Genomic DNA, 57,279 nt, shown 5'->3' with positions numbered 1-57,279 from the left:
GATCGACATATTGTCGGTGTTCATGACGCCATGACAGAAACCCACCGACTGCCAGTGGGCCACCATGACGGCCGTGCGCTCGACGACTTCAGCCAGCATCGCGAGGTACGGGTTCTGCGCGTCGCGGCAGGCCGGGTAGTGCCGGTCGATCACATGGTCGGCAAGCTCACGGATGCGGTCGGGGCGGTCCGCCGCGTACCAATGCTCGAAGTGACCGAAGCGAACGAAGCTCGGCGCCAGGCGCGTGACGACGGCGGCGGTTTCGATTTCCTCACGCCTGACAGGCGCATCGGACCCGGTGACGCAGAGCGCGCGCGTGGTCGGAATGCCGAGGTGGTGCATCGCTTCAGAGCACAGAAACTCGCGGATCGACGAGCGCAGCACGGCGCGTCCGTCGCCCATGCGCGAATACGGCGTGAGCCCGGCGCCCTTGAGTTGAACTTCCTGAACCCCTTCGGGGCCGGCGATCTCGCCGAGCATCAGCGCGCGGCCGTCGCCGAGCTGGCCTGCCCAGACGCCGAACTGGTGTCCGGAGTAGACCGTGGCGATCGGAAGCGACTCAGCGTCCAGTTCGCGGGTCAGATTGCCGGTCATTGTCTCGACAAACCCGTCGCGCTCGAACGCGTCGGGTTCAAGCCCGATCGATGCCGCAGCCTCGCTCGAAAAACCGACGAGATAGGGCGACGGCAACGGCGTGGCCGGCAGTCGTGTGTAGAAGGCGCTGCCGAGGGCACTGAACGAGCCTTCGGAACGCAAATCGAACGGGAGAACTGGAGTGGAGAGCATGGCTTCGGGAAAACGACTATTCATGCGACAACTGGGGACTGGCTATTGTAAGTCGCTTGGCCGGCACGCGCTGGCGCCGCAATTCCAGGGGTTCGGGCCTGTCGACGGGCGCGCGCCTTTCAACGGGCTCACGGAGAGAATAACGATGACGATGCTGACGGAGCGCCCGCAAATGGCCAGCCCGCCGACGGGCGAGATGACGGGCGACATGACGGGCCCGATGACGGGCCAGATGATGGAGATGCCCCTGCTTGTGTCCGAGCTTCTGACGCATGCGGCGCGGCACAACGGTGATACGGAAATCGTGACCCGGCGCGTCGAGGACGGCGCGATTCACCGGTACACATGGCGCGACTGCGAACGGCGCGCACGTCAGCTTGCCCAGGCGCTCGCCCGCCTCGGCGTGCAGGCAGGCGACCGCGTCGGCACGCTCGCCTGGAACACCTATCGGCACCTCGAAGCCTATTACGGCGTATCGGGCAGCGGCGCCGTGGTCCATACCATCAATCCGCGCCTGTTCTGCGAGCAACTGACGTTTATCGTCAACGACGCCCAGGATGGTGTCGTGATGTTCGACGTCACGTTTGCGGGCATTGTGGACCTGCTTGCGCCGCAATGTCCGTCGGTGCGTCACTGGGTCGCGATGACCGACCGCGCATCCATGCCGGAGATGAAGACGCCAGTCGAGTGCTACGAAGATCTCGTGCAGGCCGAGTCGGGCGACTACGCATGGCCGTTGCTCGACGAACGTTCCGCCTGCGGCTTGTGCTACACGTCGGGCACGACGGGGCATCCGAAGGGCGTGCTGTATTCGCATCGCTCCAATGTGCTCCATGCACTCGTCAGTGCGGGCCCGAATGCGCTCGGCATCTCGTCCCGGGAAGTCGTGCTGCCGGTCGTGCCGATGTTTCACGTCAATGCATGGGGGATTCCGTATTCGGGGGCAGCCGCCGGGGCCAAGATGGTGTTGCCGGGCCGCGCACTCGACGGCGCATCGGTCTATGAACTGATCGAAAGCGAGAAGGTGACATTCACCGCCGGCGTGCCGACCGTCTGGCTCGCGCTGCTCAACTATATGGAACAGGCGGGCGTACGGTTCTCGACCTTGAAACGCACGCTCGTGGGCGGCGCCGCGCTGCCGCCCGCGATGCAGGACGCGTTCCAGCAGAAGTACGGTGTTCAGGCGATTCATGGCTGGGGTATGTCGGAGACCTCGCCGATCGTGACGGTCGGTAACCTGACTTCCGGTCTTGCCGAACAGTCGGCCTCCGCGCAGGAGGCGGCGTTGCGCAAGCAGGGCCGCACGCTGTTTGGCGCCGATATCAAGATCGTCGACGAGCACGGCAACGATCTGCCGTGGGATGGCGTGGCGTTTGGCGATTTGTACGCGCGCGGGCACTGGGTCTGCGAGCGGTATTTCAATCACCCGGACTCGGCGCTGCGTGATGGCTGGTTCCCGACCGGCGACGTCGCGACGATCGATCCCGACGGGTATATGCAGATTACGGACCGCAGCAAGGATGTGATCAAGTCGGGCGGCGAGTGGATCAGCTCGATCGACGTCGAGAACATCGCCGTCGCATTCCCCGGCGTGGCCGAGGCGGCATGCATCGCGGCCCACCATGCGAAGTGGGCCGAACGCCCGCTGCTGGTCATCGTGCGCAAGCCGGGTGCGACGGTGACGCGCGAGGAATTGCTCAAGTTCTACGAGGGCAAGGTCGCGAAATGGTGGATTCCCGACGAAGTCGTCTTTGTCGACGAAATTCCCCATACGGCGACGGGCAAGATCCTCAAGTTCAAGCTTCGCGAAAGGTTTGCCGATTACCTCGTCCAGCACGCGGGAGCGTCACAGTAGAAAAACACAATTGAACGATCGTGCTTTTCTCGTTATGCTTGGGTCCATTCGATTGGGCGTTCAGGGAGTGGACCAAGCGGGCGCAGATCCGCCGTCCCCAATCCGAAGCGTGTGTGCGATGCTAGCGTGCCCGCCGACAGCGGCGGGATCAAAGGCCCGTGGGGCATGGAGGAAGACAGATGGCCGTGGCGTATGCGATCCAGGATGGCGTAGCCGTCGTAACGTTTGAAAACCCGCCGGTCAACGGCCTGAACCATGCCACGCGCACCGGCATTGTCGATGCGATCCAGCGCGCGCAAGACGACGCGCAGGTCGTCGCCATCGTGCTGACGGGCGCAGGCTCGGTATTCTCGGGCGGCGCGGACATCACCGAATTCAACAAGCCGGCGGCGATCGCCGAGCCCAATCTCCACACGGTGATCGCGACGGTTGAGGCGAGCAAGAAGCCGATCGTCGCGGCCATCAACAAGCTCGCGATGGGCGGCGGCCTCGAACTCGCGCTCGGCGCGAACTACCGTGTCGCGACACCCGATGCGCAGGTGGCATTGCCCGAGGTCAAGATCGGCTTGCTGCCGGGTGCCGGCGGCACGCAGCGATTGCCTCGCGCGGTCGGTCTCGAGCGCGCGCTCACGATGATCGTCACGGGCGATCCGGTTGCCGCGACCAAGCTCGCGGATGGAAAGCTGTTCGACGCGATCATCGAAGGCGATCTGATCGCCGGCGCCGTGGAATTTGCCCGCAAGGCCGGCGCACAAGGCGCGCTGCCGCGCGTGCGCGATCGCGAGATCGATGCGCCGAACGCCGACGCCGTACTCACGCACGCACGCCAGGAGATTACCGCCATTGCCAAGCGTTTCCCGGCGCCCGGCAAGTGCATCGACGCGGTCGAACACGGCCTGCGCCATGGCTTCGACGCCGGCCTGACTCGCGAGCGCGACGGCTTTATCGCGTTGCTCGATTCGCCTGAAAGCCATGCCTTGCGTCACGCGTTCTTCGGCGAACGCGCTGCCTCGAAAATACCCGATGTGCCGTCGAGCACGCCGTTGCGGACCCTGCGCGAAGTCGGCGTGATCGGCGCGGGCACGATGGGCGGCGGCATCACGATGAATTTCATCAACGCCGGCATTCCCGTGGTGCTCGTCGAGACGAAACAAGAAGCGCTTGATCGCGGCCTTGCGACGATTCGAAAGAACTACGAGCGCAACGTCAAGAATGGCAAGTTGACTGCCGAGCAACTCGAATCGCGCATGGCGCTGATTCGCCCGTCGCTGGCGTTCGACGACCTGAAGACAGCCGATCTGATCATCGAGGCCGTGTTCGAGGAGCTGTCGGTCAAGCAGCAGGTGTTCGAGAAGATCGATGCGATCGCCAAGCCGGGCGCGATCCTGGCCTCCAACACGTCAACGCTGGATCTCGACAAGATCGCCGCATTCACGAAACGTCCCGAAGACGTCGTCGGCATGCACTTCTTCAGCCCGGCGAATGTCATGAAGCTGCTCGAAGTCGTACGCGGCGAGAAGACGGCGAAGGATGTGCTCGCGACTGTCATGGCGCTCGCGAAAAAGATTCGCAAGACGGCGGTCGTGTCGGGTGTGTGCGACGGGTTTATCGGCAACCGCATGGTCGAGCAGTACGTGCGTCAGGCGCTCGAGATGCTCGAGGAGGGCGGGCTGCCCGAGCAGATCGATCGAGCCATCGAGCAGTTCGGTTTTGCGATGGGACCGTTCCGGATGAGTGATCTGGCCGGCAACGATATCGGCTGGGCCATTCGCAAGCGCCGCGCCGTCGAGCATCCGGACATCGTCTATTCGAAGATCGCCGACCGGCTCTGCGAAGCCGGCCGTTTCGGCCAGAAGACCGGCGGCGGCTGGTACGACTATCAGCCGGGCGACCGGAATGCGCATCCGTCGAAGATGGTCGACGACATGATCGTCGCGTATTCGTCCGAGGCGGGCACCGCGCGTCGGACGCTCGAGGATGCCGAAATCGTCGAACGCCTCGTCTTTGCGCTCGTCAACGAAGGCGCGAAGATCCTCGAGGAAGGCATCGCATCAAAGGCGTCGGATATCGACATGGTCTATCTGACGGGCTATGGCTTCCCGTTATTCCGCGGCGGCCCGATGCTTTACGCCGATATGGTCGGGCTCGGTCATGTCAAACAGGCCATGGAGCGGTATGCTGCGGCTACGGGCGACGAATTCTGGTCGAAGCCCGCGCCGCTGCTGACGCGGCTCGCAGGCGAGGGACGCCGCTTCAACGGATGATCGGTTGAGACGGGTGGGCTCGCCGCTGGCGCGTTTCCCGTTTTATTCAGATCAAAGGAGTTCCGATGCGACCGTCGAGCGATGTGTTGCTGGTCGTCGACGTGCAATACGACTTTATGCCCGGAGGCGCGCTTGCCGTGCCTTTTGGCGATGAGGTCGTCGCACCGATCAATCGTCTCGCCGCCAGTTTTTCGCACGTCGTGCTCACGCAGGACTGGCATCCGGCCAATCACGCCTCGTTCGCGATCAGTCATCCGGGCAAGCAGCCGTTTTCGCGTGCGCATATGCCTTATGGCGAACAGGTGCTTTGGCCTCAGCATTGCGTACAGGGCACGCGCGGCGCGGCGCTTCACGATGATCTGTCGATTCCGCATGCGCGGCTCGTGATTCGCAAAGGGCATCACGTGAACGTCGACAGCTATTCGGCGTTTGTCGAAGCGGATCGGAAGACGCCGACGGGACTGACGGGCTATTTGCGGGAGACCGGCGTCAAGCGGGTGTTCTGCTGTGGCCTCGCGACGGATTATTGCGTTGCGTGGACCGCACTCGATGCGCGCGCATGCGGCTTCGAGTCGTATCTGATCGAAGATGCGAGCCGGCCGATCGATCTCGATGGCTCGCTTGAAGCGGCATGGCTTCAACTCACGGATCTCGGCGTCGAGCGTTTGCTCGTCGATGAGGTCATGGGCGAAACGGCAGTCGTCTGAGTGTTCAACGAACCGCGACGACTCGCGACGAACCGTACTTCACACATCGCAGGGGCCGAGTCACGCGTTGTATTCGCGACAGAAACACATCGGACACGTGACCCGGCAACGAACAGGTGAACAGATTGATTCGACATATTGTGATGTGGAAGCTCAAGGAAGAGGCCGAGGGCGGCACGCGTGCGCAGAACGCGCAGAAGATGCGCGCGTTGCTCGAGAACTGCAGCAACGTGGCGCCGGGTACGCATGAATTCCAGGTCGGTATCGCCGCGCCTGGCGAGGAGTCGACCTACGATGTCGTGCTGGTGTCGACGTTCAAGGATGCCGCGGCGCTCAATGCGTATCAGATTCACCCCGAACATGAGAAGGCCAAGGCATTTATCGGCAAGGTCCGCGAGACGCGTCAGTGCGTCGACTATGTGATCGAACTCTGAACTGAACCTGCCGATGACACAGTTTGTTGATTTTCCGGTCCGCAGCCCGTTTATCGATGCGCTCGGACTCAAGCTCGTTCGTGCGGATGAGGGTGTCAGCGAAGTGCGCGTCGCACTCGAGCAGATGCACCTGAATACGTGGGGCGTGGCCCACGGTGGCCTCACGATGACGCTGCTCGACGTGGCGTTGTCGCTGGCTGCGCGCAGTGCGGGCGGCGCGTCGGGCGTCGTGACGGTCGAGCTGAATACGACATTCATGCAACCGGGCAAGGGCGAGCTTCGCGCGCATGGCCGTGTCATGCATCAGTCGAGCACGATGGCGTTCTGCGAAGGCGAGGTCCGCGACGAGACGGGCGCGTTTGTCGCGAAGGCCGTCGGAACGTTTAAATATCTTCGCAAGCTCGCGGTGGGTCGCACGATCGTCGAGCAGCCGCAACCCGGTGGTGATGCGCCTTAGTCACAGATCGGATAACAACACAGACACCGTTTAAGAACGGAGACGGAGACACTCATGGCCGAAATCAATCGTCAGATCGTGCTGGCAGCACGACCCGAAGGCGAGGTTGAACCGACGCACTTCAAACTCGTCGAGACACCGCTTGCACCGCTCACCGATGGTCAGGTCCGCGTGCGCAATCACTACCTCTCGCTCGACCCGTATATGCGCGGGCGCATGAACGAGAGCAAGTCGTACGCCGTGCCGCAGCCGCTCAACGAGGTCATGCTCGGCGGCACAGTGGGTGAAGTGGTCGAGTCGAAAAACGATCGGTTCGCTGTCGGTGACAAGGTTGTCGGGTTCTTCGGCTGGCAGGAGTTCGGCACGTCCGACGGTTCCGCACTGAAGAAGGTCGACACAACGCACGTTCCGTTGTCAGCCTATCTGGGTGCCGTCGGCATGCCGGGCGTCACCGCCTGGTACGGCCTGAACAAAATCATTGCCCCGAAGGCGGGCGATACCGTGGCGGTGAGTTCGGCCGCCGGTGCCGTCGGTGGCGCGGTCGGCCAGCTCGCGAAGGCGCAGGGCTGCCGTGTCATCGGGATCGCTGGCGGTGAGGACAAATGCCGCTACGTCATCGATGAATTGGGCTTCGATGCATGCGTCGACTACAAGAAGAACAATCTGCGCGATGACCTCAAGGCTGCCGCGCCGAAGGGTATCGACGGCTACTTCGAAAACGTCGGCGGTGCGGTACTCGACGCCGTGCTCGCGCGCATGAATGCCTTCGGCCGCATCGCGCTGTGCGGCATGATCGCCGGCTACGACGGCGAGCCGGTGCCGATCAAGCAGCCGCAGCTGTTCCTGGTTTCGCGACTCAAGATGGAAGCCTTCATTGTCAGCGAACACATGGAAGTGTGGCCGGACGCGCTGAAGGATCTCGGCACGCTCGTCGCGCAGAAGAAGCTCAACTATCGTGAGTCGATCGCCGAGGGCATCGAGCGGGCGCCCGAAGCCTTTATCGGATTACTGAAGGGACGCAACTTCGGCAAGCAGCTCGTCAAGCTGATCTGAGGCGAGCGGGGCGGGCCGTTGTCGGGCGTGGGGGCGGATGCCGGATGGGTGACGGCCCATTAGCGACACGTGCCGCCAGGTGCTGCCCCAGTCGACCGCCTGCGGGACGCCGAGGGCCGAGGGCCCAGTGCCCAGTGCCCAGTGCCCAGTGCCCAGTGCCCAGTGCCCAGTGCCCAGTGCAGGATGTCAGACGCCGGATGCCGGCTCCTGTCCGGGCCGCTTTCCGGCGGCGGCACGCGAGCTGGCCTATACTGTCGGGTTGGCGCGCATTGCGCATGCTTTGATCGACTGGTATGACTTCAACCCTCCGGCCAAGCCCCCGGCGCATTTCCGTTGCGCCGATGATGGACTGGACCGACCGGCATTGCCGGTATTTTCACCGCCTGATTTCGCGGCACACCTGGCTGTACACCGAGATGGTGACCACCGGTGCGCTGCTGCACGGCGACGTGCCCCGACACCTGGACTTCAACGATCAGGAACATCCGGTCGCGCTCCAGCTGGGTGGCAGCGAGCCATCCGATCTTGCCAAATGCGCGACGCTTGCCGAGCAATGGGGATATGACGAGGTCAATCTCAATTGCGGTTGTCCTTCCGAGCGCGTTCAGCGCGGCGCGTTTGGCGCTTGCCTGATGGCGGAGCCAAAACTGGTTGCGGACTGCGTCAAGGCGATGCGTGACGTTGTGTCGATTCCGGTCACGGTCAAGCATCGCATCGGGATCGACGACGTCAGCGAATACGGCTTTGTGCGCGACTTTGTCGGCACGATTGCCGACGCGGGCTGCGATGTCTTTATCGTGCATGCGCGCAACGCCATCCTCAAGGGCCTGAGCCCGAAAGAGAATCGCGAGATCCCGCCGCTCAAGTACGAGTTTGCGTATCAGCTCAAGCGCGATTTCCCGGCGCTCGAAATCTCGATCAACGGCGGGATCCAGTCGCTCGACGAAGCGGAAGAACATCTCAAGCACGTCGACGGCGTGATGCTGGGCCGCGAGGCGTATCACAACCCGTGGGTGCTCGCCGATGTCGACCATCGTTTTTACGGCGCGGCCGTGTCGACGTTGACGCGCTCCGATATTGAAGCGGGGATGGCCGACTACGCCGCGAAGGAACTGGCGGCCGGGCACTACCTCGGCGCACTCACGCGGCATATGCTTGGCCTCCACAAGGGCGAAGCAGGAGCGCGTGGCTGGCGACGCACGCTCTCTGACAGCAAGCGCTTGTCGAAGGGCGACCTGTCGATTTTCGACGAGGCACGCCGTTACCTCACGGACGAAGTTGCGGCGTAAGCGGCGTGGTGAGGTGGGTGTTGAGGTGCGTGACGCGGTGCACGAGGTGGTTCTGATGTTCGGTGAATCGAAAAAATTTAAGGTTCATTGAAAAGAGCACTAGCAAAACCCCAAACGAGTTTGTATAATCGCTTTCTCTTTGACGAGCCGCACAGGCGAAATCAAGGAATTGTCGGACAGTGGTGGCCGTAGCTCAGTTGGTAGAGTCCTGGATTGTGATTCCAGTCGTCGTGGGTTCGAGTCCCATCGGTCACCCCACTTGATACTGTTCGATGCAAGCTTGATCTGTCGCAGATGGATCAGCGAAAACGAAACCTCGCTTATGCGAGGTTTTTTTTCGTCCTGCGAATCTGCTACGTGCACGCGTACGGATCAGTAAATTTGTACGTGTTTCTGCCGTTAACGCATTCAATAGTGAAGATCTGGAAGCAGCTGTGCGGAGCCGTCGTCTGAGTGCATCGCATGTATCGCATATGGCGCAGGCGTTGAACGTCATGCATCGATGCACATGCATTCGGCTGCCACCGTTCGATTGCAAACCAGTGGCACCTTTTATTGAATGCCATGCCGCGGAAAGCGTCGCCTACCGCGTTCGGCATACGCTCGAGTCATGAACGAACCCACCGAATCGGTGTTGGCCGACCGCCTGCGACTGCTCGTACAGACAGTCCAGCGCAACGAAACGACGCTCAAGCGCTTCCAGCACATTGAGCTCGCGCTGATCAGCGCGCAGACACTGACCGAGTATTTCGACACTTTGTTCGGCCGGCTACCGGTTGACTTTGCGCTCTCCTGGGTCGGTCTGTGGCTCGATGAAAATTCCAAAGTGGTCGGCGAGCTGCTCGGCCAGGACGCCATGCGCGAAGCGGCGAGCGAGTATCTCCAGCTCGGCACCCGGCACGATCCCGATCTCGTCGAGGCGCTCGACAACGGACAGCCCTGGCTCGGCATGCCCGATCACGGCAATCTGGGCGGCACGCTGTTGTCGATGTTCGGCGCCATCACCGTCGAAAGCATGATCGTGTTGCCTTTGTTGAGCAAAGACGTGCCGGTGGGCTTCCTCTGTCTGGCAAGCGAAGATCCGGACCGCTTCGCGCAAGGCATGGCGACGGACCTGCTCGAGCGCTTTTCGACGATTGCGGCGGCCAGCCTCGACAACGTCGCGCACCGCGAACGTCTCAAACGTATCGGCCTGACGGACCCGCTTACGGATCTCGCGAATCGTCGCTACTTTGACGAACGCTTGCGCGAAGAGATCACGCGAACCGCGCGTCATGGTTCGCCGCTCGCCTGTGTGTTCTTCGATATCGATCACTTCAAGCACATCAACGACCTGCACGGACACGCCGCCGGCGATCGCGCACTGGTGGCCGTCGCACGCGCTGCACGTCGACAGATGCGCCTGGCCGATACGCTCGCACGCTATGGCGGTGAAGAGTTCGCGGGGCTGCTGCTTCAGGCCGACCGCGTCGGCGCACTCGCGGTCGCGGAGCGGATCCGCAAGGCCGTCAACGAACTCGATGTGCTCGATGACAACGGCGGTCGCATGGCACTGACCGTGTCAGTCGGGATTGCACTGCTGCGATTTGCCGACGCGACAAATCCGATGAGCAGTGCCGTCGCGCTCGTTGCCGCCGCCGATCGGGCGATGTACCTGGCCAAGCACAATGGCCGCAATTGCGTCGAAATCGTCGATATCGAACCGTAAGCGCGGACGACGCATTCAACGTCGTCATAGGCATGGCACTTCGAATGCATAGCACTTCGAACGCGTGGCACTTCGCACGCACCGGACTCCGGATACACGATGCATCGCGTACCGGGTACCGCTTGCGCTCGCCATCCTGACTCAAGGCCGCGTGGCTTAGTAGACCGTGAGCCGATCGGGATTCACGTTGCTCACATGAGCCGATACGATTTTCCAGCCTTCCGGAAACCGGACCCACGTTTGCGACTGTCGGCCGATCAAGGTCGTATCGGGCGCCATGAACTGCGTGCAGGCGCTCGCGGTATCGGCGTTGTACGCAGTAATCGTCGTGTCGCGCAGGCGGCGCTGAGGGTGGACGGGCGCCGCGTCGGCACGAAACGCGCGGATCGAGTCGATGCCATGCGAGTGCTCGGCGACACCGTAACGAATCGTATGCGGGCTGTCCCAGAAGAAGTTGCACAAGGCCGCGTTGTCGTGGCCGACAAGGGCCGCTTCGTACGCATCGAAGACCGCGCGCACTTCGGCGGCGACCTTCGCAAGATCGACGTCGCCCGCATGGGTCGAGCGGTCGGACGACGCAACGGTTTCGACCGGTGCATTCATGAACGAGTCTCCAGCTCAAGGGTCACAGGCAGCAGCGTCGACAGCGGCGCTGTCCAGCAGACGATGCCGCCTTGCGAGCGCAGCATCTCAAGCGTCTGCGTGTGGAAATGGGGGAAATAGCTCGCCGCCGCATCTTCGACGAGCAGACATTCGTAGCCCCGATCGTTTGCTTCGCGCAGCGTCGTCTGCACGCACACTTCGGTCGTCACGCCGCACACGATCAGGCGCTTGATGCCTTGTGCCTCGAGCATGGCGCCGAGCGTCGTCGCATAGAAAGCGCCTTTGCCCGGCTTGTCGACCACGAGTTCCCCGGGCAGCGGTGCGACTTGCGGCACGATCTGATTGCCAGGTTCACCGCGTACCAGCAGGCGTCCCATGGGTCCCGGATCGCCGATGCGAATCTTCGGGTTACCGCGCAGGCGCTTTGCCGGCGGACAGTCCGACAAGTCCGGCAGATGCGCCTCGCGCGTATGCACGATCGTGAGCCCGAGCGCGCGGCCCCACGCGAGCAATGAAGCGACTTTGGGCACGATCGCGGCGACATGGCGGATATCGTTGCCGAGCGTCGCACCGAACCCGCCGGGCTCGATAAAGTCGCGCTGCATGTCGATCGATACGATGGCCGTCGACTCGGGGTCGAACCGGAATGCGTAAGGCTGGGCATCGATGGTGATCATGGCGTGGCTCCTATGAGGTTGCCGGGCCTCACAACGACCCGGGGACTGCACTTGACGCTTCAGCCGAGCGAGCGAAGCAATGCCGTGGAATCGGACACCGTACCGAATACGCCGCCTTGCATCTTGACCATATGTAGCGCCGCCGCGTGGTTCGACGGATCGGTCGCCGCGCAGCAGTCGGCGAGCAGCAGGCACTCGAAGCCGCGATCGTTGGCCTCGCGCATCGTCGTGTGCACGCAGACGTCGGTCGTGATGCCGCTCAAAATCAGATTGCGAATGCCCTTGGTTCGCAGGATCAGTTCAAGGTCCGTGGCACAGAACGATCCCTTGCCGGGCTTGTCGAGCACGATCTCGGTGTCGAGCGGGGCGAGCTCGGGGATGATCTCCCAGCCGGGCTCGCCGCGCACGAGGATCTTCCCGCAGGGCCCCGCGTCGCCGATCCCCGCGCCAATGCGGCGCGACCGCCAGCGCTTGTTGTCCGGCAGGTCCGACAAGTCCGGCCGATGGCCTTCGCGTGTGTGAATGATCGTGAAGCCCAATGCGCGCATGCGCGTGAGCACGCTGCGGATCGGTTCGATGGGGGCGCGCGTCAGTGCGATGTCGTAGCCCATCGAGTCGACGTACCCGCCGACACCGCAAAAATCCGTCTGCATGTCGATCACGATCAGCGCCGTGTCGTCGGGCGAGAACGCTCCGTCGTACGGCCAGGCGTAGGGGTCGGCTATGACAGAGGCGAGGGGCATCGACAACACTCCTTCTTCTAAGAATTGAGAACGGAAAACTGCAGGATGGAGCGCAGACCTGCGACCAGATGTATCGCGTAACCAGGCGCAGGCGATCGCATGCCGCATCTTGGTGCGAAATTTGTGTACAAGATGGCGCGCATCGCGATGCAAGGCATATGCCAATCGCGTGTATGCGAAGTCAGGAAGGCTTGGGAAGGTGCGGCGAACGGCCGCAAAAGTCATGCTGCGCGGGGACGTCGGGCAAACGCGCGACTTAACAGAGGCGCGTCTGCAGACCGAGAGAGCGGGCGGAAGTGATCAGGACCGAACGCGCGGCTGGCATCTCGTGGTGCCCGTCGCGTGACCGATTGGTGCTGCGCGCACTGCAAAGGCGCAGACGTGCTACGAATCTATGGGGCGATGTTACGTGACGTCGGCGTCTGAACGTCACGAGACCTGCGGCACGAGGCGGGCACGCTCACGTTCAATAGACAGATCCAGCAAACGCGAGACTTCAGACAGATTGCCGACCATCACCGTGCGCGATGGCGTCGAATAGATGCGCACCGGATTCTGCGTGACAGGCAACGCGCCACGGCGCGACGAGACCCGGGCAAACGCGGGCGTCGTGGTCGGCAACGGCGACGCCGCGAGCGAAGCCGATTCCGCCCCTGTCGCTGCGTGTGCGCCGCGCAGGGGCGCACTGGCCTTCGCTGACCTGCCGCTGGTCGAGTACACCGGAGTCACCGAGCGGACGGCCGCCTGGACGGCCGCCCGTGCAGCACCCGCGCGGGCCGCAGCGGCGCGTGCGGTGGCAACGCGCTGTGCCTGACCGGTCGTGCGGATGCAAGTCTGAACGAGCGAGCGAACAATGGACTGCATCAACCGGGTGCTGCGCACCATGCGCGACGAGGTCGGCGAGTGTTTGGCTTGCGTGGTGGTATGCATGGTCATTGCCCTTCGCTCAGTTTCAAAAGAGACGACTTCGCCCAGGCCGTCGCGCAAAGCGCGACAGCCTATGTGGCCAGCTGTCAGTACGGGGTTAGAAGCGGGTCAAAAACGCGTCAGAAATCTCCCGACCGAATCAACCCGACCGCAATGCCCTCAAGTTCAAAGTCGTCGCGTCCCGCGGCAACCATGATGGAAGGGAAATCGGGGTTTTCGGCCACGAGTTCAATGCCGCTCGGATGGCGGCGGAAGCGCTTGACGGTCACGTCGTCGCCGAGTCGAGCGACAACGACTTGCCCGTCACGTGCCTCGTTCTTGCGCTGCACGGCCAGCAAATCGCCATCGAAGATCCCCGCATCGCGCATCGACATCCCCCGAACCTTGAGCAGGTAGTCGGGTGTCGCGCTGAACAGAGACGGATCGACGGCAAAGTGTTGCTGAACATGCTCCTGAGCGAGGATCGGACTGCCTGCTGCGACGCGGCCGACCAGCGGCAGCGACAGCTGCTGGATCGCCGGGTGCGGCAGCGTGAACTGGTGCGGGCTGTCGAAATCGTCGAGCGCTTCGGGCTTGATCCGGATGCCGCGCGAAGCGCCAGCCGCGAGCTCAAGCACGCCCTTGCGGGCGAGTGCGCGCAGATGTTCTTCCGCGGAATTCGCTGAACTGAAGCCGAGCTCAGCGGCAATCTCGGCGCGTGTCGGCGGAAAGCCCGACCGCTCGATCGTGCGGCGTACGAGATCGAATACCTGCTGTTGTCGTGCGGTTAATTTGACCATGGTGTCAATGAAAGCACTGCAAAGCACACCGCGCGACTGCCCCAGACCACGTTGACGCAAGGCACGACACGGCACTGTATGGATGAACAGATGGCTGTAGTTTTATACAGTGTCGAAAACAATTCAAGCTTTCTCTGCGAAAACCACGATAATTTTTTCTATAGACGTAATTAGTTATAAAAGAATAAGTATTAATTCGTTTTGGCTATGTAAGTCACTCGATACACTCGGCGCTCGATCTCATAACCATAAGAGGGTGTCGATGGTGGCTTCGCTGGGGCAGCAGCTGCGACGGACGTCGCAAGGTTTGACGGGGCAGCGGACAATCCGCGCGACAGTGAAGGCATGGGCCGCAAAGCATGCGGCAGCGTTGCTCGTCGCGTCTTGCGGGGTGTTGACCACCGCCGCGGCGATCCCTGCGCATGCCGACACCACGCTGCTCAACGTGTCGTACGACCCGACGCGCGAGCTCTATCAGGAATACAACCAGGCTTTCGCCAAGCACTGGAAGCAGACGACGGGCGAGACGGTCAGCTTTCGCCAATCGCACGGCGGTTCGGGCGCGCAGGCGCGGTCGGTTGTCGATGGCTTGCAAGCCGACGTTGTGACGTTGGCTTTGGCCTATGACATCGACGCGATCGCCGCGAAGGGTTCGATCGATCCGGGTTGGCAAAAGAAGCTGCCCGACAATGCATCGCCATACACCTCGACCATCGTGTTTCTCGTGCGCAAGGGCAACCCGAAGCACATCAAGGACTGGGACGATCTCGTGAAGCCCGGTGTGTCGATCGTCACGCCGAATCCGAAGACGTCCGGCGGCGCGCGCTGGAACTATCTGGCTGCGTGGGCGTATGCGGAGCACAAGCCGGGTGGCAATGCCGACACGGCGAAGCAGTTCGTGACCGCGCTCTACAAGAACGCGGGCGTGCTCGATTCGGGCGCACGCGGCGCCACGACAAGCTTCGTCCAGCGCGATATCGGCGACGTGCTGATCGCCTGGGAAAACGAAGCGTTCCTGTCCCTCAAGGAATTCGGACCGGACAAGTTCGAGATCGTCGTACCGTCGGCAAGCATCCTTGCCGAACCGCCGGTTGCCGTTGTCGACAAGGTCGTCGACAAGCACGGCACGCGCAAGGTCGCCGAGGCGTACCTGCAGTATCTCTATAGCGAGGAAGGGCAGGAAATCGCTGCGCGCAATTTCTATCGTCCGCGCTCCGACAAGGTGCCGGCCGAGCTCACCAAGCAGTTTCCGAAGCTCAAGCTCTACACCGTCGACGACACCTTTGGTGGCTGGGCCAACGCGCAGAAGGTCCATTTCGCGGATGGTGGCGTGTTTGATTCGATCTACCAGACCAAGTAAGACGCATCCATGGCTAGCCTGACCTTCCGCAAACCCAGCGCCTTGCCCGGATTCGGGCTGACGCTCGGCATCACGATCGCCTACCTGAGTCTGGTCGTGCTGATTCCGCTCGTCGCGATGTTCGCAAAAGCGGCGACGCTCGAATGGACGCAGTTTGTCGGCGCGGTCTGGGCGCCGCGCGTCGTCGCATCGTACCGGCTGACATTTGGCGCGGCGCTCGGCGGCGCGTTGATCAATGCGGTGTTCGGCTTTCTCGTGGCATGGGTGCTCGTTCGCTACGAGTTTCCGTTCAAGCGGCTTGTCGATGCCGTCGTGGATCTGCCGTTCGCGTTGCCGACCGCCGTCGCCGGCATTTCGCTCGCGGCGGTCTACGCGCAGAACGGCTGGATCGGCCAGCTGTTCGCGCCGCTCGGCATCAAGATCGCGTTCACACCGGTGGGCGTGCTGATCGCGCTGACGTTTATCGGTCTGCCGTTCGTCGTGCGCACCGTGCAGCCGATCCTCGAGGACTTTGAGCGCGAGCAGGAAGAAGCCGCGGCGTGTCTCGGTGCAACGCGCTGGCAAACGTTCCGGCGTGTCGTGTTGCCCGCATTGACCCCCGCGTTGCTGACGGGCTTTGCGCTGGCGTTCGCGCGTGCGCTCGGTGAGTATGGTTCGGTCATCTTCATCGCGGGTAACGTTCCGATGAAGTCCGAAATCACGTCGCTGCTGATCATCACTAAGCTCGAGCAATACGACTATGCGGGCGCGACAGCGCTTGCTGTTGTGATGCTGCTTGTTTCGTTTGTATTGCTGCTGGCCATCAATACGCTGCAATGGTGGCTGCAGCATCGTGTGAGTCGCGCTGCCGGCGCGAGCCGTCCTGTGGAGGCCCTCCAGTCATGAACGGCGACATTGCTGCGCGCGACAAGCGCGCCTTCGATGCCGCGGCGGCGCGTGAACGTGCCAAGCGGCTTCACCCCACGACGGAAAAGCCGTGGGTTCGCTACACGCTCGTCACCATTGCGTTGCTGTTTCTCGCGTGTTTCCTCGTCGTGCCGCTGCTGTCGGTGTTTGTTCAGGCGTTCTCGAAGGGCGTCGACTATTACCTGACCTCGCTTGCGGATCCCGATGCGTGGTCGGCGATCAAGCTGACACTGATCACGGCGGTGATCGCCGTGCCGCTCAATGTCGTGTTCGGTCTCGCGGCGTCGTGGGCCATCGCCAAGTTCGAGTTCCGCGGCAAGAGCCTGTTGACCACGTTGATCGATTTGCCGTTCTCGGTGTCGCCGGTCATCGCCGGTCTGATCTATGTGCTGCTGTTCGGCGCACAAGGCTGGCTCGGCCCCTGGCTCGACGACCACAATGTGCAGATCATTTTCGCCGTGCCCGGCATCGTGCTCGCCACGATCTTCGTGACGTTCCCGTTTGTCGCGCGCGAGCTGATTCCGCTGATGCAGGCGCAGGGCACCGATGAAGAAGAAGCCGCACGCGTGCTTGGCGCGTCGGGCTGGCAAATCTTCCGTCGCGTGACGCTGCCCAACGTCAAATGGGGCCTGCTCTACGGCGTGATTCTCTGCAATGCACGCGCGATGGGCGAGTTCGGCGCGGTGTCGGTCGTCTCGGGACATATCCGCGGCTCGACCAACACGATGCCCCTGCATGTCGAGATTCTCTACAACGAGTACAACTTTGCGGCCGCATTTGCGGTGGCGTCGCTGCTCGCGTTGCTCGCGCTTGTCACGCTGTGTCTGAAGCTGCTGGCAGAACGCAAGATGGATCAGCAGCGCAGCACCAAGGCGCAAGAGCCCGCCGCACATTAATGAATGCACGACGCAACGTGCAAGGCATGCAACAAGGAGCCCGGTCAGGGGAGCCCAGATGAGTATCAAGGTTCGTAATCTTCGCAAGCAGTTCGGCGAGTTTGTCGCCCTCAACGACGTGTCGCTCGACTTTCCGGCGGGTGAGCTCGTCGCGTTGCTCGGACCGTCGGGTTGCGGCAAGACCACGCTGCTGCGCGTGATCGCCGGTCTCGAACATGCCGATCAGGGGCAAGTCGTGCTGAATGGCAGCGATGTCGTCGACGTGGGCGCGCGTGAACGCGAAGTGGGCTTTGTGTTCCAGCACTACGCACTGTTCCGCCACATGACGGTGTTCGAGAACGTCGCGTTCGGCCTGCGCGTGAAGCCACGCAAGGAACGACCGGCAGAGCAGGTGATTCGCAAGAAGGTCCATGAGCTGCTGCAGCTCGTGCAGCTCGACTGGCTGGCGGACCGCTACCCGTCCGAATTGTCGGGTGGTCAGCGGCAACGGATCGCGCTCGCTCGCGCGCTGGCGGTCGAGCCGAAGGTGCTGCTGCTCGACGAACCGTTCGGCGCGCTGGATGCCAAGGTCCGCAAGGAGCTGCGCAGCTGGCTGCGCCGCCTCCATGACGAACTCCATATCTCGACGTTGTTCGTGACGCACGATCAGGAAGAAGCACTGGAAGTCGCCGACCGCATCGTCGTGCTCAATCGTGGCACGGTCGAGCAGGTGGGTAGCCCGCAAGAGGTGTATGACCACCCGCAAACGCCGTTCGTCTACGAGTTTCTCGGTGCGGCGAACCAGCTCACGGGCCGGGTGGAACCCGCGGGCTTCGTCGTGGACGGTGCGCACCGCGCGATCTCGGCGCAGGCGAACTTCGAGGGACCCGCGTTCGCTTATGTGCGGCCGCACGATTTGCAGCTGTTTCCGCGCGTCGATGCGGAATCGACCCATGCCGACGGCATCGTCGTCGACGTGCAGCGCGTGATCCCGCTTGGCGGGCAGGTCCGCGTCGAGTTGAAGTCGCCATCGGGCGGCGTGCTCGAAGCCGAGCTCGATCGCGAAACGTGGCGCGGCCTTCGGCTCGACGTTGGCGACGGCGTGACCGCGGTGCCACGCGAGCTGCGCGTGTTTCCTGCGTCGGCACGCGGCTAGACATTCACATTGCATACCCATTGTCATTCACCCTCGGCCCACGAAAAACGCAGCAACAGCGGGGCTACGGAGCAGGATTCGAACATGAACTTCCAGCAATTGCGCTTTGTTCGCGAGGCGGTGCGTCAGAACATGAACCTGACCGAAGTCGCGAACGTGCTCTACACATCGCAGTCGGGCGTGTCGAAGCAGATCAAGGATCTCGAAGACGAACTCGGCATCGATATCTTTATCCGTCGCGGCAAGCGTCTGACGGGCCTGACCGAACCGGGCAAGGCGGTGCACAAGACGATCGAGCGCATGCTGCTCGATGCCGAGAACCTGCGCCGTGTCGCGCGCCAGTTCTCGGAGCACGACGCCGGGCACCTCGTTGTGGCCACCACGCATACGCAGGCGCGGTATGCGCTGCCGCGCGTCATTCAGGAGTTCAAGCAGGTGTTCCCGAAGGTGCACCTCGCGTTGCGCCAGGGCAATCCGCAGCAGATCGCGCAGATGATCATCGACGGCGAGGCCGACATCGGCATTTCGACGGAGGCGCTCGATCGCTACCCCGATATCGTGACGTTCCCGTGCTATTCGTGGCATCACGAGGTGGTGGTTCCCAAGGGGCACAAGCTTGCGTCGATCGGAAAAGTCACGATCGAGGATCTGGCCGAATTTCCGATCATCACCTATGACCAGGATTTCACGGGCCGCTCGCATATCGATGCGGCCTTTGCGTCGGCAGGGCTGGTGCCCGACGTGGTGCTGACGGCTATCGACGCGGACGTCATCAAGACGTACGTCGAGATCGGCATGGGGATCGGCATCGTGGCCGCGATGGCGTTCGACGAACGCAAGGACTCGGAACTCGTCCGGCTTGAAACCGGTGACTTGTTCGAGGCCAACACGACGCGGATCGGGTTGCGCAAGGGCGCGTTCCTGCGTGCCTATGCCTACAAGCTGATTGAAATGTTCGCGCCGCAGCTCAGGGAAAGCGACATCTCGCTGCAGTTGCGCGAGGCAGCTTAACGCTTGCCGTGATGCCCGACGGCGTCGGCGGCGCAGATCGGGGCGTCGGGAGGGCTTCGCGCCGACCTGGCAACGTCCGCGTGCCACGTTGCGCGCAGCGGCCGGTCGACCGCCGGATAGTCCCCCCCGGCGTTGAGTCCTACGTCATTTTTTTCGTCCGGTCGGGCGGTGAGCGGGCGCGTTCGTTAGAATCGCGCGCATGACTTCCTCGACTTCCTCGTTGCCACGCATCGTCGTGGTCGGCACCGGCGGCACGATTGCCGGCGCCGCGGCCAAGGCCACCCAGACTTCCGGCTACCAGGCGGGCGCGTTGCCCGTCTCGCGCCTGCTTCACGCGGTGCCCGGGCTAGATGAAATCGCCCGGATCGACAGCGACTCCGTGGCGTCGATCGACAGCAAGGACATGACGACGGCCCTTTGGGTCACGCTGTCGCGCCGCATCGACGCACTGCTTGCGCGTGACGACGTCGACGGCGTGGTCGTGACACATGGCACCGACACGCTCGAAGAGACGGCGTACTTCCTTCACCTGACGATCAAGTCCCCCAAGCCCGTCGTCCTGACCGCGGCGATGCGCCCCGCGACGGCATTGTCCGCGGACGGTCCGCTCAATCTGCTGCACGCTGTCACGGTGGCCGCATCGCCGGCTTCGCACGGACGCGGCGTGCTCGTGACGTTCGCGAACCGGATCCATTCGGCGCGCGAAGTCGCCAAGACGAGCACCTTCTCGGTCGACGCCTTCGAATCACCCGAAACCGGGCCGCTCGGCTGGATTCATGACACCCACGTCGAATACGAGCGCCGCGGCGAACGCATGCATACCGTTGCGACGCCGTTCCGGATCGGCGCGCCGGTCCAGGCGCCGGACACCGATCCGCACGCCGAAGTCGCCGTGACGGCCGAGGCGCCGCGACCGGGTCCGCGCGTCACACCCCACGAGCTCGATATGCCGCTGCCGGCGGTCGATATCGTGATGAGCTATGCGGGCGTCAGCCGGGTGAGCGTCGATGCGCTCGTGGCAGCGGGGGCAAAGGGGATCGTCGTTGCCGGTACGGGCGGCGGCTCGATCCATCAACACCTGCTTCAAGGCCTCACCGACGCGGCTGCGCGAGGCGTGGCCATCGTCCGGGCCTCGCGCGTCGGGTCCGGCCATGTATTGCGCAACGGCGCGGCGGCCGACGACAAGCTGGGCTTCGTCTGTGCGGGCACGTTATCGCCGTTCAAATCGCGTGTGTTGCTGATGGTCGCGCTGGCATCGGGCCTGCGCGACGCTGAAGCACTTCAGGGCGCGTTCGATACGTTCTAGTGCATCGGCGCGTCTCGCGTGACGGGGTACGCACCGTCGGACACCGTCACGCACCGCAAGGCAACGGCTGTGGCAGGGGACTGTTCGTTTTCGGTGCGTTGCATGACAATGTTCTGCACCGAAACATCGCTCGACGCATTGGCATACGGTTTGCTTTTTCCTTTTGACGCAACGGCGCAGGAAGGAATCCATGCGGTTCTACGACGAAATGCATGAGAACGACGCGACCCTCGGTGTTCGGTCGCATTACCGGCGCTTCGATGACTGGCTCAAACGCCAGTCGGACGCCACGATGGCGCGCAAGCGGGCCGAGGCCGATCTCGTGTTCCGGCGAGTCGGCATCACGTTCGCCGTGTACGGGGCGGACTCCGGCACGGAACGCCTGATCCCGTTCGACATGATCCCGCGGATCATTCCCCGGCACGAGTGGAGCGTGCTCGAGGATGGGCTCAGGCAGCGCGTCAAGGCGCTCAATATGTTCATCCACGACGTCTATCACGACCGCAATATCGTGCGGGCCAACGTGATTCCCGCCGAACAGGTCTATACGAACGCGCAATATCGCCCCGAGATGCAGGGCGTAGATGTGCCGCTCGATATCTATGCGCATATCGCGGGCGTCGATGTGGTGCGCGCCGGCGACAACGGCGACTTCTACGTGCTCGAAGACAACCTGCGCGTGCCGTCGGGCGTGTCGTACATGCTCGAGAACCGCAAGATGATGATGCGGCTGTTCCCCGAGCTGTTTGTGCAGAACAAGATCGCGCCGGTTGCGCACTATCCGGACTTGTTGCTTGACACATTGCGCTCGGTCGCTCCGGCCGGCGTCGACGATCCGACCGTGGTCGTGATGACCCCGGGCATGTACAACTCTGCGTACTTCGAACACACGTTCCTTGCCCAGCAGATGGGTGTCGAACTGGTGGAAGGCAAGGATCTCTTTGTCGACGACAACGCGGTGTTCATGCGTACGACGCAGGGCCCGCGCAGAGTGGACGTGATCTACCGGCGCATCGATGACGATTTTCTTGACCCGCTCGCGTTCCGCGGCGATTCGGCACTAGGCATCCCGGGGTTGATGTCGGTCTATCGCGCGGGGCGCGTGACGCTGGCGAATGCGGTAGGGACGGGGGTTGCCGACGACAAATCGATCTATCCGTACGTGCCGGACATGATCGAGTTCTATCTCGGCGAAAAGCCGATCCTCAACAACGTGCCGACCTATCAATGCCGCAAGCGGAACGATCTCGCTTATGTGCTCGACCATCTGCCCGAGCTCGTCGTCAAGGAAGTGCATGGTGCAGGGGGCTACGGCATGCTCGTCGGGCCGGCATCGACGCGCGACGAAATCGAGTCGTTCCGCCAGCGGCTGCTGGCGCGGCCCGCGGGCTATATCGCTCAGCCGACACTCGCGCTGTCGGCGTGCCCGACCTTCGTCGAGGCGGGTATCGCGCCGCGGCATATCGACCTGCGGCCCTTTGTGCTCTCGGGCAAGACGGTCACGATGGCGCAGGGCGGGCTCACACGCGTGGCATTACAAGAGGGATCGCTCGTCGTCAATTCTTCGCAGGGCGGCGGCACCAAAGATACCTGGATGATCGAATAACGACGAAGGAACACCATGCTGAGCCGCACGGCGGACCATCTGTTCTGGATGGCGCGATATATGGAACGCGCGGAAAACACCGCGCGCATGCTCGACATCAACCTGAAGACGCTGCTGCTGCCGCAAAGCGCGAAGCATGAAGAACGCGCGCAGCGGGCCGTGCTCAGAATCTCCGAACTCGAACCCGCATTCGATGCGCGCTACGCCGACAAGGGCGGCCCGACGCGAGAGAACGTGCTGGACTTTCTCGCGGCGGCGCCCGACAACCCGTCGAGCATCTACGCGTGCCTGCAGGCGGCGCGTGAAAACGCACGCGCGGTGCGCGGCGTGCTGACGACCGAGGCCTGGGAGACGATCAATTTCACGTGGCTCGAATACGTCGAGCGGCTCGCGGCGGGCGAGCTGTCGACCGACGCGAACTCGTTGTTCGAGTGGGTCAAGTTCCGGTCTCATCTGTCGCGCGGCGTGACGGTCGGCACCGCGCTGCAGGACGACGCATTCGTCTTTACGCAGTTGGGCACTGTGCTCGAGCGCGCCGACAACACTGCGCGGATTCTCGACGTGCGGTTTCTCGACGCCGAGAATGCCGAGGCTGAATTGCAGGCGCAGGCCAATGCCAACACGGCGGCGGCACAGGTTCAGGCTCAGGCGCAGTTTCAAGCCCAATCGCAGACTCAGGCCGGTCAGGTTCAGACACAGGGCGTGTCGATCGACGGCAAGGATGGAGCACGCGAAGGGCAGCGGGAAGGGCAGCTCGAGGACTTCTACTATTGGACTTCAGTATTGAGCTCGGTGTCGGCGCTCGAGATCTATCGCAAGGTCTATCGCGATGTCGTCACGCCCGAGCGCGTTGTCGAGTTACTGATGCTCAATCCGAACATGCCGCGCTCCTTGCTCGCCTCGCTCGACGAGGTCTGCAAAAACCTCGCACTGCTGCGCACCGAAGCGTCGAAGGCCTGTGAACGCTCGGCCGGCAAGCTGCGCGCGGAGCTGTTGTATGCGGATATCGATCAGATTCTGGCTTCAGGATTGCATGCGTATCTGACGCAGTTTCTTGCGCGCGTCTACGAGCTCGGAAACGCGATCTCGCGCACGTTCCTGATGCTGCCTGTTTATTGAAGGAGTGCATCGATGCGTCTGGCTATCCAACACGAAACGACGTACCGCTATGAATCGCCGGTGCAGTACTCGATCCAGCAACTGCGCCTGACGCCTTCGAACGCAAGCGGACAGCTCGTGCGGCAGTGGCATGTGGAAGCGCCCGGCAAGCTCGATACATCGGTCGATGCGTACGGCAATACCTTGCACACGCTGGTGCTCACCCGGCCGCATTGCGAGATTCGTCTGCGCGTGAGCGGCGAGGTCGACACCTTGCCGTTGCACGACGGGCGGCTGGGCGAACTCGTCGGCGGCGTGCCGCTCGAGCATTTCACGTGCGCGACGCGGTTGACCGAAGCCAACGACGGCATCCGAGCACTCGCGGGGGAAACCGGGGCGCTTGACCGGCCTGCCGGCCTGATCGAACTGGCCGACCGGATTCGTGACTGCGTCGCCTACGAGAAGGGCGCAACCGAAGTCGCGAGCACAGCGGCCGATGCGCTGAATGCCGGCAAGGGCGTCTGCCAGGACCATGCGCACCTGATGATCGCGTGTTGCCGGGTGCGCGGCGTACCCGCGCGATATGTGAGCGGCTATATCGACGGCGGCGACGCGCCGCAGACGGCCAGCCACGCCTGGGTCGACGTCTGGCTCAATGCTATCGGCTGGGTCAGCATCGACGTGAGCAGCGGCGAGTTTGCGAGCGACCGGTATTGCCGCATCGCGCAGGGTCGCGACTACGATGCGGCCGCACCGGTGCGTGGCACGCGGATCGGCGGCCGCGAGGAACGGCTGCAAGTCACCGTGCGGGTGAATGCGGATGCGCTTCAGTAGCGCGTACGTCGTTTTTCAAGGAGGTGTCACGCGTGGTCGTCAGAGTCAAGCAGAGTCACGCAGAGTCGCGATGAGCCACCGGCGCGCTAGGGCTACAATCCGATCTTTGAAACAAGCAACACGAAGGCGAAGGACATGACCTACTGCGTGGCGATGCGCGTGAACGACGGTCTGGTGTTTTTGTCGGACACCCGCACGAACGCAGGCGTCGATCAGATCAGCACATTCCGGAAAATGTCGGTGTTCGAGAACCCCGGCGAGCGGGTCATCGTGCTGATGTCGGCGGGCAACCTCGCGATTTCGCAGGCCGTGGTGCAGGTACTCAGCGAACCCACGGGGGCGCACGCGTCGAGTCTCTGGACAGTTGATACGCTGCATGAAGCCGCGCGCGTCGTCGGCGACGCCGTGCGCGAGGTCTATCGGCGCGACGCCGAATCGCTTCAGCAGTTCAACGTCGAGTTCAATTGCAGCTTTATCGTCGGCGGCCAGATCGGCACGCAGGCGATGCGCGTCTTCCAGGTCTATTCGGCGGGCAATTTCATCGAAGCGTCGTCGGTGAACCCGTATCTGCAGATCGGCGAAGCGAAGTACGGCAAGCCGATCATCGATCGCGTGCTGACGCCGAACACGCCGCTCGACGAAGCCGCCAAGTGTGCGCTGATCTCGATGGATTCGACCTTGCGCTCGAATCTGTCGGTCGGGCTGCCGCTCGACTTGCTGGTCTATGAGCGCGACACGCTGAAGGTCACGCGGTTTGTGTCCATGGATCAGGACAACGCCTACTTCCAGATGATTCATTCGACCTGGGGCGAGCGTTTGCGTCAGGTCTTCTCAGAGATTCCGGACCCCGAGTGGGAGGCGATCGAGTCGGTGCCCTCGGCATCGGCCGCCGCGTTGCCGCCGCGTGCGGCGTGGCCCGGCACCGTCCATGAGCCGCTCGCGATCCAGTCGGTCGCGCAGGCTCGCACGCGCTCGCAAGGGCCGGCCTGACTGAGCGAAGCGCACCGGTGGCGGGACTCGCCGGGTTCGGGGGCGACGCCGCAAACGTCCGCCGTGCCGACACTGAAGCGCCGTCAATGTGCGGTCGCGAGCCATCCCACGCAACGCAAAGCACGTGCCGGGGTTGCCAAGCCTCTGACTTCTCTATAAAATCCCGCGTTTTCCCCTTGCCACACCGAACCGACGCTCGGGTGGCTGTAATCCACAAGGAGAGGTTATGCGTCACTACGAAATCGTATTTATCGTGCACCCCGACCAAAGCGAACAGGTCGGCGCGATGATCGAGCGCTACAAGACGACCATCACGTCGCGCGGCGGTCAGATCCACCGCGTTGAAGATTGGGGCCGCCGCCAGCTGGCCTACATGATCGACAAGCTCGCGAAGGCACACTATGTGTGCATGAACGTCGAGTGCGACCAGGCAACCCTGGACGAACTCGAACACGCGTTCAAGTTCAATGACGCCGTGCTGCGCCACCTGATCACGACGACGAAGAAGGCCGAAACGGCTGCTTCGCCGATGATGAAGGAAGTGGCGCGCGAAGAGGCCAAGAAGGCCGCCGCGGCTCAAACGAGCGACGCTTCGGCGTAAGCCGAAGGCCGGGCAGGGCGTTGAACAGGCTGGAGCTCGACGGACAGATCGTCGAACGCGAGCCACTGCGATATACCCCGGCTGGCGTGCCAATCGTGAATTGCACATTGGCGCACCGGGGTACCACGCAGGAAGCGGGCTTGGCCCGCCAGATCGAAATGACGCTTGTGGCGCTGGCTGCCGGCGAGATCAGCGGACGTATCGCGAATCTCGCACTCGGCGAACCGGCCCGCTTTGCAGGTTTCCTGGCACCACGCAACCGCAACGCCAAAAGCCTGGTATTTCACATCACAGAATTGCTAGAGATTGAAGAGGACTGATCATGCCGCGTCCCGCTGGTAAAGGTAAAAAGTTCGACCGTCGCCGTCAGCAGCAGAACCCGCTGTTCAAGCGCAAGAAGTTCTGCCGTTTCACGGCCGCCAATGTCGAACAGATTGACTACAAAGACATCGAAACGCTGAAGGATTTCATTGGCGAAAACGGCAAGATCACGCCGGCACGCCTGACTGGCACGAAGGCGCACTATCAGCGCCAGCTTGACACTGCGATCAAGCGTGCCCGTTTCCTGGCCCTGCTGCCGTACACGGACCTGCACAAGTCCTAAGCGTCGATCTTCCGGAGAATTCGAATGCAAGTCATTTTGTTGGAAAAGGTCGCGAATGTGGGCGACCTGGGCGAAATCGCGAAGGTCAAGGACGGCTACGCACGTAACTTCCTGATCCCGCAACGTCTCGCGAAGCGTGCGACGAAGGAAAACCTCGCTCAGTTCGAAGCTGAGCGCGCAGAGCGCACGAAGGCTGCCGCTGAAAAGCTGGCTGCTGCTCAAGCGCAAGGCGAAAAGCTCGAAGGTTCGACCGTGGTCGTCAGCCAGAAGGCCGGCGTCGATGGCCGCCTGTTCGGCTCGGTCACGAACTTCGACATCGCTGAAGCCCTGAAGTCGAACGGTTTCGCGGTTGAGAAGATGCAAGTGCGCCTGCCGAACGGCCCGCTCAAGATGGTTGGCGAGCAAACCGTTCAGATCGCACTGCACACGGACGTCGTCGTCGAAGTCAACGTGCAAGTGGTCGGCGAACACGCCTGATCGCGCTTTGCTGGCACCGTTCAACGCATTGAGTTGAACGGTGATTCAGCGGAACGCCTTCGTCGCAAGACGTTGATCTACAAAAAGCCCGCGATCGCGGGCTTTTTGTTTTGCCGGCGTCGTTCGTTTGCGTACAGGACGACAACTCGACGACAACTCGAATCAAGGGAAGTACTCCGTGTGAATATCGACGTCGTTGTCGGCCCCGATTCCGAGAAGTAAAAGGTACAGGGCGTCTGGCCGTCGCTCGAACCCAGGGGTATCGATCTCGATCACATGAGGGGCGTCTTCCCTGAAAGTGTGGTGACGGGTTTCGCCACCGTGACGGGAGATCAACGACGCCGTTGCCCGGCCATTGGACACCTGTGCCTCGATTAGTAACTTGCGCGTACCTTCGGGCCAGGGTACGCGCACCGACACGAGTTCGCCGCTGCGCATCGAATGGCGGCTCGTGTCGGCGTCCGGGTTGTGGAACTCGTCGCGCGCGAATGACGGCGATGTGGCTCCGAGTGGCGTCACTTTCTGCCCGGGTGCGGGCGCAGCCGGAAGCGCCTCGTATATTGACGGTGTGGTCGGAGCGGGTACGGGGTCGTGCGGCGTGCTGACGGCGGGTCGGCTTAGCATATCGGTCGGCGTTTGCGGATGAATCCCCGGCTTCATTGTTGGCGGCGCGGGCGTGGTGCAAAGCACGACAACGGCGTTCGATGACGGCCGCGCCGGAGCGGCGGCTCGCGTGACGACGCTCGCCGTTGGGGTGCTCATTTTTTCGTCGCACAATTCGACACGCGCAACCGGTGGCGGATCGCGCCTCGGCGGCGTTGTCCTGACATCAATGGCTAGATAGACCGGCATGGGTACCTCCCGTTGAAAGACAACGTCGAGTCTAGTCAGCCCGTCAATCTCAAATATCAGCGGTCGCGCCTGGATTTACCCCGGCCGCCCGATCGTCGATAATCTCTCCCCATGAACGCCAAAGATCCGCAAGTCGACTCGCTCAAAGTCCCACCCCATTCTGTCGAGGCCGAGCAGTCGGTGCTCGGCGGGCTGTTGCTCGACAACGGCGCATGGGATCGCGTGGCGGACTTTATCCACGAAAGCGATTTTTACCGCTTCGATCACCGCCTGATTTTTCAGCACATCGGGAAACTGATCGCCGCGACACGGCCTGCCGACGTCATCACCGTATTCGAATCGTTGAGTTCGGCAGGGAAGGCGGACGATGTCGGTGGCCTCGCCTATCTGAACGCCCTTGCGCAAAACACGCCAAGCGCCGCCAACATCCGTCGTTACGCGGAAATCGTTCACGATCGTGCCGTGCTGCGCAAGCTGGTGACGGTCGCCGACGAGATTTCAGGCGATGCATTCAACCCGCAAGGCAAGGAAGTCCGGCAGATGCTGGACGAGGCGGAGGCAAAGGTGTTTGCGATTGCCGAAGCAGGTGCGCGGGGCGGTCAGGGTTTCCTCGAGATCAAGCCGTTGCTTTCGCAGGTCGTCGAACGCATCGACATGCTGTATCACCAGGAAAACGGAAGCGACGTGACGGGCACGCCAACCGGTTTTGTCGATCTCGACAAGATGACGTCAGGCATGCACGGTGGAGAACTCATCATCGTTGCCGGGCGCCCGGCGATGGGCAAGACATCGTTCTCGATGAATATCGCGGAATACGTCGCAGTCGAATACGGACTGCCGGTCGCGGTGTTCTCGATGGAAATGCCGGGAACTCAGCTCGCGATGCGGATGATGGGATCCGTCGGCCGGCTCGACGCACACCGTCTTCGCACGGGCAAGCTGGTTGACGAGGATTGGCCCAAGCTCACGCATGCGATGCAAAAAATGAGCGAAGCCCAGATTTTCATCGACGAGCAGGGCGGCCTGAATCCGATGGAGTTGCGTTCGCGAGCACGCCGGCTGTCGCGCCAGTGCGGCCAGCTCGGCCTGATCGTGATCGATTACCTCCAGCTGATGAGCGGAACCACGCCCGGCGAGAACCGGGCGACCGAAATTTCGGAAATCTCGCGTTCGCTCAAGGGGCTCGCCAAGGAGCTCAATGTGCCGGTCATCGCGCTTTCGCAGCTGAACCGAAGCCTCGAACAACGCCCGAACAAGCGCCCCGTGATGTCGGACCTGCGCGAATCGGGTGCCATCGAACAGGATGCCGACGTGATCCTGTTCATCTACCGGGACGAGGTTTATAACCCGGACAGCCAGGACAAAGGTACGGCCGAAATCATTATCGGCAAGCAGCGTAACGGCCCGATCGGGACGGTGCGCATGACCTTCCTCGGCCAATACACGAAGTTCGATAACTTCGCTGGCCCGAACGCGTACTTCGGCGCCGAGTAATCGAATCCGTGGCGAATCTGCGGCGGATCCATGCGCGGGTGCGTGCGTTGGATGCAACCTGAGCGCATCCGCACGCGAATACGGCTAAAATGTGACGCTTTTGTGACCGCCGGATTTCGCTGCCCCAAACCGGGGCGGCCGGGATCGGGCGCACGCGTCCATTCCAGCCGGAGACCCCATGTTTGGTCGTTTCATGCCCACCGAGGGCAAATTCTTCGAGATTTTCAATGCACACGCCAAGTGCATCGTCGACGCGAGCCACGAACTCGAACTGCTGATCGACAATCTCGACGACGCCGAGGTGCACAAGCAGAACGTCCAGGCCAATGAAAAGCGGGCCGACAAGCTCACGCACGAAACGATCGATCTGCTTCACAAGACGTTTATCACGCCGCTCGACCGTGACGAGATCCACAAGCTGATCACGACGATGGATGACATCCTCGATCTCATGGAGGACGTCGCCACGGCGATCTGGCTGTACGACATTCAAAGCCTGCCGCCTGAGGCGTCGCAGCTCGCTCACATCTCGACGGCGTGTTGCGAGCGTGTCGAGCAAGCCGTGGCGATGCTCGATGACATGAAGCGCGCTGGCGCGATCCTCAAAGTCTGCGAGGAAATCGACAAGCTTGAATCCGACGCCGATCGGGTCTTGCGCGCGGCCATGTCGAAGCTCTTCCGCGAGGAGGACAACGTCAAGACGCTGATCAAGCTCAAGGCGGCCTATGAGCTGCTCGAGGCTGTGACCGACAAGTGCGAGGATGTCGCGAACATCATCGAAGGCATCGTGCTCGAGAACGCGTAAGCAGGGGCGCCACGCATGTCTGCCATTCAACTCGGCCTGTGGGCCGTCGCGCTGCTGATCGCCATCGCGCTCATCTTCGATTTCATGAACGGGTTTCACGATGCCGCGAATTCCATCGCGACCGTCGTGTCGACCGGCGTGCTCAAACCGCATCAGGCGGTCGCGTTCGCTGCCATGTTCAACGTCATCGCGTATTTCATTTTCCATCTCAAGGTGGCGCAGACCGTCGGGCGCGGCACGATTGATCCGGCAATCGTCGACCAATACGTTGTCTTCGGCGCTTTGGTCGGAGCGATCGGATGGAACGTGATCACCTGGATCTATGGCATTCCTTCGAGTTCATCGCACGCACTGATTGGCGGGCTGGTGGGGGCCGCCATGGCCAAGTCCGGCTGGGGTTCGCTGAACTTCGACGGGCTGTTCAAGACCATCGCGTTTATCTTTATTTCGCCGCTGCTTGGCTTCGTACTCGGCTCGCTGTTCATGCTCGGCGTGTCGTGGCTCTATTTCCGGACACCGCCAAGCCAGGTTGACCGGCGCTTCCGGCGCTATCAGCTGATCTCGGCCGGGCTCTACAGCCTGGGGCATGGCGGCAACGACGCCCAGAAGACGATCGGGATCATCTGGATGCTGCTGATCGCGACGGGGTACACGTCCGCGACGGCGGCCGCGCCGCCAGTCTGGGTCATCGGTGCGTGCTACATGGCGATCGGCCTGGGCACCTTGTTTGGGGGATGGCGGATCGTGCGCACGATGGGGCAGAAGATCACGAAGCTCAAGCCGGTCGGCGGTTTCTGCGCTGAATTCGGCGGCGCGGTCACGCTGTTCACCGCGTCGTTTTTGGGTATTCCGGTTTCTACCACGCACACGATCACGGGCGCCATCGTCGGCGTTGGCGCAACTCAGAAGCTGAGTGCGGTGCGCTGGGGCGTGGCAGGAAGCATTGTGTGGGCCTGGATTCTGACAATCCCCGCGTCAGCGGTGATGGCCGCCGCCGCCTGGTGGCTGGGCAGGCACATCCTCTGAATGACTGATGCCGTTGAACCTTCTGAACGATTTCGCCCGGACGACGCGGGCGAACCGCGGCTCAGATCGGCCAGGAGGCAACGCATCTGCGTCAGCCGCCGTTTGCAAACCGGGCAATCGGATCATCGCCGCCTGATGGCGCGTTGACCGGTGAGGCAAGCGGGGCCGGTTGGGGCGTATGCGGTGCGGCGTACGCGGACGACGGTGCAGCGGCCGGCGGCATGGAAGGGGATTCCGACGGGGCAGAACGCGCATTGGTGCTGCCGGAACCGACGGGCGGGGGCACGGTGTCGGGCGACGTTCCGGCAAACGCAGCGATCGGATCAACCGAGGTGGCGTGTTCAGCCGCAGCCTGCGATTCGGCTGCGCTGCGCGACGGCGGTGGCGGCTCGAAAGCATCGGCCGATCCCTCGGTCAGGCGACGCTGGACGCCGGCGGGTTCTGTTTCCGTCGACGCTCTGGGCGTCGTCTGCGCGGGATGCTGCAAGGCCGCGTGGGTGTCCCGCGTCGACTCGGAATCGGCTGTGCGCGGTTGCGGCGCCGGCTCGGGGTTGACCGACGTGATCAGCTGCGGCGAGTCGAATGGCGCCGCCGGCCGACTGGCGCTTGCGACGCGCCGGATACCATCGAAACGCTTGGCCCAATAGGGATTCGATACGTAATCGATGCGTACCGTGCCTCCCGTGGACGGCGCGTTCACAAAGCGATAGCCGCCAACGTAAATCCCGACATGCGAATGCGGGCGGCCTGTCGTATTGAAATAAATCAGATCACCCGGCGCGACTTCGTCCGGTTGAATGGCGCTCCCCACCAGACTCATTTCCGACGTCGTACGCGGCAAATCGACGCGTGCGGAACGCGCGACGACGTAACGCACGAGTCCGCTGCAGTCAAAGCCCGCGTCCGGCGTGTTGCCGCCCCAGCGGTACGGTACACCGACCAGACTCATCGCCTGGATGGAGATCTCTTCCTCGCCGACGCTGTGATCGATGAAGGCGGGCAGATCGGCCGGCGGTTTCCAGGCATGCGGTGTCGAGATGGCGGACGCGCTCTCGCGCCGTGTCGGTGCACTTGAGCACGCGGCGAGGATGAGCGCGACGATCAACAGTGGCCAAACTCGGAACATGAAAGGCGAGGGCGCGGAAATCCCGGCAAACCCTGCTGCAAAGACGTGCGGCTATCATAGACTTAAACCGCAAACTTAAGGTAGCACTTTAAGTATTTGAGACAGACGGACGCGCCGAAGTGTCGCGCGCGGACACGCATGAGCGTTCACGGCAAGACACCGCATTCCCGAAAGCATCCAATTCGACCGATACGCGCTGAAGTCGTAGCGCGCGTGGGTGACCAGGGAGCAAGCGATAGATGGATGGCTTTAACTCGGTTCAGACCGGTACGACGCACACCGACCGCGTTCGGGGCCGCCCCGGAGGCCGCGCGGACCGCGGGCGTCAAGCAGCGATGTCGAATTGCCTGAAGCTTGCGGTCAGGGTTGCACGGTGCGTTCATGACGGATTGCGGGAGCTCGAACTGACCGGAATGGCGTTGACCTGGGTGCCACCCATCCCATTCCAGGTGGAGACACTCCATCTCGCCGGAAATGCCCTGACGGAAGTGCCGGACGGTTTGCCACGCGGATTGAAGACGCTTGACGTCTCGAACAATGCACTCACGCGCATTCCGGCTGGCCTGCCGGCGGGGCTCAGGCATCTTCGGGCCGCGCGCAACACGCTACGATCGATCGAAACGTTGCCGCGCTGGCTTGAGTCGCTGGATGTCTCACATAACCGCTTGATTGACCTGCCCAATGCGTGGCCGCCGGCCTTGGCCAGACTCGACGCGTCATCGAATTTGCTCGACCGTTTTCCGGATGCTTTGCCGCGGAGACTGCGCGGACTGGATCTGTCGGACAACCTGCTCGACCATTTGCCGCGACGTCTGCCTGGCAATCTCACGGATTTCCGCGTCGACCACAATGAGACGTTGACGGCACTTCCGGCTTTTCAGGCGCGCTGTCTCAGGCGTCTGAGCGCGTCAGCATGCAACCTCGAGGCATTGCCTGCATCGCTGCCGGCGTCTTTGCGAGCGCTGTTCGTGTCGAATAACCGATTGACGCGCGTGTCGGCGATATCCGGGCAGTTGCGAATCCTTGATCTGAGTGACAACGCAATCGAGGACGTTCGGATACCGGAACCGCTTCGGTTGGAAAGAGTCAGTTTGCGCGGCAATCGGCTCATGACCGTGCCGCATTTTGTCGGCGCATGGCGCAAAACACTGGCTTTTCGTTTCGCGACGATGAAGTACGTCGGCGAGCCGGCGGTTCGCCACGTCGATCTGTCGGACAACCCGTTCGTGAGCCGTGCGACGTCGGACGAACGCATGCAGCTCGACAGCCTGCGCAGTCGTGAGGCGTCGCGGGGCGTTGTCATCGTTCATCTGCAGGGCGACGCGTTGCGAAGGGAATTTGACCGAATGAGACGAGCACCCATGACATGAAGCGCGCGTGAGGCGATGTGCGTCGGGCGGTCGGCCCACGGCGCTCGACGCCGGTGGCAACCGCAATGGGTTTGCCTGAAACGCTCGCCAAAAGAAATCACCCCGCAAGCCTCATCGACTTACGGGGTGATTTGAAGGGTCCTGCATACCGCCGCCGCTCACACGACGTCAAGCGTGTCGCGACGCGCCGGATGGTCAGAGGATCTCGGACGCGTAGTCGGCGAGTCGTGACCGCTCACCGCGCGCGAGTGTGACATGACCGCTATGTCGCCAGCCCTTGAACCGGTCGACGACATACGTGAGACCCGAGCTGCCTTCGGTGAGGTACGGCGTGTCGATCTGCGCGATATTGCCCAGGCAGATGATCTTTGTGCCCGGACCTGCGCGGGTGACGAGCGTCTTCATCTGCTTCGGCGTCAGGTTTTGCGCCTCATCGATGATGACGTACTTGTCGACGAACGTGCGGCCGCGCATGAAGTTCATGCTCTTGACCTTCAGGCGCGAGCGGATGAGCTCCTGCGTGGCTGCGCGGCCCCACTCGCCTGCGGCGTCGTCGGTCTTTTGCAGGACTTCGAGGTTATCGTCGAATGCGCCCATCCACGGCTGCATCTTCTCTTCCTCGGTCCCCGGCAGAAAGCCGATATCCTCGCCGACCGGCACGGTCGCACGCGTGACGATGATTTCGTTGTAGCGCTTGTCGTCGAGCACCTGCGCGAGGCCCGCCGCAAGCGCCATCAGCGTCTTGCCGGTGCCGGCCGAGCCGAGCAGCGTCACGAAGTCGACTTCCGGGTTCATCAGCAGGTTCAAGGCAAAGTTCTGTTCGCGATTGCGTGCCGTGATCCCCCACACGTTGTTCTTGTGGTGGCCATAGTCGCGAAGCGTCTGGAGCAGGGCCGTCTTGCCGTTGATTTCACGGACCTGCGCATGGAAGGCCGGCTCGCCGTTGCGCGGTTCGAGATACACGAACTCATTGACCAGCATCGACGCGACGAGCGGTCCGGTCACGCGGTAATACGTCGTGCCCGTCTTCGTGTCCTGCCAGCTTTCCATGCCCTTGCCGTGCTTGCTCCAGAAGTCGAGCGGCAGCGACATGACACCGGGGTACAGCAGGTCCTTGTCTTCCAGAACCTGGTCGTTGAAGTAATCTTCGGCCGGCAGACCCAAAGCGTGGGCTTTGATCCGCATATTGATGTCTTTCGACACCAGCACGACCTGCCGCTCCGGTTGCTGCTCCTGGAGCGCGCGCACCACACCGAGAATCTGATTGTCGGCCTTGCCTTCGGGCAGGCCTTCGACCGGCGCGATCTCGTTGAGCGTCGTCTGGAAGAACAGACGCCCCGCGGCTTCGCGATTGCCAAGGCGCGACAGAGGAATGCCTTCGGTCAGCGAATTGCCCGAATCGGCAACGAGCGCGTCGAGCGTCCGGCTGACTTGCCGGGCGTTACGCGCGACTTCCGACATGCCCTTTTTGTGGTTGTCGAGCTCTTCCAACGTCATCATCGGCAGATAGACGTCATGCTCCTCGAACCGGAACAGGCTCGACGGATCGTGCATGAGCACGTTCGTGTCGAGCACGAAGAGCTTGCTCGGCTGAACCTCGGCTTGCTTGCCGCGGCCCGAGCGCTTGCCCGTTGCGCTTGCCGCGCCTTTGGCACTGGCTACCGGCGCAGCGGTGGGGGTCTTGTCGTCGCGTGCGCGAACCGGGGCGACATCGTCGCCTGGCACGGGCGCCACGGCCGGTGTCGCGCCACGCCGCGCGCGCGTGGCCTTGGCGCGTGTGGCGGGCGAATCGTCAAGGCCGGCGTCGGCGGCGGCGATTTCCGAGCCGATCAGCGCATCGTCTTCGACGAGGCTCGACGCCGGCGTGAGCAGCGCGGCAGTCTGCTTGCCCTTGGCGCCGCGCGGCGAAGGCGCTGCGGTCTCGACAATGTCGGCAGGCGGCGCCGACGTCGGCACCGCGACCAGATTCGGTTTTCGGGTACCACGCGCGGCAGGCTTGGCCTTGGCGGTGTACTCGTCCGCAGACAGCATGTCGCCGAGTTTGCTCGGCAGGGTAGGCAAAGGCATGGTGTTCCCTCAGGAATTTCGGTCAGCTTGTTGCGCCGCCTGGCAACCCGTCGCGCACTACGTGCGGGGCGTGCCCGGACAGCGCCGCTCTTTGGCATGGCGCCTCTTCGCCTAACGTGTCATTGGCCCCTCGAATACTCAAAAAAGATTCGTGGAAATCGCGATGTCCCGCCACGGATAGCGCGCCCTGATACTGCGTCATGCAAAAGTGATGCCGGAAAACAAAACGCCGCGGGCTCGTCACGGAGCCAGCGGCGTCGGAGATGAATATTGCACGGGTGCTGGTTTGACCTGCACCGCGGTCCATCGAAAGAGAGTCGGATTTACAGTCCATCATTGCGAACGACTATAACGCTCCACATCGGCGATGTACAGCACAGGCAGCGCGCGCGGCGAGGCGTAAAAACTACAGCGACCCCGACGATGAATTACAGCGACTGGACGCTCGCCAACACTTCATCGATGTGTCCGGCAACCTTGATGCCGCGCCATTCGCGCCGCAACACACCGTCCGCATCGATCAGAAACGTCGATCGCTCGATCCCACGCACTTCTTTGCCGTACATCTTTTTCATCTTGATGACACCGAAGAGCGCGCAGACCGCTTCATCGGTGTCCGATACCAAGGTAAACGGCAAACCGAGCTTCGACTTGAAGTTCTCGTGCGACTTGATGCTGTCGCGCGACAGGCCGATGATCTCGGCGCCCGCGGCGACGAACTGATCGTGCGCATCGCGAAAGCCCATGGCCTCGGTCGTGCATCCGGGCGTGCTGTCCTTCGGATAAAAGTAGAGCACGATCGCGTGACCGCGTTGTGCTGACAGGGTGAAGGGGCCGCCCGTGGCGGCGGCGGTGAAATCGGGGACGGCTTGGTCGACTGCGACAGGCACCGGAGTCTCCAGTCAGTTTCTTGTTGAATAAAAAATCTAAAAGGCCAGAACGCTACAGGCCGGACGGCGAACACGGGCTCGCAATCCGTTCGTTCGGGCATCCGCGAGCGGTCGGGGTCGCCCGACGTGTGCGCCTACGGCTGGACGATCAATTCGCCGGACCGTCCCGGTACCTCGCCCCACGCGATCTCCGCGAGCGGCACGCGCGACAAATCGAGCGCCGCATGATAATCCGCCATCGCGACGAGCTGATGACCTTGCGAGCGCCAGCCATCGAGAAGACGTTCGAACGCGGGTGCGAGCTTTTGCCCCTCGAGTTCCGCATGCAGCGTAAAGACATGGTCGCCGTCTTCACGCGTCAGCGACATCATTTTGTCGGCGATGTTCGATTCGTCGACGCCGTCCAGCCCGAGCACTTCGTCGAACGTGGGCAACGTCGTGGGCATCTGCACGTGGCGCAACGGCTCGCCGCCGATGCACGGCCGATACGGGCCATATCCGCGTCCATCCGACGCGTACAGCATGCCCCATGTATCGATCTGCTCGAATGCGTACGGGTTCATCTGCCATCCTGCCGCGCCGTGGGTCGGCGGCGGGGCGCCGAACACTTCGGCGTACCGGCGATAGCTCGCCGTCATCTGCTCGATTGTCCAGTCGCGGTCGCGCTCGCGCACATTGTCGTGCCAGAGCACGTGATCCCAGGTGTGGATCCCGCATTCGAAACCGGCATCGCGGATCGCGCGCATATGCGACGCGGCCCGGCGCCCGATGTCGGGCCCCGGCAACAGCACGCCGTACATCAGCGTCTTGATGCCGTAGTGCTCGACGACGGAGGTACGGGAGACCTTCGAGAGAAAGCCGGGGCGAAACACGCGGCGCAGTGCCCAACCCGTGTGGTCCGGGCCGAGACTGAACAGGAAGGTGGCTCGCGCCCGCGCGCGGTCGAGCATGCGCGCGAGGTTGGGCACACCCTCGCGCGTGCCGCGCAGCGTGTCGACGTCGATTTTCAGCGCGATGCGGCCCATGCGCGACTCAGTCTACGAGAGCGCGGGCTTCGGCGACCTGGCCGCGGTAGGCTTCGAAAATCTTGCGCAGCACGACATCCATCGTCGACACCGGCTTCCAGCCGAGTTCGTCCATCGTGTTCGTGATCTTCGGCACGCGGTTCTGAACGTCCTGATAGCCCTCGCCGTAATACGCACCCGACGACGTTTCCACGAGCTGAACGCCGCCGGCGCTTTCCGCATATTCCGGAATCTCGCGCGCGAGCTTGAGCATCATGTCCGCGAGTTCGCGGACCGAGAAGTTGTTCGACGGGTTGCCGATGTTGTAGATCTTGCCCGTCGCGATGCCGTCCTTGTTCTCGATGATCTTCATCAGCGCGCTGATGCCATCATCGATATCGGTGAACGCGCGCTTTTGCTGACCGCCGTCAACCAGGCTGATATTGCGGCCGCGCACGATATTGCCGAGGAACTGCGTGACGACGCGCGAGCTGCCTTCCTTCGGCGTATAGATCGAGTCGAGGCCCGGGCCGATCCAGTTGAACGGGCGGAACAGCGTGAAGTTCAGGCCTTCCATGCCGTAGCCCCAGATCACGCGGTCCATCAGCTGCTTCGAGCACGCGTAGATCCAGCGCGGCTTGTTGATCGGGCCGTAGGTCAGCGGCGACGCTTCCGGATCGAACTCGGCGTCGGGGCTCATGCCGTAGACTTCCGACGTCGACGGGAAGACCAGGTGCTTGCCGTACTTGACCGCCGAACGCACGATCGGGAGGTTGGCCTCGAAATCGAGTTCGAACACACGCAGCGGCTGCTTGACGTAGGTCGCCGGCGTCGCGATGGCCACGAGCGGGAGGATCACGTCGCACTTGCGCACGTGGTATTCGACCCACTCCTTGTTGATCGTGATGTCGCCTTCAAAAAAGTGCATCCGCTCGTGTTCGACGAGATCGCCGAGGCGGTCGGTCTGCATGTCCATCCCATAGACTTCCCAGTCGGTGGTTTCAAGAATCCGCTTGGAAAGGTGGTGGCCGATGAAGCCGTTGACGCCGAGGATCAGGACTTTTTTCATGAATGACGAGAAGAGTTTGTAAGGCCGGCGAATGCGGCTGCGTCGATCACGCGGCCGTCGTGCAGGAGTTCGTGGATCACGATGGCATGGCCATCCCCGCACACGCCAAGGAGCGCATTATCCTCTACCTGCAAGCCGGGCTGCAAATTCGGGAAACGAGCGTGCGAAAGGCGCGCCTCGTTGACGACGAAGCGCAGCGTACCGGCAGGCGCGGCGACATCCGTGAACGCACCCGGATACGGCGGGGCGACCGCGCGCACGAGGTTATAGACCTGCTGCGCCGTCTGGCTCCAGTCGATGCGCCCGTCTTCGGGCTTGCGCCCGCCGAAGTAGCTGCCTTTTTCGCGCTCGTTCGGCAGCCGCGGCGCGGTGCCGTCGAGCAAGCCGGGCAGCACGCGCCAGAGCGTCTGCTCCGCGGCGACCGTGACCTTGTCGAACACCTGGCCTGCCGTGTCGTCGGGCAGGATCGGCACCGCCGTCTGTCCGATCAGCAGGCCGGCATCGGGCTTGGCCGTCATTTCGTGCAGGGTGGCGCCGGTTTCCGTTTCGCCGTGCAGGACAGCCCAGTTCACCGGGACGCGGCCGCGGTACTTCGGCAGCAGCGAGCCGTGCATGTTGTAGGCGCCGCGCGGCGCGAGCGCCAGCACTTCCACCGGCAGCATGTGCCGGTAGTACGCGGAAAAGATGAAGTCGGGACGGGCTGCCTGCACCGCGTCGAACAGTGCCGGCGACTTGGGGTCGTCGGGCGTGATCGTCGCGATGCCATGCTCGGCGGCGACGGCATTGACGCTGCCGAACCAGATGTTCTCGGTCGGGTTGTCCTCATGCGTGACGACAAGCGCGACGTCGACGCCGCGTGCAAGCAACACCTGCAGGCACCGCACGCCGACATTGTGATACGCGAAAACGACCGCGCGTGCACGCGGTGCGCCGTCCGCCGCCGGGTTCGAAGCCAGGTGCGAAGTCGCCTTCGACGCTTCTGCGCCGGCCGTCATTGACCATTTCCCCGCGAGGCAAACGGCAGGCTTGCGTTGTCGTCGTCACGAATACCTTGTGCATGGGCCGGGAACGAAGCGCCCAGGTGGCTGCCGCCATGCTGCGCCACGACCGACGCGCGCTCGTCGAGCACGGCGGCGATCAGGTAGCGCGGCCGCGCGCGGACTTGCTGGTAGATCCGGCCGATATATTCACCGAGCAGGCCCAGTGCAAACAGGATCACGCCAAGCAGGAAGAACGTGATGGCGAACAGCGTGAACACACCCTGGACTTCCGCGCCGACGATAAAGCGCCGAATCAACAGCAGCAGGAACAGGCCCGCGGAACCGAGCGACAGCACCACGCCGATAAACGACAACCACTGCAGCGGCACGACGGAGAAGCCCGTCACCAGGTCGAAATTCAGGCGGATCAGGCTGTAGAGCGAATACTTCGATTCGCCCGCAAACCGTTCTTCGTGCGCCACCTCGATCTCGACCGGGTTTTGCGCGAACGTATAGGCGAGCGCCGGAATGAACGTGTTGACTTCGCCGCAACGGTTGATCGTGTCGATGATGCGGCGGCTATAGGCGCGCAGCATGCAACCCTGATCGGTCATCTTGATCCGCGTGATGCGTTCGCGCAGGCGGTTCATCGCGCGCGATGCCTTGCGCCGGAAGAACGAATCCTGCCGCTGGCGGCGGATGGTGCCGACGTAGTCATAGCCCTCGCGCATCTTGGAGACGAGCTTGCCGATCTCTTCGGGCGGGTTCTGCAGGTCGGCGTCGAGCGTGACGACGATCTCGCCGGTCGATTGCTCGAAGCCGGCCAGGATCGCCATATGCTGGCCGTAGTTGCCGTTGAGCAGCACCACGCGCGTCACGTCGGGCCGCACATGGCACTGGTCGGCGAGCATCGCCGCCGAGCGGTCGCGGCTGCCGTCGTTGACGAAGATGATCTCGTAGCTGCACGACAGCGCGTCGAGCGCCGGGTACAGGCGCGTGAACAGCGCGTCGAGGCCCGCTTCTTCGTTGTAGATCGGGATGACGATCGAGACGTCGGGTTGCAGGGTAGCAGTCATTTCGTGCGGCGCTCGCAGATGTCATTGACGGCAGCGACGACGCGATCGACGTCGGCGTCGCTGAGTTGTGTGAACAGCGGCAGCGTCACGATCGACGCGCCGATGCGTTCGGTGTGGGGAAACATGCCGGGCCCGAACCCGCGCTCGCGGTACAACTTGAACAGATGGATCGGAGGATAGTGCACGCCGCTGCCGATGCCACGATCCTTGAGTTCGCTCATGAAATCGGCACGCGCCATGCCGAGCTTCTCGAGCGGCAGCACGATCTGGAACATGTGCCAGTTGGAGTTCGTGAAATCGGCGACCGGCAGTTCGACGCCGGCGCGTACCGCCGCGCCATCGCGGAACTGGTCGAGATAGCGGCGTGCGAGCTCGCGGCGGCGCGCCGTGAAGCGTTCGATATGCACGAGCTGTCCGAGTCCGACGCGTGCGGCAACGTCGGTCAGGTTGTACTTGCCGCCGAGCACGTCGACCTCCATGCCGTCGAAGCCGGAGCGCGTGACGCCCTGGAGCCGGTACTTCTCGGCCAGGCGCGCCTCGTCGGCGTCGTTGAGCACGAGGGCGCCGCCCTCGATCGACGTGAGGTTCTTGTTGGCGTGGAAGCTGAACGAGACGATGTCGCCGAAAGCGCCGATGCGCTTGCCGCCCCAAGTGGAGCCAAACGCTTGCGCGGCGTCTTCGATGACACGCAGCCGGTAGCGCTGCGCGATCGCGTAGAGGCGGTCCATATCGACGGGCAGGCCGGCCAGATAGACGGGGATGATGGCCTTGGTGCGCGGCGTGATGCTGGCTTCGAGCCGGTCGAGGTCGATATTGCGGGTGACCGGGTCGATATCGGCAAACACGGGCGTCGCGCCGACTTCATAGATCACGTTGCTCGTCGCGACCCACGACAGCGGGGTCGTGATGACTTCGTCGCCCGCGCCGACACCGGCGATGCGCAGGCCGATCTCGAGCGTGGCCGTGCCCGAGTTGAACGTGCGCACGGGGCGGCCGCCGACGTACTCCGACAGCGCGGCCTCGAACTTCTGGTTCTGCGGTCCCGTGGTGATCCAGCCCGAGCGCAGGACGTCGACGACGCCGGCGATGGTTTCTTCGTCGATCTCGGGTTTCACAAACGGAATGAATGGCTCGCTCATGGTCGGTAGGTCTGCTTCTGAATGAGTGATATCGGGCTGGGACGGGCATGCAACGTACCTGCCCTCAAAGACCCGGAATCCGATTCCGGGTTCTCGCCAGCCCCGTTTTATGTCTTTGAACGGGACGCCTTTCTCGCCGGGCGCCGCGGCTCAGCTGCGCGCAAGGATGACGACGCCGACCAGGATGATGGCGATGCCCGCGAGCTTCTGGATCGACAGCACTTCGCCGAACAGGTACCACGCGAGAAACGCATTGACCACATACCCCAGCGAGAGCATCGGATACGCAATCGAGACGTCCACGCGCGACAGACCGACGATCCACACGACGACGCTGATGACATAGCAGGCGAGCCCGCCGATGATCGGCCATTGCGTGGCAACTTTCAGGCCGATCGGGAGGATATTGGCCGTCGTGAATTCGAAGTGGCCGACCGCGCGCACGCCGGCCTTGAGCAGCAATTGGGCGCCCGCGTTGAGCGCGACGCCGATCAGGATACAAGTCAGGGAAATCGGATTCATGGATTCGGTTTTACGACCACGACGCGGCGGGTGTCGCGTGCGATCACGGTCATCGGCACACCGTCCTTCGACAGTTGGGCATACGTTTCCGGAGACATCAGCGCCATAGCAGCAGGATCGCGGCTCCAGCGCGCCTTCCATTCATCCATGGTCGGGACCCATTTCTGGGGCTCGACGGACACGCCGTACTGCAGCTCGTCCGCACCTTCGACCATGATCGTCGTGTGACCGACATAGAACGGAATCGTGTGGTCGAGCGTCCTGACCCCGTAGAACGGCGCGTCCGGCGGCATTTTCGCCAGCGCGGCCCGGATGGCCGGCGCCATCAGCGCGCCCGAACGTTGTACGGCAAAGACTTCATAGCCATTGCCCGCAATGCTGATCAGCAGCACCCACGCGGCGGCGAAGATTACCAGCGCCGGGCCGGTCGCGCCAGTGCGCGATGCGCGCAGCTTGAGCAGCGCGAGCCCGATTGTCAGCAGGCCGACGATGAGCGCGGCGTAGACCCAGATCAGATACACCCGGTACAGCACGTTCGGCGTGCGGCTATCGCCCGCGCTGAGCAGGGCGAGCGCGCCGAAACAGCCGACCACGAGCAGCACCGCATACCCGATCAGGTGCCGGTGCAGCTGGGGCCGCTCGACGTGCGGCAGATACACGCCGATCAGCAGCGCGATCGCCGGGGCGACCGGCAACACATAAGACAGCAGTTTAGAGTGCGACGCGCTGAAGAAAAGGAAAATGAAAGCAATCCAGACTACGAGCAGCAGCACGGGCGAGAACCCGTTGTTCTGGCGCTGCATGCGCCACGTGTATCGCACGCTTTGCCAGGTGAGCGACAGCCACGGCAGGAAGCCGGCGAGCAGGATCGGCACGAAGTAGTAAAACGGGCCCGGGCGGTTCTGTGCAGGCGTCAGATAGCGCTCGAACTGCTGGACGATAAAGAAAAAGTTCAGGAAACCGGGGTTGCGCTGCTCGACCAGCACGAACCACGGCACGGTGATCGCGAAGAAGAGCACGATGCCGCTGCCCAGATAGAGACGCCGCCAGAGCGCCCAGTCGCGTGCGAGCCCTGTGTAGATCACGAGCACGGCACCCGGCAGAATCACGCCGATCAGTCCCTTGGACAGCACGGCGAGCGCCATCGACGCCCAGCAGGCCCACATCCAGAAGCGGGTCTTCCATGGCGAAATATGGGCGCGCTGGGCGAGCAGCAGGCTGCAGAACGTGAGCTCCATCCAGAACGACAGCCCCATGTCGAGCGTGTCGAAGTGCCCCATGCCGAACCAGTACGGCGAGGCGGCGAGCGCGAGTCCCGCGAAAAAGCCGACCGAGCGGTTGAACACCCGCGTGCCGGTGTAGGCGATCAGCAGGATGCCGGCAAAGCCGGTCAGGGCAGTGTAGAGCCGGGCCTGCCAGGCGCCGATGCCGAAGTAGACGTAGGTCAGGGCGTTCGCCCAGGTCTGCAGCGGCGGCTTCTCGAAGTACTTGAGCCCGTTGTAGCGCGGCGTGATCCAGTCGCCGGTCACGAACATCTCGCGCGCCATTTCGGCGTAACGGCCTTCATCGCTGGGCACGAGGTGGCGGTAGTCGAGCGGCGCGAACCAGAGCACGGCAAACGCAATCAGCAACAGGAACAGCGCGCCGCGGGAGAGGAACTGACGTTCGGTCGTATCGAACATAGGCTCAGGCCGCCTCGATCAGAATCGCGGCGACCACGCGGCGGTCTTCCTGCATCAGGATGTTGTAGGTCCGGCACGCCGCGCCGCTGTCCATCGCCTCGACGCCGATGCCGCGCTTCATCAGCGTGGCGGTCAGGCGCGGGTGGGGGAAGCGGATCCGCGAACCCGTGCCGAGCAGCACGACTTCCGGCGTGGCGTCACCGAGCATGTCGAAGAGTTCGGGGGTCAGCGATTCGAACGAGGAGACGGGCCATTCGCGCACCGGGCCCTCGGGCGCGACGATCACACTGGTGGTGTGGCGTTGGGCATTGACGTCGACGTAACCGTCGCCGTGCGCAGTAATGGTGTTGGTCGTCGGTGACGTTTCCTGGCTCAGTTTCAAGGCAAAAATCCCAAAGAGGCGACAACCCGCGACAGGCGGGTAGAACGCGCGGCGAAGCATGTCATAATCGGTCAGACCACGATTTTAACCGGTGCCCGCCCGTGAAGCCCATTCTCAAGTCCAACAAGCTCCTCAACGTCTGCTACGACATCCGTGGTCCGGTGCTCGATCACGCCAAGCGACTTGAGGAAGAGGGTCATCGCATCATCAAGCTCAATATCGGCAATCTCGCGCCGTTCGGCTTCGATGCGCCTGACGAAATCGTTCAGGACATGATCCGCAATCTGCCCGCGTCGTCGGGCTATTCGGATTCGAAAGGGGTGTTCTCGGCGCGCAAGGCGATCATGCACTACACCCAGGAAAAGAAGATCCCGGGTGTGGATCTCGACGATATCTATATCGGCAACGGCGCATCGGAACTCATTGTGATGGCGATGCAGGCGCTGCTCAACGAAGGCGACGAAGTGCTGATCCCGGCGCCTGACTATCCGCTGTGGACGGCGGCGGTGTCGCTGTCGGCGGGCCAGCCCGTGCACTACGTCTGCGATGAAGCGAGCGGCTGGCTGCCCGATCTCGACGACATTCGCAAGAAGATCACGCCGAACACGAAGGCGATCGTCGTGATCAACCCGAACAACCCCACGGGCGCGCTGTATCCGGACGAACTCCTCAAGGAGATCGTCGAGATCGCACGCCGCAATCAGCTCATCATTTACGCCGACGAGATCTACGACAAGATCATTTACGACGGCGAGACGCACACCTCGATCGGCGCACTGTCCGACGACGTGCTGACGATCACGTTCAACGGCCTGTCGAAGGCCTACCGATCCTGCGGCTACCGCGCCGGCTGGATGACCGTGTCGGGCGACAAGCGCGGCGCGAAAGACTATATCGAGGGGCTGAACATCCTCTCGTCAATGCGGCTGTGTCCGAACGTACCCGGTCAATACGCGATACAGACCGCATTGGGCGGCCACCAGAGCATCAACGATCTGATCGTTCCGGGTGGACGCTTGTACCGGCAGCGCGAGCTTGCCTATGAACTGCTGACGGCCATTCCGGGCGTCACCTGCGTGAAACCGAAAGCCGCGTTGTACATGTTCCCGAAGCTCGACCCGGTCATGTACCCGATCGAAGACGACCAGCAATTCATCCTCGAGCTGCTGCTCGAGGAGCGCGTGCTGCTCGTCCAGGGCACAGGTTTCAACTGGGCGCAGCCCGACCACTTCCGGGTCGTGTTCCTGCCCAATGTGGATGACCTGACCGAATCGATCAATCGCATCGCACGGTTCCTCGACGGCTACCGGAAGCGTCACGCCAGGCCGCTGCGAGCGGTCGTCGCATCAAACCAATAGACCGAAGCTAGATGGAATCAATCAAAATTGGCCTGCTGGGTTTCGGCACGGTGGGCAAGGGGACGCACGACGTCCTCAAACGCAATCAGGAAGAAATCAGGCGCCGCGCCGGACGCGGCATCGAAATCACCCGCGTGGCCGTGCGCGACGTGGCCAAGGCGCGTGCCGGGCTCGGCGATGACGCCGCGCGCGTGCCCGTCGACACCGACGGCGATGCGGTCGTCGATGATCCGACGGTCGATATCGTCGTCGAAACCATCGGCGGCACGGGTATCGCCCGCGAACTCGTGCTGCGCGCGATTCGCAACGGCAAGCACGTCGTGACGGCCAACAAGGCGCTGCTCGCGGTGCATGGCACGGAGATCTTCGAAGCGGCGCGCGAGCGCGGCGTGATGGTCGCGTTTGAAGCGGCCGTTGCGGGCGGCGTGCCGATCATCAAGGCGCTGCGCGAAGGCCTGACGGCGAACCGCATCGAATGGATCGCGGGCATCATCAACGGCACGACGAACTTCATTCTGTCGTCGATGCGCGATCGCGGCGTCGACTTCGCGACGGCGCTCGCCGATGCACAGCGGCTCGGCTATGCCGAGGCCGATCCGACGTTCGATATCGAAGGCGTCGACGCGGCGCACAAGGTCACGATCATGAGCGCGATCGCGTTCGGCGTGCCGGTTCAGTTCGACCGCGCGCACGTCGAAGGCATCAGCAAGCTCGATTCGATCGACATCAAGTACGCCGAGGAACTCGGTTACCGCATCAAGCTGCTCGGCATTGCGCGGCGTGCGGCAAGCGGTATCGAACTGCGTGTGCATCCGACACTGATCCCGTCGAAGCGCCTGATCGCCAATGTCGAAGGCGCGATGAACGCGATCGTCGTGCAGGGCGATGCGGTCGGCTCGACGCTGTACTACGGCAAGGGCGCGGGCGCCGAACCGACGGCTTCGGCGGTGGTGGCCGATCTCGTCGACGTTACGCGTCTGCATACGGCTGATCCGAACAATCGCGTGCCGCACCTGGCGTTCCAGCCGGACCGCCTGTCGGACACGCCGATCCTGCCGATCACCGAGATCACGAGCAGCTACTACCTGCGCCTGCGCGTCGCCGACGTCACGGGCGTGCTGGCCAATATCACGCGCATTCTCGCTGACCGCGATATCTCGATCGAGGCCCTGCTTCAGAAAGAGTCCGAAGAGGTCAGCGCCGACGGCCGTTCCGAGACCGATATCGTGCTGCTGACGCACGAAACCGTCGAGAAGAACGTCAACGACGCGATCGCGAAGATCGAGGCACTCGACACGGTCAAGGGCGCGGTCACGCGTCTGCGCATGGAGTCGATGAACTGATATGAATTACATCTCCACCCGAGGTGCGGGCGCCGGCGAGCGCCACACGTTCTCGGATATTCTGCTTGGCGGTCTCGCAAAGGACGGCGGCCTGTATCTGCCCGCCGACTATCCGCAGGTGAGCGCCGCGGAACTCGCGCGCTGGCGCGATCTTCCGTATGCGGATCTCGCGTTCGAAGTGCTGCGCACGTTCTGCGACGATATTCCCGAAAGCGATCTGCGCGAGCTCGCGCGCAAGACGTATCGCGCCGATGTCTATGCGCATGCGCGCGGCGATGCGACATCGTCGGAGCGCGCGGCCGATATCACGCCGCTGCATAAGCTTGGCGACGAAAACGGCACGACGCTGTCGTTGCTTGAACTGTCCAACGGACCGACGCTCGCGTTCAAGGACATGGCGATGCAGCTGCTCGGCAACCTGTTCGAGTACACGCTGGCCAAGACGGGACAACACCTGAACATCCTCGGCGCGACGTCGGGCGATACGGGCAGTGCGGCCGAATACGCCATGCGCGGCAAGCAGGGCGTGCGCGTGTTCATGCTGTCGCCGAACAAGAAGATGAGCGCGTTCCAGACCGCGCAGATGTATAGCCTGCAGGATGCCAACATCTTCAATCTGGCCGTCGAAGGCGTGTTCGACGACGCGCAGGACATCGTCAAGGCGGTGTCGAACGATCACGCGTTCAAGGCGCGTTATGCGATCGGCACGGTCAATTCGATCAATTGGGCGCGTGTGGTTGCGCAGGTCGTCTACTACTTCCGTGGCTACTTCGCGGCGATCCGCGGACTGAAGGCCGACGCGTCGACGCCACTCGCCGATTGGCCGAAGGTGTCGTTTGCCGTTCCGTCGGGCAATTTCGGCAACGTCTGCGCAGGCCATATCGCGCGCATGATGGGGCTGCCGATTCACCGGCTGGTCGTGGCGACCAACGAAAACGACGTGCTCGACGAGTTCTTCCGCACCGGAATCTATCGCGTGCGCGGCGCGGCCGAGACGTTCCACACGACGAGCCCGAGCATGGACATCTCGAAGGCCTCGAACTTCGAGCGTTTCGTCTATGACCTGCTGGGCCGCGATCCGGCGCGCCTGCGCGCGCTGTTCCACGATGTCGAAACGAAGGGTGGTTTCGATCTCGCGGCAAGCGGCGACTTTGCCCGCGTGGCCCAGTTCGGTTTTGTCTCGGGGCGCAGCACCCACGACACGCGTGTCGCAACCATTCGCGACGTGTGGCAGCGGTACCAGACGATGATCGACACGCATACGGCGGACGGCGTGGGCGTTGCGCGCCAGTATCTCGAGCCGGGTATTCCGATGGTGGTGCTCGAGACGGCGCAGCCGATCAAGTTCGGCGAGACGATCCGCGAAGCGCTCGATCGCGAGGCCGTGCGGCCCGCTGCGTTTGAAGGTCTCGAGGCGCTGCCTCAGCGCTTCGAAGTCGTGCCGGCGGATGCGCAGCGTGTGAAGGACTATATCGCAGCGCATACGGCGTAGTTCGTCGGAAATTGCCCATGAATGCCGACAAACCGATGTTGACCCCCGCCGATGCGCGCGAGCTGCTGCTTGCCGCCGCTCGGCCGTTTGCCGTGACCGAGACCATCGATACGCTGGCCGCGAACCGGCGCGTGCTGGCGGTGGACGTGATGTCGCCGCTCGACGTGCCGCCGGCCGATATCAGTGCGATGGACGGCTATGCGTTGCACAGCGGCGATGCGGCCACGGCGGGCGCGCGGCTACGGGTGTCGCAGCGGATTCCCGCCGGCACGCCGCCTCAACCGCTCGAGCCCGGCACGGCCGCGCGCATCTTCACGGGTGCACAGATCCCGCCGGGCGCCGACACCGTCGTGATCCAGGAAGATACGCAGGCAGACGGCGAATGGGTGACGATCGGTGTCGCGGCGCAGGGTGGTGCCAATATCAACCGGCAGGGCGCCGATATCCGCGCGGGTTCGTCGATTCTCAAGGCTGGCGAGCGGCTCAGCGCTCAGGCGCTCGGACTTGCATCGTCCGTCGGCCGGGCGTCGCTGACCGTCGTGCGTCGACCCAAAGTCGCGATTTTCTTCACAGGCGATGAGCTTGCGATGCCGGGTCAGCCCTTGCGGCCCGGGGCAATCTACAACTCGAGCCGCTTTACGCTGACCACGCTGCTGTCGAACCTCGGGTGCGAGGTCACGGATTTCGGCATCGTGCCTGACAAGCTCGACGCGACGCGTGAGGTACTGCGCGAGGCGGCCAAAGGAAACGACCTTGTGCTGACCTCCGGCGGTGTCTCTGTCGGCGAGGAAGATCACGTGAAGGCGGCAGTCGAAGCGGAGGGGCGTATCGACATGTGGCGCATCGCGATGAAGCCGGGCAAGCCGCTCGCCTTCGGCGAGATTCACGATCGCAGCGACGCACCGGTGCCCGGCGCCGAAGCCGTGAGCGACACCGTGGGCGGGACCAGCGAAGCGAAGGGCCGCGCGGTCTACTTCATCGGTTTGCCCGGCAACCCGGTATCGAGTTTTATCGGCTTTCTGCTGTTTGTCCGTCCGTTCCTGCTCAAGCTTCAGGGCGCGGCGGACCTCGACGTGCGCGGATGGCGTCTGCCGGCGAATTTCTCGCAAAAAAAGGCCGAGCGCCGTCACGAATACCTGCGCGCGAGAATCAACGACAACGGCGGGCTCGACCTGTTCACGAACCAGAGTTCGGCGGTGCTGACCTCGACGGTCTGGGCCGACGGGTTGATCGACAATCCGCCCGGTCATTTGATCGAAGCCGGCGAAACGGTCCGCTTTCTGCCGTTTTCGGAATTGCTTTATTGAGCTCGATGATGAAGATCAACCTCAAATTCTTTGCCAGCGTGCGCGAGGCGCTCGGCACCAGCGACGAGAGCGTCGTCGTGCCCGATTCGATCGCGACGGTCGGCGATGTCCGCGCATGGCTGCGCACGCGCGGCGAGCCGTGGAGCGAGACATTGGCGGAAGGGCGCGCGCTGCGCATGGCCTGCAACCATGTGATGACCGAGCCTGACACCCGCATCACCGACGGGTGCGAGGTCGCCTTTTTCCCGCCGGTCACCGGCGGCTGAGCGGGGCATCGCCATGGCCGTTCGCATTCAGGCCGAGGATTTCGACCTCGGCACCGAAACCCGGGCGCTTCGCGCGGCGAACCCGGCCGTGGGCGCGCTTGCGTGCTTTGTCGGCGCCGTGCGCGACATGAACGACGGCAGCAGCGTGTCGGGCATGGAGCTCGAGCATTACCCGGGCATGACCGAGAAGTCGATCGAAACCATCGTCGAAGCCGCGCGCTCGCGGTGGAACATCATCGATGCGCTCGTGATCCACCGGATCGGTCCGCTCAAGCCAACAGACCAGATCGTGCTGGTGGCCGTGACGTCGTCCCATCGCGGCGATGCGTTCGCCGCCTGTGAATTCGTCATGGACTATCTGAAGACCGCCGCGCCGTTCTGGAAAAAGGAAAGCACGCCGCAAGGCGCACGTTGGGTCGATGCGCGCGAATCCGACGACAAGGCGCTCGCGCGGTGGGGTGTATTGTCAGCCAATGCCCCGTCTTCAAGCTGACATAATCGTCATTCAAATGAATTCTTTCAGTCGGAAAGGTATTCGTCTTGTATATGACTTATTTCCGCATATTACTATGCGGAAATAACATTTCCCATATTCTGGATTAACGAATTCATTCGGTCTGCTTGAATAGTCAAGTTTTTCCATACCCAAAAACCCTGAGGATGGGTTTGTGTTGGTTTTTAGGTTAAGCACTCGCATATTTTTGTTCAGCCAGCGCAAATCTCAATAACAGGTAATAATCGCGCCCTGAACTTTGACATGCCGCGCATGTTTTGCGATGGAGCCGCCGATCCGCGGCCCCGTGGCGCGCGCCGAGGCTACCAGCCGACGCGCAATTACGCGGAGTGGCCGTCCCCGCAGGTGCTGGGCGGTCCCATGTCAGAACAACGGTGATCCCGATGCGACTGACTGACTACACAGACTATTCGCTGCGCGTCCTTATGTATCTCGCGGTTCGACGCGACCGCCTTGCAACGATTCAGGAAATTGCCGACGCATACGGCGTTTCTAAAAATCATTTAATGAAAATCGCCCAGCGCCTCGGCGAACTGGGCTGGATCGAAACCGTGCGGGGCCGCAAAGGCGGACTCCGGCTCGCGCCCGATTCAGCCAGTCTGACGATCGGGCGCATTGTGCGCGAAACCGAATCCGACTTTACGCTCGTGAGCTGCTTCTCGAAGCACGCTGCAACGGACGCCATGTCCGTCGCCGATGCCGAGAAGTCGTGCGTGATCGAGCCGTCGTGTCAGCTCAAGGGGGTGTTTGCGCGTGCGCGCGACGCCTTCCTGCGTGAACTCGATGGCCATACGCTCGCGCAGATCGCCGAGCCGGCGGGGGCACTGACGACGCTGCTCGGCATGATCCCCATCCGCGTGATCCAGAACACCGAAGAACTCGTCGCCGAGCCAGCGCTCGGTTGACAGCGCTTGCAAGGGCGCCCGGCAAACGGGCGCCGCAGGCCGAGTGGTTCGATGTGGCTTCGGCTGCCGCTTACAGCGGCGGCCCGGTTACGCGCGTCCAGAGCGGGTGTCCGACGGAGTCTGCGTCGGACGCGAGTCCATTCCGATATCGATAGCAACGGCGTGCAAGCCCGGTTCGACGCAGGCCGGCACGTTTGTGAGCCTGTGTTCTCGGGTCGGCCGACGATCGGCTGTCGATGCGCGTTCGCGCCCCGTTTTTTTTACCGGTCGTCCTTGAAATGCCTCCGAGAAGCCCTACTTTGATTGCAGTGATGAATCGGAGAGGGGTTCATGAGAATCGACAAGCTCACAACGAAGTTCCAGGAAGCATTGCAGGACGCCCAAAGCCTTGCGGCCGGGCGGGATCACCAGTACATCGAAGGCGTGCACGTGCTGTCGGCGCTGATTGCGCAAAACGACGGCGCGGCGCGCTCACTGCTCGCCCGTGCTGGCGTGCATGTGCAAGCGTTGCAGGCCAGCCTGCAGGAAGCGCTCGGCCGTCTGCCGGAAGTCAAGGGTAACGACGGCAATCTGCAGGTCGGCCGCGAGCTGACGGGCCTGCTCAATCAGTCCGACAAGGAAGCCCAGAAGGCGGGCGACAGCTATATCTCGAGCGAGATGTTCCTGCTCGCGCTGGCCGACGACAAGGGCGAGACCGCGAAGCTCGCGCGCCAGCATGGTCTGGCACGCAAGGCGCTCGAGGCGGCCATTCAAGCCGTGCGCGGCGGCCAGCCCGTCAATAGCCAGGATGCGGAAAGCAATCGCGAAGCGCTCAAGAAGTACACGGTCGACCTGACCGAGCGTGCCCGCGCGGGCAAGCTCGATCCGGTCATCGGCCGCGACGACGAAATCCGCCGCTCGATCCAGATCCTTCAGCGCCGCACGAAGAACAACCCGGTGCTGATCGGCGAGCCGGGTGTCGGCAAGACCGCGATCGTCGAAGGGCTCGCGCAGCGGATCGTCAATGGCGAAGTGCCCGAGACGCTTAAGAACAAGCGCGTGCTGTCGCTCGATATGGCGGCATTGCTGGCGGGCGCGAAATTCCGCGGCGAGTTCGAAGAGCGCCTGAAGGCGGTGCTCAACGACATCGCGAAGGACGAGGGCCAGACGATCGTCTTTATCGACGAAATCCACACGATGGTCGGTGCGGGCAAGGCCGAAGGTGCGATCGACGCGGGCAATATGCTCAAGCCGGCGCTTGCGCGCGGCGAGCTGCATTGCGTCGGCGCGACGACGCTCGACGAATATCGCAAGTACATCGAAAAGGACGCGGCACTCGAACGCCGCTTCCAGAAGGTGCTCGTCGAGGAGCCGTCGGTCGAGGCGACGATTGCAATTCTGCGCGGGCTGCAGGAAAAGTACGAGCTGCACCACGGTGTCGAGATCACCGATCCGGCGATCGTTGCGGCCGCTGAGCTCAGCAATCGTTACATCACCGATCGCTTCCTGCCCGACAAGGCAATCGACCTGATCGACGAAGCCGCGTCGAAGATCAAGATGGAAATCGACTCGAAGCCCGAGGCGATGGACAGGCTCGACCGTCGGTTGATCCAGTTGAAGATCGAGCGCGAAGCCGTCAAGAAGGAAAAGGACGAAGCGTCGCAAAAGCGCCTTCAACTGATCGAGGAAGAAATCGATCGGTTGAATCTCGAGTACGCGGATCTCGAAGAGATCTGGACGGCCGAAAAGGCCGCCGTGCAGGGTAGCGCGGCGCTCAAGGAGGACATCGAGAAGGTGCGTGCCGAGATCGTGCGCTTGCAGCGTCAGGGCAAGCTCGAGCAGGTTGCCGAATTGCAGTACGGCAGGCTGCCGCAGCTCGAAGCGCAGTTGAAGGAAGTGACAACGGCCGAAACGGCGGAACAGCAAGCGCCGAAGATGCGTCTGTTGCGTACGCAGGTCGGTGCCGAGGAAATCGCCGAAGTCGTCTCGCGCGCCACGGGTATTCCGGTGTCGCGGATGATGCAGGGCGAACGCGAGAAACTGCTCAAGATCGAGGAGCGGCTGCATGAGCGCGTCGTCGGTCAGGACGAGGCCATCAATGCGGTCGCAGACGCGATCCGCCGGTCGCGTGCAGGGCTGTCGGATCCGAACCGGCCGTATGGTTCGTTCCTGTTCCTTGGGCCGACGGGCGTCGGCAAGACCGAGCTGTGCAAGGCGCTGGCCGCGTTCCTGTTCGATTCGGAAGAGCATCTGATCCGCATCGACATGAGCGAGTTCATGGAGAAGCACAGCGTCGCGCGGTTGATCGGCGCGCCGCCGGGATATGTCGGTTATGAAGAGGGCGGTTATCTGACCGAGGCCGTGCGTCGCAAGCCGTACAGCGTGATCCTGCTCGACGAAGTCGAAAAGGCCCACCCGGACGTCTTCAACGTGCTGCTTCAGGTCCTCGACGATGGGCGCATGACGGATGGGCAGGGTCGCACCGTGGACTTCAAGAACACCGTGATCGTCATGACATCGAACATCGGCGCGCAGATGATCCAGTCGATGGTCGGCGAGCCGCAGAACACGATTCGCGATGCGGTGTGGGAAGAGGTCAAGCAGCAGTTCAGGCCTGAGTTCCTGAACCGGATCGACGAAGTGGTGGTGTTCCACGGTCTCGATCGTTCGAACATCGAGTCGATCGCGAAGATCCAGCTCACGCGTCTGGTTGAACGGCTGGCGAAGATGGATATGCAGCTCGAAGTGTCGGAGTCAGCACTCTCGCAGATTGCTCGCGTCGGTTATGACCCGCTGTTCGGGGCACGGCCGCTCAAGCGCGCGATCCAGCAGGAGATCGAAAACCCGGTCGCGAAGCTGATTCTCGCCGGCAAGTTTGGGCCGAAGGACGTGATTCCGGTCGAGTATCACGAAGGGAAGTTCGCGTTCGAGCGTGTGACGGATTGAGCGGGTTGATACGCGGCGCGCGGCGCTCAACGTCAGGTTGAGCGTATGGGCGACGAGCCCGTGACTTTGGGGCGAATGACGAGGCGCGGTGCATGGGCACTGCGCCTCGTTTTTTTTCGTAGCTTGCCAATTGCGTTGTCGATGCAACTGGTTGATGCAGCGTGTTTCTGCGCACGTTGCGCGCAGCACGCGTTTAAGGCTGACAGGCGCGTGCGCGGCCTATTTGAAGTCGTCCAGCGATACGAAGATTGACGTGTTCTTCATCCACAGGCCGTGTTGGATTGTCGGTGTGTTTTCGCAGCGGTTTGCACTTTCGTTGTAGGAGCACCATTGGTTCCTGACGCCGAAGATGGACGTGTAGAGCGTCTTGCGTCCGGCATTCTCGGCAAGCGGCAACTGCCAGACGATCGACCATGCGGGGTTCAGCACCGACGCGAGCGGGCTTGCAGATTCAAGCGATGTATCCGTGCCGTAACTCAGCTTTTTGGCGCGCACCCACCGCGCCATGGCTTCCCAGTTGGGCGACCATTCCGTCAGTCGATACATGCGTGTGTTCGCGGTGGTGGAGGTGCGCACCATATGGAGTGTGGCCGACGACGTTTCGGTCGACGTGTGCGAGACGTTGACACCGAGCAGTGCACCCACTGATGCGCCCGATGTCGAGATCGACGGGTTTAACGTATAGCTGCCGCCGAACGTCCAGGAGGTCGCGGCCGTGACCGTGACCGTGTCGTCGAACGAATCCCCGGGCAGCGCGCTGAGAAGCCTCGGGCTCACGGGGCAATACACGGTGGTCAACACGGAGTTGACATCCGTGTTCTGGTCGACCGCGTCGGGGCGGGATTCGCATTCGAACATATCCGCAGGGTTGCCATGCTCCCAGCTGTAGAGGCTCAGGTTCGCGGGCCCCCAACCGCTAAACACTTCCGCGCTCATGATGCGGTGCATATCCACCGTACGGTAGTAGTTGTAGGCGTGGCCGCCATGGCCGTTCGCCCAGGAGAACCCCGAGCCGGCGTTATCGCCAAGGGTACGCAACCAGAGATAGGCGCTCGACTGCTTCGGGTCCGCCTTGTCTTCACTGATGATGAGCAGCCATTCCTGTCGCAGGTTCAAGACGTTCTGCGCATCGTTCCCGTCAGAAGCAAGAAACACATCGGGCGGCGTCGCGGTGAACTCGCCGAGGGTGCCGTATTGGCAGACGCGCGAGACGGCTTTGCTCGCATCAGCGACGCTGAGCGTTTCGTGAGACGCCGTGACAGTGTCGATCAGCTTGTTTCGGATCGCGATGCAGACTTCGCTGGGGGTTTTCGCCACGAACGAGGGCATTTCAAAAGTGCCGCTGGACGCAGCAGGCACGTCGGCCGGCACCGACCGCTTGACAATGCGCGACGCCGGCGTGTCTACCGGTGTCGGCACAGGGATCGATGCACGAGCCGATGCAAGAATCGGCGCGGCGGCTGGCTTGTCGCGATCGAGCGCCGTGCGCAATGCCACGATGGCTGTCCAGACCTGATCGGCCGTGAGCGACGCTTCAAACGCTTGCATCACGGTGCCGCGCGGCTCGCTTCGGTTCGACACGAACATGCGGTCTCCGGCTGCCCAGACACGTGTCTGCGCGGGTTGAAGTTCCGGGATGAGCGCGGCGGGCCCTTCGAGGAAGAGGTCGACATGCGCCTCGAGCGCCTGGGCGACGATGGGACGCGCACGTTTCACGTCGGAATCCGTTGCGACCGAAATCATGATCATCGCGTCGGCCTCCGCGGCGGTGCGGACCAGGTCGTCGGCCGATGCGGCGACAGGGTGAGTGGATTTACCGCTCAACGCATAGGCGGTTTGGCCCGTGGTGAGGTCCGGAGCCGTGGCGACCGCATCGCTCGCCACTGCGGCCTGATGCGCCAGAATCAGCGCACTGGCGAAAAAATATTTCAAACCAAGTTGTCCGTGTCTCATATTTTGTTCTCGTAATTAATTATAGGTATTGAAACTCAGTCCGCGACGGAGCAATAACACGCGGCAAATCGATGTCATTGGGATTCGCTGTGCCGAATCCTTCAGATACTGATATCAAATCGGGAGGGATAATCGAATCAGACCGTGATTCTTGAGTTGGAATACATACCGAGTATATGTATCGATATGCGCACGCCCATCATCCAATTCCGAAGCGTGGTGAGAATAGTCTCAATGTTTTTTGGCTAGGGTATCGGAGCGATTCGTGCAAATCCGTACGGCACGCATGCGGGCATATTCACTGGAGTCGAGTTGTGTTTCAATCGCGCCGACAGCGTCGCGGCCGCTAAGGGACTGCGGTCAGGGCTTGCGGCGCGGGCGTATCGACCCGGCCAGTATTGCTGGCCCAACGCCGTTGCGGTCGGAGTGCTCGCCCGTTTGCGCGAACGCAGGGTTGCGTGTACTTTCGGAACTCCGAACCATTCAAGCATGGCTTATGTTTGCGCCGATCCCGTTCAACGAGGATTTCTCGCTGCGCCGCGCCACCCCCGCGGACTACGAGTTTGCGCATACGCTCACGCGCAGCAACATGGTCGGCTACTACAAGCGGCATGGTCTCGTCTGGC

The 57,279-nt window shown here is 62.7% G+C and carries 54 protein-coding genes and 1 tRNA gene (2 of these 55 only partly in view); 36 read left to right on the top strand and 19 right to left on the bottom strand.

All coding sequences use genetic code 11. The annotated features are described in order from the left end of the window. Positions 1-786, bottom strand: the 5' portion of a protein-coding gene (locus ACMFWR_RS11260; RefSeq protein ID WP_413194853.1) for a protein adenylyltransferase SelO. The gene continues 714 nt to the left of window position 1, outside the view; 786 of the gene's 1,500 nt are visible here — the first part of the coding sequence; the start codon lies at positions 784-786; its stop codon lies beyond the left edge, outside the window. A 208-nt stretch (positions 787-994) separates the two neighbouring features. Here ACMFWR_RS11260 and ACMFWR_RS11255 point away from each other — a divergent pair, with 208 nt between their 5' ends. From ACMFWR_RS11255 to ACMFWR_RS11215, 9 genes are all read left to right on the top strand, one after another. After that, positions 995-2,641 (top strand): 3-(methylthio)propionyl-CoA ligase, encoded by a 1,647-nt coding sequence (locus ACMFWR_RS11255; RefSeq protein ID WP_413194852.1) that lies wholly within the window; start codon positions 995-997, stop codon positions 2,639-2,641. 179 nt (positions 2,642-2,820) lie between these two features. After that, on the top strand, positions 2,821-4,905 hold the full coding sequence (locus ACMFWR_RS11250; protein ID WP_413191761.1) for a 3-hydroxyacyl-CoA dehydrogenase NAD-binding domain-containing protein: 2,085 nt from the start codon (positions 2,821-2,823) through the stop codon (positions 4,903-4,905). A gap of 65 nt (positions 4,906-4,970) precedes the next feature. After that, positions 4,971-5,612, top strand: a complete 642-nt coding sequence (gene pncA / locus ACMFWR_RS11245; RefSeq protein ID WP_413191760.1) for a bifunctional nicotinamidase/pyrazinamidase — start codon at positions 4,971-4,973, stop codon at positions 5,610-5,612. Between the two features lie 125 nt (positions 5,613-5,737). Next, positions 5,738-6,046, top strand: a complete 309-nt coding sequence (locus tag ACMFWR_RS11240) for a Dabb family protein (RefSeq protein WP_413191759.1) — start codon at positions 5,738-5,740, stop codon at positions 6,044-6,046. Between the two features lie 13 nt (positions 6,047-6,059). Further along, positions 6,060-6,503: a PaaI family thioesterase gene (locus tag ACMFWR_RS11235; protein ID WP_413191758.1), complete on the top strand. Its 444-nt coding sequence runs from the start codon at positions 6,060-6,062 to the stop codon at positions 6,501-6,503. Positions 6,504-6,557: 54 nt separating this feature from the next. After that, positions 6,558-7,556, top strand: a complete 999-nt coding sequence (locus ACMFWR_RS11230) for an NADP-dependent oxidoreductase (protein ID WP_413191757.1) — start codon at positions 6,558-6,560, stop codon at positions 7,554-7,556. A 293-nt stretch (positions 7,557-7,849) separates the two neighbouring features. After that, the gene (dusA, locus tag ACMFWR_RS11225) at positions 7,850-8,845 is read left to right on the top strand and encodes a tRNA dihydrouridine(20/20a) synthase DusA (RefSeq protein ID WP_413191756.1); all 996 of its coding nucleotides are present in this window, start codon (positions 7,850-7,852) and stop codon (positions 8,843-8,845) included. 182 nt (positions 8,846-9,027) lie between these two features. Then, positions 9,028-9,103 (top strand) — tRNA-His (locus tag ACMFWR_RS11220). 352 nt (positions 9,104-9,455) lie between these two features. Continuing rightward, entirely contained in the window at positions 9,456-10,553 is a 1,098-nt protein-coding gene (locus tag ACMFWR_RS11215; protein ID WP_413191755.1) for a DUF484 family protein, read from the top strand. 156 nt (positions 10,554-10,709) lie between these two features. Here the strand turns inward: ACMFWR_RS11215 and hpxZ are convergent, their stop codons facing one another. The 5 genes from hpxZ to lexA all read right to left on the bottom strand — a co-directional run bounded on the left by hpxZ (position 10,710) and on the right by lexA (position 14,282). After that, entirely contained in the window at positions 10,710-11,156 is a 447-nt protein-coding gene (gene hpxZ / locus ACMFWR_RS11210) for an oxalurate catabolism protein HpxZ (protein WP_413191754.1), read from the bottom strand. Beyond that, positions 11,153-11,833: a cysteine hydrolase family protein gene (locus ACMFWR_RS11205; protein WP_413191753.1), complete on the bottom strand. Its 681-nt coding sequence runs from the start codon at positions 11,831-11,833 to the stop codon at positions 11,153-11,155. The genes hpxZ and ACMFWR_RS11205 overlap by 4 nt, the downstream gene beginning before the upstream one ends. 59 nt (positions 11,834-11,892) lie before the next feature. After that, positions 11,893-12,576: a cysteine hydrolase family protein gene (locus tag ACMFWR_RS11200; RefSeq protein ID WP_413191752.1), complete on the bottom strand. Its 684-nt coding sequence runs from the start codon at positions 12,574-12,576 to the stop codon at positions 11,893-11,895. A 429-nt stretch (positions 12,577-13,005) separates the two neighbouring features. After that, positions 13,006-13,512, bottom strand: coding sequence for a hypothetical protein (locus ACMFWR_RS11195; RefSeq protein WP_413191751.1), 507 nt, complete (start codon positions 13,510-13,512; stop codon positions 13,006-13,008). Between the two features lie 110 nt (positions 13,513-13,622). Further along, positions 13,623-14,282, bottom strand: a complete 660-nt coding sequence (lexA, locus tag ACMFWR_RS11190) for a transcriptional repressor LexA (RefSeq protein WP_413191750.1) — start codon at positions 14,280-14,282, stop codon at positions 13,623-13,625. Between the two features lie 262 nt (positions 14,283-14,544). Here lexA and ACMFWR_RS11185 point away from each other — a divergent pair, with 262 nt between their 5' ends. From ACMFWR_RS11185 to rplI, 14 genes are all read left to right on the top strand, one after another. Next, complete coding sequence (locus ACMFWR_RS11185) at positions 14,545-15,642, top strand: sulfate ABC transporter substrate-binding protein (protein ID WP_413191749.1); 1,098 nt, start codon at positions 14,545-14,547, stop codon at positions 15,640-15,642. Positions 15,643-15,651: 9 nt separating this feature from the next. Then, positions 15,652-16,527 carry a sulfate ABC transporter permease subunit CysT gene (gene cysT, locus ACMFWR_RS11180; RefSeq protein ID WP_413191748.1) on the top strand — a complete coding sequence of 292 codons (876 nt, stop codon included), beginning with the start codon at positions 15,652-15,654 and terminating at the stop codon, positions 16,525-16,527. Continuing rightward, entirely contained in the window at positions 16,524-17,444 is a 921-nt protein-coding gene (gene cysW, locus ACMFWR_RS11175) for a sulfate ABC transporter permease subunit CysW (protein WP_413191747.1), read from the top strand. The genes cysT and cysW overlap by 4 nt, the downstream gene beginning before the upstream one ends. 58 nt (positions 17,445-17,502) lie before the next feature. Further along, positions 17,503-18,579: a sulfate/molybdate ABC transporter ATP-binding protein gene (locus ACMFWR_RS11170; protein ID WP_413191746.1), complete on the top strand. Its 1,077-nt coding sequence runs from the start codon at positions 17,503-17,505 to the stop codon at positions 18,577-18,579. Between the two features lie 84 nt (positions 18,580-18,663). Continuing rightward, positions 18,664-19,590 (top strand): CysB family HTH-type transcriptional regulator, encoded by a 927-nt coding sequence (locus ACMFWR_RS11165; protein ID WP_413191745.1) that lies wholly within the window; start codon positions 18,664-18,666, stop codon positions 19,588-19,590. A gap of 199 nt (positions 19,591-19,789) precedes the next feature. Continuing rightward, entirely contained in the window at positions 19,790-20,896 is a 1,107-nt protein-coding gene (locus tag ACMFWR_RS11160; RefSeq protein WP_413191744.1) for an asparaginase, read from the top strand. 190 nt (positions 20,897-21,086) lie between these two features. Beyond that, positions 21,087-22,502, top strand: a complete 1,416-nt coding sequence (locus ACMFWR_RS11155) for a circularly permuted type 2 ATP-grasp protein (RefSeq protein WP_413191743.1) — start codon at positions 21,087-21,089, stop codon at positions 22,500-22,502. A gap of 15 nt (positions 22,503-22,517) precedes the next feature. Then, positions 22,518-23,621 (top strand): alpha-E domain-containing protein, encoded by a 1,104-nt coding sequence (locus ACMFWR_RS11150; RefSeq protein ID WP_413191742.1) that lies wholly within the window; start codon positions 22,518-22,520, stop codon positions 23,619-23,621. A gap of 12 nt (positions 23,622-23,633) precedes the next feature. Beyond that, positions 23,634-24,434 carry a transglutaminase family protein gene (locus ACMFWR_RS11145; protein ID WP_413191741.1) on the top strand — a complete coding sequence of 267 codons (801 nt, stop codon included), beginning with the start codon at positions 23,634-23,636 and terminating at the stop codon, positions 24,432-24,434. 135 nt (positions 24,435-24,569) lie between these two features. Further along, positions 24,570-25,424 (top strand): peptidase, encoded by an 855-nt coding sequence (locus ACMFWR_RS11140; protein WP_413191740.1) that lies wholly within the window; start codon positions 24,570-24,572, stop codon positions 25,422-25,424. A gap of 226 nt (positions 25,425-25,650) precedes the next feature. Next, positions 25,651-26,025: a 30S ribosomal protein S6 gene (gene rpsF / locus ACMFWR_RS11135; RefSeq protein ID WP_413191739.1), complete on the top strand. Its 375-nt coding sequence runs from the start codon at positions 25,651-25,653 to the stop codon at positions 26,023-26,025. Positions 26,026-26,045: 20 nt separating this feature from the next. Continuing rightward, positions 26,046-26,345, top strand: coding sequence for a primosomal replication protein N (gene priB / locus ACMFWR_RS11130; protein WP_413191738.1), 300 nt, complete (start codon positions 26,046-26,048; stop codon positions 26,343-26,345). A 2-nt stretch (positions 26,346-26,347) separates the two neighbouring features. Continuing rightward, positions 26,348-26,629 carry a 30S ribosomal protein S18 gene (rpsR, locus tag ACMFWR_RS11125; protein WP_413191737.1) on the top strand — a complete coding sequence of 94 codons (282 nt, stop codon included), beginning with the start codon at positions 26,348-26,350 and terminating at the stop codon, positions 26,627-26,629. A gap of 24 nt (positions 26,630-26,653) precedes the next feature. Then, positions 26,654-27,106, top strand: coding sequence for a 50S ribosomal protein L9 (gene rplI / locus ACMFWR_RS11120; RefSeq protein WP_413191736.1), 453 nt, complete (start codon positions 26,654-26,656; stop codon positions 27,104-27,106). A gap of 162 nt (positions 27,107-27,268) precedes the next feature. Here rplI and ACMFWR_RS11115 read toward each other — a convergent pair whose 3' ends face one another. Then, positions 27,269-27,868: a hypothetical protein gene (locus ACMFWR_RS11115; RefSeq protein WP_413191735.1), complete on the bottom strand. Its 600-nt coding sequence runs from the start codon at positions 27,866-27,868 to the stop codon at positions 27,269-27,271. Between the two features lie 201 nt (positions 27,869-28,069). Between ACMFWR_RS11115 and ACMFWR_RS11110 the strand changes: the two genes are divergently transcribed. The 3 genes from ACMFWR_RS11110 (at position 28,070) to ACMFWR_RS11100 (ending at position 31,283) form a co-directional block, all read left to right on the top strand. Next, on the top strand, positions 28,070-29,452 hold the full coding sequence (locus tag ACMFWR_RS11110; protein ID WP_413191734.1) for a replicative DNA helicase: 1,383 nt from the start codon (positions 28,070-28,072) through the stop codon (positions 29,450-29,452). A gap of 178 nt (positions 29,453-29,630) precedes the next feature. Continuing rightward, positions 29,631-30,257, top strand: coding sequence for a DUF47 domain-containing protein (locus ACMFWR_RS11105; protein ID WP_413191733.1), 627 nt, complete (start codon positions 29,631-29,633; stop codon positions 30,255-30,257). 15 nt (positions 30,258-30,272) lie between these two features. Then, the gene (locus tag ACMFWR_RS11100) at positions 30,273-31,283 is read left to right on the top strand and encodes an inorganic phosphate transporter (protein ID WP_413191732.1); all 1,011 of its coding nucleotides are present in this window, start codon (positions 30,273-30,275) and stop codon (positions 31,281-31,283) included. A 91-nt stretch (positions 31,284-31,374) separates the two neighbouring features. Here the strand turns inward: ACMFWR_RS11100 and ACMFWR_RS11095 are convergent, their stop codons facing one another. After that, positions 31,375-32,409: an NlpC/P60 family protein gene (locus tag ACMFWR_RS11095; RefSeq protein ID WP_413191731.1), complete on the bottom strand. Its 1,035-nt coding sequence runs from the start codon at positions 32,407-32,409 to the stop codon at positions 31,375-31,377. Between the two features lie 413 nt (positions 32,410-32,822). Here ACMFWR_RS11095 and ACMFWR_RS11090 point away from each other — a divergent pair, with 413 nt between their 5' ends. Beyond that, positions 32,823-33,779, top strand: coding sequence for a hypothetical protein (locus ACMFWR_RS11090; RefSeq protein ID WP_413191730.1), 957 nt, complete (start codon positions 32,823-32,825; stop codon positions 33,777-33,779). A 195-nt stretch (positions 33,780-33,974) separates the two neighbouring features. On the opposite strand, the gene ACMFWR_RS11085 is transcribed toward ACMFWR_RS11090, so the two are convergent. From ACMFWR_RS11085 to ACMFWR_RS11040, 10 genes are all read right to left on the bottom strand, one after another. Next, positions 33,975-35,846 (bottom strand): PhoH family protein, encoded by a 1,872-nt coding sequence (locus tag ACMFWR_RS11085; protein WP_413191729.1) that lies wholly within the window; start codon positions 35,844-35,846, stop codon positions 33,975-33,977. Positions 35,847-36,274: 428 nt separating this feature from the next. Further along, entirely contained in the window at positions 36,275-36,736 is a 462-nt protein-coding gene (locus tag ACMFWR_RS11080; protein ID WP_413191728.1) for a peroxiredoxin, read from the bottom strand. A 134-nt stretch (positions 36,737-36,870) separates the two neighbouring features. After that, positions 36,871-37,761, bottom strand: a complete 891-nt coding sequence (locus ACMFWR_RS11075) for a 4-deoxy-4-formamido-L-arabinose-phosphoundecaprenol deformylase (protein ID WP_413191727.1) — start codon at positions 37,759-37,761, stop codon at positions 36,871-36,873. Between the two features lie 7 nt (positions 37,762-37,768). After that, positions 37,769-38,809, bottom strand: a complete 1,041-nt coding sequence (locus tag ACMFWR_RS11070; RefSeq protein ID WP_413191726.1) for a bifunctional UDP-4-keto-pentose/UDP-xylose synthase — start codon at positions 38,807-38,809, stop codon at positions 37,769-37,771. Then, positions 38,806-39,675, bottom strand: a complete 870-nt coding sequence (locus tag ACMFWR_RS11065) for a formyltransferase (RefSeq protein ID WP_413191725.1) — start codon at positions 39,673-39,675, stop codon at positions 38,806-38,808. The genes ACMFWR_RS11070 and ACMFWR_RS11065 overlap by 4 nt, the downstream gene beginning before the upstream one ends. A gap of 125 nt (positions 39,676-39,800) precedes the next feature. Continuing rightward, a complete protein-coding gene (locus ACMFWR_RS11060; RefSeq protein ID WP_413191724.1) occupies positions 39,801-40,865 on the bottom strand; it encodes a glycosyltransferase in 1,065 nt (354 codons plus the stop codon). Then, positions 40,862-42,004, bottom strand: coding sequence for a DegT/DnrJ/EryC1/StrS family aminotransferase (locus tag ACMFWR_RS11055; protein ID WP_413191723.1), 1,143 nt, complete (start codon positions 42,002-42,004; stop codon positions 40,862-40,864). The genes ACMFWR_RS11060 and ACMFWR_RS11055 overlap by 4 nt, the downstream gene beginning before the upstream one ends. 150 nt (positions 42,005-42,154) lie before the next feature. Continuing rightward, positions 42,155-42,526, bottom strand: a complete 372-nt coding sequence (locus tag ACMFWR_RS11050; protein WP_413191722.1) for an SMR family transporter — start codon at positions 42,524-42,526, stop codon at positions 42,155-42,157. Then, positions 42,523-44,208, bottom strand: coding sequence for a glycosyltransferase family 39 protein (locus tag ACMFWR_RS11045; protein WP_413191721.1), 1,686 nt, complete (start codon positions 44,206-44,208; stop codon positions 42,523-42,525). The genes ACMFWR_RS11050 and ACMFWR_RS11045 overlap by 4 nt, the downstream gene beginning before the upstream one ends. 4 nt (positions 44,209-44,212) lie before the next feature. Further along, a complete protein-coding gene (locus ACMFWR_RS11040) occupies positions 44,213-44,590 on the bottom strand; it encodes an Mth938-like domain-containing protein (protein WP_413191720.1) in 378 nt (125 codons plus the stop codon). Between the two features lie 101 nt (positions 44,591-44,691). On the opposite strand from ACMFWR_RS11040, the gene ACMFWR_RS11035 reads away from it, so the two are divergent. From ACMFWR_RS11035 to clpB, 8 genes are all read left to right on the top strand, one after another. Beyond that, positions 44,692-45,948, top strand: a complete 1,257-nt coding sequence (locus tag ACMFWR_RS11035) for a pyridoxal phosphate-dependent aminotransferase (protein WP_413191719.1) — start codon at positions 44,692-44,694, stop codon at positions 45,946-45,948. An 11-nt stretch (positions 45,949-45,959) separates the two neighbouring features. Next, a complete protein-coding gene (locus tag ACMFWR_RS11030; protein WP_413191718.1) occupies positions 45,960-47,291 on the top strand; it encodes a homoserine dehydrogenase in 1,332 nt (443 codons plus the stop codon). A 1-nt stretch (position 47,292) separates the two neighbouring features. Further along, positions 47,293-48,783 carry a threonine synthase gene (gene thrC / locus ACMFWR_RS11025; protein WP_413191717.1) on the top strand — a complete coding sequence of 497 codons (1,491 nt, stop codon included), beginning with the start codon at positions 47,293-47,295 and terminating at the stop codon, positions 48,781-48,783. 35 nt (positions 48,784-48,818) lie between these two features. Continuing rightward, on the top strand, positions 48,819-50,090 hold the full coding sequence (gene glp, locus ACMFWR_RS11020) for a gephyrin-like molybdotransferase Glp (protein WP_413194851.1): 1,272 nt from the start codon (positions 48,819-48,821) through the stop codon (positions 50,088-50,090). Between the two features lie 8 nt (positions 50,091-50,098). Next, positions 50,099-50,356: a molybdopterin converting factor subunit 1 gene (gene moaD / locus ACMFWR_RS11015; protein WP_413194850.1), complete on the top strand. Its 258-nt coding sequence runs from the start codon at positions 50,099-50,101 to the stop codon at positions 50,354-50,356. Between the two features lie 13 nt (positions 50,357-50,369). Continuing rightward, a complete protein-coding gene (moaE, locus tag ACMFWR_RS11010; RefSeq protein WP_413191716.1) occupies positions 50,370-50,849 on the top strand; it encodes a molybdopterin synthase catalytic subunit MoaE in 480 nt (159 codons plus the stop codon). 404 nt (positions 50,850-51,253) lie between these two features. Continuing rightward, complete coding sequence (locus ACMFWR_RS11005; RefSeq protein ID WP_413191715.1) at positions 51,254-51,775, top strand: Rrf2 family transcriptional regulator; 522 nt, start codon at positions 51,254-51,256, stop codon at positions 51,773-51,775. A gap of 330 nt (positions 51,776-52,105) precedes the next feature. Next, positions 52,106-54,700 (top strand): ATP-dependent chaperone ClpB, encoded by a 2,595-nt coding sequence (clpB, locus tag ACMFWR_RS11000; protein ID WP_413191714.1) that lies wholly within the window; start codon positions 52,106-52,108, stop codon positions 54,698-54,700. A gap of 219 nt (positions 54,701-54,919) precedes the next feature. Here the strand turns inward: clpB and ACMFWR_RS10995 are convergent, their stop codons facing one another. Then, the gene (locus ACMFWR_RS10995; RefSeq protein ID WP_413191713.1) at positions 54,920-56,632 is read right to left on the bottom strand and encodes a hypothetical protein; all 1,713 of its coding nucleotides are present in this window, start codon (positions 56,630-56,632) and stop codon (positions 54,920-54,922) included. A 517-nt stretch (positions 56,633-57,149) separates the two neighbouring features. On the opposite strand from ACMFWR_RS10995, the gene ACMFWR_RS10990 reads away from it, so the two are divergent. After that, on the top strand, positions 57,150-57,279 hold the 5' portion of the coding sequence (locus ACMFWR_RS10990; protein WP_413191712.1) for a GNAT family N-acetyltransferase. The gene runs 338 nt beyond the window's last position; 130 of the gene's 468 nt are visible here — the first part of the coding sequence; its start codon is at positions 57,150-57,152; its stop codon lies off the right edge, out of view.

The organism is Pararobbsia alpina (assembly GCF_965118125.1).
GTDB lineage: Bacteria > Pseudomonadota > Gammaproteobacteria > Burkholderiales > Burkholderiaceae > Pararobbsia > Pararobbsia alpina_A.
The sequence above is the reverse complement of the archived record's forward strand: the minus strand, read 5'-3'. Positions and strand labels throughout refer to the sequence as shown.

What these genes read in the sequence shown, in the direction of transcription:
- ACMFWR_RS11165 (WP_413191745.1), top strand. Translation starts at nt 18,664, where the DNA reads ATGAACTTCCAGCAATTGCGCTTTGTTCGCGAGGCGGTGCGTCAGAAC.
- clpB (WP_413191714.1), top strand. Translation starts at nt 52,106, where the DNA reads ATGAGAATCGACAAGCTCACAACGAAGTTCCAGGAAGCATTGCAGGAC.
- ACMFWR_RS11050 (WP_413191722.1), bottom strand. Translation starts at nt 42,526, where the DNA reads ATGAATCCGATTTCCCTGACTTGTATCCTGATCGGCGTCGCGCTCAAC.
- ACMFWR_RS11055 (WP_413191723.1), bottom strand. Translation starts at nt 42,004, where the DNA reads ATGAGCGAGCCATTCATTCCGTTTGTGAAACCCGAGATCGACGAAGAA.
- ACMFWR_RS11185 (WP_413191749.1), top strand. Translation starts at nt 14,545, where the DNA reads ATGGTGGCTTCGCTGGGGCAGCAGCTGCGACGGACGTCGCAAGGTTTG.
- ACMFWR_RS11145 (WP_413191741.1), top strand. Translation starts at nt 23,634, where the DNA reads ATGCGTCTGGCTATCCAACACGAAACGACGTACCGCTATGAATCGCCG.
- ACMFWR_RS11085 (WP_413191729.1), bottom strand. Translation starts at nt 35,846, where the DNA reads ATGCCTTTGCCTACCCTGCCGAGCAAACTCGGCGACATGCTGTCTGCG.
- rpsR (WP_413191737.1), top strand. Translation starts at nt 26,348, where the DNA reads ATGCCGCGTCCCGCTGGTAAAGGTAAAAAGTTCGACCGTCGCCGTCAG.
- moaE (WP_413191716.1), top strand. Translation starts at nt 50,370, where the DNA reads ATGGCCGTTCGCATTCAGGCCGAGGATTTCGACCTCGGCACCGAAACC.
- ACMFWR_RS11005 (WP_413191715.1), top strand. Translation starts at nt 51,254, where the DNA reads ATGCGACTGACTGACTACACAGACTATTCGCTGCGCGTCCTTATGTAT.
- dusA (WP_413191756.1), top strand. Translation starts at nt 7,850, where the DNA reads ATGACTTCAACCCTCCGGCCAAGCCCCCGGCGCATTTCCGTTGCGCCG.
- thrC (WP_413191717.1), top strand. Translation starts at nt 47,293, where the DNA reads ATGAATTACATCTCCACCCGAGGTGCGGGCGCCGGCGAGCGCCACACG.
- cysW (WP_413191747.1), top strand. Translation starts at nt 16,524, where the DNA reads ATGAACGGCGACATTGCTGCGCGCGACAAGCGCGCCTTCGATGCCGCG.
- ACMFWR_RS11160 (WP_413191744.1), top strand. Translation starts at nt 19,790, where the DNA reads ATGACTTCCTCGACTTCCTCGTTGCCACGCATCGTCGTGGTCGGCACC.
- ACMFWR_RS11255 (WP_413194852.1), top strand. Translation starts at nt 995, where the DNA reads ATGACGGGCCCGATGACGGGCCAGATGATGGAGATGCCCCTGCTTGTG.
- cysT (WP_413191748.1), top strand. Translation starts at nt 15,652, where the DNA reads ATGGCTAGCCTGACCTTCCGCAAACCCAGCGCCTTGCCCGGATTCGGG.
- ACMFWR_RS11155 (WP_413191743.1), top strand. Translation starts at nt 21,087, where the DNA reads ATGCGGTTCTACGACGAAATGCATGAGAACGACGCGACCCTCGGTGTT.
- ACMFWR_RS11150 (WP_413191742.1), top strand. Translation starts at nt 22,518, where the DNA reads ATGCTGAGCCGCACGGCGGACCATCTGTTCTGGATGGCGCGATATATG.
- moaD (WP_413194850.1), top strand. Translation starts at nt 50,099, where the DNA reads ATGAAGATCAACCTCAAATTCTTTGCCAGCGTGCGCGAGGCGCTCGGC.
- pncA (WP_413191760.1), top strand. Translation starts at nt 4,971, where the DNA reads ATGCGACCGTCGAGCGATGTGTTGCTGGTCGTCGACGTGCAATACGAC.
- ACMFWR_RS11100 (WP_413191732.1), top strand. Translation starts at nt 30,273, where the DNA reads ATGTCTGCCATTCAACTCGGCCTGTGGGCCGTCGCGCTGCTGATCGCC.
- ACMFWR_RS11030 (WP_413191718.1), top strand. Translation starts at nt 45,960, where the DNA reads ATGGAATCAATCAAAATTGGCCTGCTGGGTTTCGGCACGGTGGGCAAG.
- ACMFWR_RS11230 (WP_413191757.1), top strand. Translation starts at nt 6,558, where the DNA reads ATGGCCGAAATCAATCGTCAGATCGTGCTGGCAGCACGACCCGAAGGC.
- ACMFWR_RS11200 (WP_413191752.1), bottom strand. Translation starts at nt 12,576, where the DNA reads ATGCCCCTCGCCTCTGTCATAGCCGACCCCTACGCCTGGCCGTACGAC.
- ACMFWR_RS11060 (WP_413191724.1), bottom strand. Translation starts at nt 40,865, where the DNA reads ATGACTGCTACCCTGCAACCCGACGTCTCGATCGTCATCCCGATCTAC.
- lexA (WP_413191750.1), bottom strand. Translation starts at nt 14,282, where the DNA reads ATGGTCAAATTAACCGCACGACAACAGCAGGTATTCGATCTCGTACGC.
- rplI (WP_413191736.1), top strand. Translation starts at nt 26,654, where the DNA reads ATGCAAGTCATTTTGTTGGAAAAGGTCGCGAATGTGGGCGACCTGGGC.
- glp (WP_413194851.1), top strand. Translation starts at nt 48,819, where the DNA reads ATGTTGACCCCCGCCGATGCGCGCGAGCTGCTGCTTGCCGCCGCTCGG.
- ACMFWR_RS11070 (WP_413191726.1), bottom strand. Translation starts at nt 38,809, where the DNA reads ATGAAAAAAGTCCTGATCCTCGGCGTCAACGGCTTCATCGGCCACCAC.
- ACMFWR_RS11095 (WP_413191731.1), bottom strand. Translation starts at nt 32,409, where the DNA reads ATGTTCCGAGTTTGGCCACTGTTGATCGTCGCGCTCATCCTCGCCGCG.
- ACMFWR_RS11140 (WP_413191740.1), top strand. Translation starts at nt 24,570, where the DNA reads ATGACCTACTGCGTGGCGATGCGCGTGAACGACGGTCTGGTGTTTTTG.
- ACMFWR_RS11110 (WP_413191734.1), top strand. Translation starts at nt 28,070, where the DNA reads ATGAACGCCAAAGATCCGCAAGTCGACTCGCTCAAAGTCCCACCCCAT.
- ACMFWR_RS11045 (WP_413191721.1), bottom strand. Translation starts at nt 44,208, where the DNA reads ATGTTCGATACGACCGAACGTCAGTTCCTCTCCCGCGGCGCGCTGTTC.
- ACMFWR_RS11215 (WP_413191755.1), top strand. Translation starts at nt 9,456, where the DNA reads ATGAACGAACCCACCGAATCGGTGTTGGCCGACCGCCTGCGACTGCTC.
- ACMFWR_RS11195 (WP_413191751.1), bottom strand. Translation starts at nt 13,512, where the DNA reads ATGACCATGCATACCACCACGCAAGCCAAACACTCGCCGACCTCGTCG.
- ACMFWR_RS11105 (WP_413191733.1), top strand. Translation starts at nt 29,631, where the DNA reads ATGTTTGGTCGTTTCATGCCCACCGAGGGCAAATTCTTCGAGATTTTC.
- ACMFWR_RS11235 (WP_413191758.1), top strand. Translation starts at nt 6,060, where the DNA reads ATGACACAGTTTGTTGATTTTCCGGTCCGCAGCCCGTTTATCGATGCG.
- ACMFWR_RS11170 (WP_413191746.1), top strand. Translation starts at nt 17,503, where the DNA reads ATGAGTATCAAGGTTCGTAATCTTCGCAAGCAGTTCGGCGAGTTTGTC.
- ACMFWR_RS11075 (WP_413191727.1), bottom strand. Translation starts at nt 37,761, where the DNA reads ATGGGCCGCATCGCGCTGAAAATCGACGTCGACACGCTGCGCGGCACG.
- rpsF (WP_413191739.1), top strand. Translation starts at nt 25,651, where the DNA reads ATGCGTCACTACGAAATCGTATTTATCGTGCACCCCGACCAAAGCGAA.
- ACMFWR_RS11090 (WP_413191730.1), top strand. Translation starts at nt 32,823, where the DNA reads ATGGCGTTGACCTGGGTGCCACCCATCCCATTCCAGGTGGAGACACTC.
- ACMFWR_RS11250 (WP_413191761.1), top strand. Translation starts at nt 2,821, where the DNA reads ATGGCCGTGGCGTATGCGATCCAGGATGGCGTAGCCGTCGTAACGTTT.
- ACMFWR_RS11205 (WP_413191753.1), bottom strand. Translation starts at nt 11,833, where the DNA reads ATGATCACCATCGATGCCCAGCCTTACGCATTCCGGTTCGACCCCGAG.
- ACMFWR_RS11115 (WP_413191735.1), bottom strand. Translation starts at nt 27,868, where the DNA reads ATGAGCACCCCAACGGCGAGCGTCGTCACGCGAGCCGCCGCTCCGGCG.
- hpxZ (WP_413191754.1), bottom strand. Translation starts at nt 11,156, where the DNA reads ATGAATGCACCGGTCGAAACCGTTGCGTCGTCCGACCGCTCGACCCAT.